Consider the following 57,671-nt stretch of genomic DNA (forward strand, 5'->3'; position numbering starts at 1 on the left):
CGTCGTCGTTGACATCGATGCCGATGTCGGTCGGCTTGGCCGAGTCGTACACGAACGGCACGGATCCGGCCTGGGCGAAGAGCGCCTGGTTGAACGCGCGTCCGTTGGTCGGGAAGTTGACCAGAACGCCGTCCGAGCCGGCATCCTTCAGCTGCTGGGCGGCGGCCGCGAACTCGTCCCAGGTGGTCGGAGTGGCGATGCCGTACTTGTCGAAGATGTCCTTGCGGTAGAGCATGCCCATCGGGCCGCTGTCGACCGGGATGGCGTAGACGGCGTCACCGCTCGTCACATCGCTCCAGGCGCCGTCGGTGTAATCGTCCTTGACGTCTGCCGCACCGAACTCAGCGAGGTCGACGAGTGCGTCGCGGATGCTGAAGCTGGAGAGCACCTCCGACTCGAGCATGATCACATCGGGGGCACCGGAACCGGCCTCGATGGCCGTCGAGAACTTGGTGTACTCGTCGTTGCCCTGGCCCGCGTTCGTCCAGCAGATCTGGACATCATCGTGGGTGGTGTTGAAGAGGTCGACGACCTCCTCGAACGCCGGGTACCAGGCCCACACGCTCACCTGGGTTGCCTCGGTGTTGACGATCTTGTTGGTGCAGGAAGCGCCGGCGCTTGAGCCGCTGTCGGCGGTCGGCGAGCAGCCGGTCAGCGCGGCCGCGGCCACGGCGACGACGCCGGCCGTGGCAAGAATCTTGAACTTCATGTGGGGCTTTTCCTCTCGCGGTGATGGGACACCGTTGTCTGATTGCGATTGCGGACGGGACCCGTTCAGCGACGAATGGCTGTCGGGAGCGTGCAGCGAGGGAGCACCGGGGAAACGCAGGATGTGGGCGATTGAGCCGTCATCGTGAATCCTCCTCGATCCATGTTCGCCCGGTGGCCGTGAGGCGCTCCGGTTGTTACAACGTTGTAAAGTAAACGTTGTAAAGAACATGATGCAGACTCATCGCGCACATGTCAAGCCGCCGTCGCGATGATCGCGCGCTGAGGATTCGGCGCTCAGGAAATGGCTGTGGACTCTCGCTCGACGATCGAGAAATCCGCCAGGTACTCAACCGGGGCGGCATCCGGCTGCGCGCCCTGGATGCGGTCGAGCAGCACCCGCACGGCCGTCTCGGCGATCTCGGTGCGCCCTGGGTCGACCGTCGTGAGCGTGGGCAGCGAGTAGCGCGCCTCGTCGAGATCGTCGAAACCGATCACGGCGACGTCGTGTGGAACGCGCAGGCCGGCCTCCTGCAGCACGCGCATCGCGCCGAGCGCGAGCGTGTCGTTCAGCCCGAACACGGCATCGAAGCACACCCCGGTGGCGAGGAGCTCCCGCATGGCCGTCGCCCCATTGGATCGATGCCAGAGCGTGGTGTTCGCGATGATGGCCGGGTCGAACGGGATGCCGGCGGCCGCCAGGGCCTCCCGGTATCCGCGCAGGCGGAGCCCGGCCGATCCGATGATCTCACCCTCGTGCGCGCCGATGACGGCGATGCGTCGCCGCCCCGTCGCGATGAGGTGCTCCGTCGCTGCGCGGGCGGCCTCGACGTTGCGCATCGTCACGTGATCGACGGGCCCGCCGAAGATGCGCTCGCCGAGCAACACCAAGGGGTATGGCACGGTGAGCGCGTCGGCGTCGTCGTTGCTCATCCCGAGGGGGCTGAACAACACCCCGTCGGAGAACTGGATGCGCGGGCTGCTGAGCACCTCGAGCTCCCGCGCCCTGTCGCCGTTCGTCTGCTCGATCTGCACAACCTGACCGTGGCGCTCAGCCGCCTTGATCACGGCATCGGCGAGTTCGGCAAAGTAGCTGAGGCTGAACTCGGGCACGACGAGGCCGATCACGCCGGAACGGCCGGATCGCAGACTCCTGGCCGAGAGATTGGGTCGATAGCCGAGCTCGTCGATCGCGAGCTGCACCTTCTGCCGTGTTGCCGGTCGGATGTGCTCGAAGTTGTTGATGACGTTGGAGACGGTCTTGATCGACACGCCGGCGGCGCGCGCAACGTCGTGCAACGTCACAGCCATGATCACTCCCGTTCTGCCGCGGCCCACCGGGTGCGGTGCAGCATGAGTGGCGCCGCCGAGTCCGGTGCGCCATCGAGTGAACACTACAACGTTGTAAGCGGGGCGTCAGAACGCGCGATCCCCCCGTTCAGGCCGCAACGCCCCTGCGCGCCTCCCGCGCTCGCGCCGCGCCCAGGCGTTCCGCCTCGAGCCAGTGCGCGCTGAACGCCCAGAGCACCAGCACGACACCGGCGCCGATGAGCGCCCCGCCGACGGTGTCGCTCAGCCAGTGCGCGCCGAGAAGGGTGCGACTCCATGCCATCAGCACCACATAGGCGCTGCCGGCGACCCACACCCACACCCGGGGAATGAGCACGCCGAAGGTGACGGCGATGGCCGCCGCGTTCGCGGTATGCCCCGATGGGAAGGAGCCGAAGTCGGAGTGCACGAGCATCTCCTCAGGACGCGCCCGGCCGAAGAGGTGCTTGAGCAGCTGCACCCCGAGCGTGGCGGCGAGCGCGGCCGCGATCGAGAACAGCGCAGCCCATGGCCGGCGCAGCAGCAGGAACAACCCGGCGATCGCCAGCGGCACCACGAGGATGCCGACCCTGCCGCCGCCGATGAAGTTCAGGAACAGTGCGAGACCCTCGGTGAACGGGGTGCGGGTATCGAGCATCAGCTGGAGCCAGGCGGCATCCACCGCCAACGGCTCGCCCGCGTTCAGGATCGTGATCCAGGCGCCGATGAAGGCCGCGAGGCCGATCGCCGCGAGGCCCCCGATCAACGCTCCCCACTGAACCGTGCGGTGGCGGATGGCGCTCTCAGCTGTCATGCGACAACGCTATCGTGCACGGCATCGGCCACCGCTTGACGTCAGGCGGCGAGCTCCGGAACCCTGCTCGGCCGCACGACGAACCAGAGCGCGACGATCGAGACAAGGGCCGTGATGCTCATCACGGCGCCCATCGGCGCCGCGGTCGAGACACCGAGCATGCCGACGACGGGCGAGATGACCCCGGCCAGGCCGAAGTTCACCGCACCGAGCAACGACGCAGCCGTCCCGGCTTCCTGCCCGTGACCGTTCAGTGCGATGACCTGCACGCAAGGGAAGCTGAAGCCGCACATGGTGATGAAGAACCAGAGCGGGATGACGGTGCCCCAGAGGCCGGCTCCGGTCAGATCGAGCACCATGATCGAGACGCCCAGGATGAGCATCATGCCGGTGGTGATGGTGAGGATCCACTGGGGCCCGAGCACGGTGCGCATCAGGTAGGAGCTCGTCTGCACACCGATGATGACGCCGATGGAGTTGGCGGCGAAGAGCAGACCGTACTGCTGCGCGGTGAAGCCGTACGTTCCCTGGAACAGGAACGTCGAGGAGGAGAGGTAGGAGAACAGGCCGGTGAATGTCATGCCGCCGACGATCGCGATGCCGACGAAGGTGCGGTCGGAGAGCACCGTCCTGAACCGCTGCAGCACCGTCTTCTCACCCGATGCCAGGCGCGCGCTCTTCGGCCGGGTCTCGACGATCCACAGCGACACAGCCACGATGACGACGGCGCCGTAGGCGGCGAGCACCCAGAAGATGCCGCGCCAGTCCATCACGAGCAACAGCTGCGAGCCGATCACCGGCGCGAGCACGGGCGCGAGGCCGTTGACCAGGGCGAGGCGGGAGAGCATCTTGACCAGCGGCTTGCCACCGAAGAGGTCACGCACCATTGCCATCGCCACCACGCCGCCGGCTGCTGCACCGAAGCCCTGCAGCAGGCGGAAGCCGCCGAGAACGAAGATGTCGGAGGCCATCGCGGCCCCGACGCAGGCCAGCACGTGCACGAGCGTCGCCAGGATGAGCGGCATCCGGCGCCCGACCTTGTCGCTCCACGGGCCGACGATGAGCTGGCCGAGACCGAAGCCGATCATCGTTCCGGTGAGCGTCAGCTGCACGGCTGCCGGCGAGACGCCGAGCTCGCTCTCCAGCACCGGGAAGGCCGGCAGGTAGAGGTCGATCGTGAAGGGGCCGAGCGCCGTGAGCGCTCCGAGGATCAGCACGTAGACGAGCCGCTGGCGCGAGGAGAGCGCATCGCCCGGGTGCGCGTGCTGGACGGTGCGGATGGATGCGGTGTCGTCGGGGCGGATGACGGGGATGCCTGCGGTGCTGGTCACGGAAGTCCTTGAAGCTGAACGGTGGGCGTGGCAGAGCGCCCCGAAACTGCCTCCGGTCGGCGGCAGCGAAACTCTGTTCCAGCGCAATCGAATCGATTCGATGCTGGCAACCTCGCAATGCTACCGGATGCCGCGAGCCGGCACGAAGGCTCCCCGGCCCGGACCTAATATGTTGCGCTTGACTGCATATCCGTTCCGACGTATATTCAACAGGTCCAGATTTCTTTCGACGCAGTTGTCGAAACTTTCGAAAGGTTCAATGATGAACAGACGCAGCACACGGCTCGTCGCGCTGGCGACAGCGGCAGGTCTCGCGGTGGCCGCGCTCAGCGGCTGCAGCACCGGCGGCGACACCGCCGCCGCCGGCGACGACGTGACACTCACGTGGTGGCACAACGGAACCGGCGAGCCCCTCAATGGTTTCTGGCAGGACGTCGCGACGGAGTTCGAGGAGGCACACCCGAACGTCACCATCGAGGTCACCGCTGTCCAGAACGAGGAGCTGAAGACCAAGGTCGCCGTTGCACTGCAGTCGAACAACCCGCCGGACCTGTTCCAGCAGTGGGGCGGCGGGCAGATGAACGACCAGGTCGCGGCGGGCAAGCTGCTCGACGTGAGCGATGACGTGGCCGAGGAGCTCGAGCTCATCGGTGGATCCGCCGCCGGTTGGCAGGTCGACGGCAAGACGTACGGCCTTCCCTTCTCCATGGGCATCTCCGGTGTCTGGTACAACACGGCTCTGTTCGAGCAGGCCGGCATCTCGGAGGCTCCGAGCACCGTCGACGAGCTCAACGACGCGGTCGACAAGCTCAAGGCCGCCGGCATCACCCCCATCGTCGTCGGTGCCAAAGACAAGTGGCCGGCCGCGCACTACTGGTACTGGCTCGCGCTGCGCAGCTGTGGGCAGGATGTACTGCAGGATGCCGCCAAGGACCTCGTCTTCGACGACGAGTGCTTCACCGAAGCCGGCGAGGAGCTGCAGTCCTTCATCGACACCGAGCCCTTCCAGGACGGATTCCTCGGAACCTCCGCTCAGCAGGGCGCAACGAGCTCTGCCGGGCTGCTCGCCAACGGCAACGCCGCGATGGAGCTCATGGGGCACTGGCAGCCCGGCGTCATGGGTGGGCTGACCGAAGACGGCGAAGGACTCGGCGACGACCTCGGTTGGTTCCCGTTCCCCGCGGTCGCGGGGGCAGACGGCGCGGCCGACGCCATGCTCGGCGGCGGTGACGGCTACTCCTGCTCGGCATCCGCTCCGCCCGAGTGCGTCGAACTGCTCAAGTACATCTCGAGCGTCGACGTGCAGACCCGCTTCGCGGAGACCGGTGCCGGCCTCCCGGTGACCGCTGGCTCAGAGAGCGGCGTCACCGATCCGAACATGGTCGCGCTGCTGGAGGCGCGCAACGACGCCAGCTACGTGCAGCTCTGGCTCGACATCGCCTACGGAAACAATGTCGGTGGGGCGCTCAACGACGCCGTCGCCAACATGTTCGCCGGCCAGGGAAGCGCCGAGGACATCGTCACCGCGATGAACGACGCCGCCGCGCAGCAGTAGGGATCCTCTCGTGAGCTCGAACCAGTTCGTCCGTCACACGGACAACGATCAGAGCGGCCTGCCCGCCGGTCGCGCTTCGGCGCGGCCGGCGCCCGGTCGCGCCGAAGTCCAGCACGATGCCCCGATCAACCGGGGCGCAGAGGGGGCAGCGCACAAGCGCCGCAACAGGCGGCGCGGCCGGGTGGAGATCGCCCTCTTCGCCGGCCCAGCGCTCGTCGTCTACCTCTTGTTCGTCATGGTGCCTGTCGGCCTGGCCGGGTACTACGGCTTCTTCAAGTGGAACGGCATCGGCCCGCTCACCGACTTCGTCGGCCTGGACAACTATGTTCGAGCTCTCAGCGACCCGGTGTTCATCGGCGCGATCGGGCACAACTTCTTCTTCGTCATCGCGTCGCTCCTCGTTCAGGGTCCGATCGCGATCGGAATCGCCCTGCTGTTGAACCGCCCCATGCGGGGTCGCTCGTTCTTCCGGGTGCTCGTGTTCGTGCCCTACGTGCTCTCCGAGGTCATCGCCGGAGTCGCCTGGCTGCTGCTCCTGCAGCCGAGCGGCCCCTTTGACGCGCTGCTGACGAGTGTCGGGCTCGGCGATGCCGTGCAGCTCTGGCTCGGTGACCCGACGATCGTGCTGTGGACGATGCTCGCCGTCATCAGCTGGAAGTACGTCGGCTTCGCGATCATCCTGTTCCTCGCCGGCCTCCAGGGCGTTCCGGAAGAGCTCGCGGAGGCCGCGCAGATCGACGGCGCATCCTGGTGGCAGATCCAGCGGTACATCACAATCCCGCTGCTGGGCCCGACCATCCGCATCTGGGCGTTCCTGTCGATCATCGGCTCGCTGCAGCTCTTCGACCTGGTGTGGATCATGACGGGCGGCGGCCCGGCGAACGCGACATCCACCATGGCGACGTACATGATCAACTTCGGCTTCACCCGCTCGCAGTACGGCTACGGAAGCGCGGTCGCCGTCATCCTCTTCATCATCTCCTTCGCCATCGCCATCGTGTATCAGCGCTTCGTGCTCCGCCGCGACACCGAGGGCGCCCTCACGAGAAGGGTTGGCTGACATGGCCACCATCACCCTGCCATCCCTGCCTGCTCCACGGCGCGCGCCCGCCGGGCGCCGCTTCGACTGGGGACAGCCGTTCGTCTATCTCGTCGCGCTCGTCTGCATCGGCATCACCGTCGTTCCGATCGCCTACGTGATCCTCGGCGGATTCCGCACCACCGGTCAGCTCGCCGCACGGCCGAACGGACTTCCGGACCCCTGGGTCCTCGACAATTACGCCGCCGTGCTGACCTCGCCGTCGTTCTGGACCCAGGTCGGCAACAGCACCCTGGCGGCGCTGGTGACGACGATCGGCGTCGTGCTCCTCGGTGTCATGGCGGCCTTCGTCATCGCCAGGTACGAGTTCCGAGGCCGGGGAACGATCTACACGCTGTTCACCGCCGGGCTGCTCTTCCCGCTCTCCGTCGCGATCCTGCCGCTCTACCTGTTGCTGCAGAACCTCGGGCTTCTCGGCTCCATCATCGGCGTCATCATTCCGCAGATCGCTTTCGCCCTCCCGACGACCATCGTGATCCTGGTGCCGTTCCTTCGCGCCATCCCGGAGGAGCTTGAGGACGCGGCATCCATCGACGGAACCAGCCGTGTCGGCTTCTTCTGGCGCATCCTGCTGCCCCTCTCCAGCCCCGGCCTCGTGACGGTCGGGGTGCTCGCCTTCGTCGGCAGCTGGAACGGCTACCTCCTCCCCCTGCTCGTTTTGAACGACCCGGCCGCGTACACGTTGCCGCTCGGCGTGCAGGCCTTCTCGACCCAGTACTCGCAGAACACCGCCCTCGTTCTCGCCTTCACCTCGCTGGCCATGTTGCCCGCACTCATTTTCTTCACCCTCGCAGAACGCCGCATCGTCGGCGGACTCAGCGGCGCAGTCAAAGGATGACCATGAACTCGATCCCCGCAACGCAGACGACGATCACCGACACGCGCACCGACGCGTGGCACGACATCTCACTGCCCGCCACAGAGCGCGTCGAGGCGCTCATCGATGCCATGACGCTCGACGAGAAGCTCGCCCAGCTCTACGGCGTCTGGGTCGGTGCGTCTGACGAGGGCGGAGACGTCGCCCCGCACCAACACGATCTGAACGACACCGTCGACCTGGACGAACTGCTTCCGCTCGGTCTCGGCCAGCTGACCCGCCCGTTCGGCTCCGCGCCGGTGGATGCCGCCGTCGGGGCCCTCTCGCTGATGCGCACACAGGAGCGCATCGTGGCCGCGAGCCGTTTCGGCATCCCGGCCGTCGCCCACGAGGAGTGTCTCGCCGGCTTCGCGGCCTGGGGCGCAACCGCCTATCCCGTTCCGCTGTCCTGGGGCGCATCCTTCGACCCCGATCTCGTCGAGCGCATGGCGCGGCGGATCGGCGATGACCTGCGCCGCGTCGGCGTGCACCAGGGTCTGGCCCCCGTGCTCGATGTCGTGCGCGATGCCCGGTGGGGGCGCGTCGAGGAGACGATCGGCGAGGACCCTCAGCTCGTCGCCACGATCGCGACGGCCTACGTCAAGGGCCTCGAGTCCTCCGGGGTTGTCGCGACCCTGAAACACTTCGTCGGCTACTCGGCGTCGCGGGCCGGCCGCAACCTCGCCCCGGTCTCGATCGGGCGCCGCGAGCTGGCCGATGTGCTGCTGCCGCCGTTCGAGATGGCCGTGCGCGACGGCGGCGTCCGCAGCGTCATGAATGCATACACCGACATCGACGGCGTGCCGTCGGCGGCAGACCGCGAGCTCCTCACCGGTCTGCTGCGCGACACCTGGGGCTTCACCGGCACGGTCGTCGCCGACTACTTCGCCGTCGCCTTCCTCAAGCTGCTCCACGGCACGGCCGGCACATGGGCCGAGGCCGCCGGTGCAGCCCTCGAGGCGGGCATCGATGTCGAGCTTCCGACGGTGAAGGCATTCGGGGCGCCTCTGCGCGCCGCGGTCGCCGATGGCGTCGTCGCCGAGTCGCTCGTGGACACGGCGCTGCGGCGCGTGCTGCTGCAGAAGGCGGAGCTGGGTCTGCTCGACCCGGACTGGTCTGCCGTTCCGCCCGCACTCGCCGGCGCCGACCTCAGCTCGACGGATGCGCTGCGGGGCAGCGTCGACCTCGACTCGGCCGGCAACCGCGAGCTCGCGCGCGAGCTGGCAGAGCGGGCCGTCGTGCTGCTCAAGAACAGCGGTGTGCTCCCGCTCCAGTCCCCCGCATCAATCGCGGTGATCGGGCCGAACGCCGACGATCCCTATGCGATGCTCGGCTGCTACTCCTTCCCATCCCACGTCGTCGTGCAGCACCCGGGTGTTGCCATCGGCATCGAGATCCCCACGCTGCTCGATGCGCTGCGGATCGAGTTCCCGGACAGCGAGATCCGGCATGCACTGGGCACCAGCGTCGACGGCGGTGAGACCGATGGCATTGCGGATGCCGTGGCCATCGCGGCATCCGCCGACATCGTCGTGCTCGCACTCGGCGACCGCGCCGGACTGTTCGGGCGCGGCACCAGCGGAGAGGGCTGCGACGTGGAGTCACTCGAGCTCCCCGGTGCGCAGCAACGGCTCGTCGATGCGGTGCTGGCCACCGGCACGCCGAGCGTCACGACGCTGCTCACCGGTCGTCCGTACGCGATCGGCTCCGCGGCCACGGAGTCCGCGGCCATCGTGCAGGCATTCTTCGTGGGCGAAGAGGGCGCATCGGCGATCGCCGGCGTGATCAGCGGGCGCGTCAACCCGAGCGGGCGCCTGCCCGTGAGCGTCCCGGCGACTCCCGGCGCGCAACCGACCAGCTACCTCGCCCCGGCTCTCGCCCGCGCCACCGACGTGTCGAGCATCGATCCGAGCCCCGCGTTCGCCTTTGGGCACGGCCTCGGTTACGGGCAGTTCGAGTGGAGCTCCTTCGCGGGCGATGAGACCGAGATCGCCATCGACGGCGAGGCCTCCCTGCGCCTGCGGGTGCGCAACTCCGGTTCTCGGGCCGGAACCGACGTCGTTCAGCTCTACCTGCACGACCCGGTGGCCTCCGTCGTGCGCCCGGTGCAACGCCTCGTCGGATACCTGCGCGTCGCACTGGAGCCCGGCGAGCAGACCGAGGTGCGTTTCGTGGTTCCTGCCGACCTCGCCTCGTTCACCGGACGCGACGGCGAGCGGATCGTGGAGCCGGGTGCGATCGTGCTGAGCGTCGGGCGCTCAAGCGCCGATCTGACGTTCTCGCACACGGTGCAGCTGCAGGGATCAACCCGTCGGGTCGACCACACGCGGCGTCTGCGCTCCGAGGCCTGGCAGCGTGCCGTCGACGCCGAGCGCTGATGGGTCGCTACCGCAACCCGGTTCTGCCCGGATGTCATCCAGACCCCAGTGTGTGCAGCGTCGGAGACGAGTACTTCCTCGTCACCTCGACGTTCGAGTATTTCCCCGGGCTGCCGATCCACCGCTCGTCGAACCTCGTCGATTGGGAACTGATCGGGCACGCTGTTCATCGCGACGAGCAGGTCGATCTGAGCGGCGTCCCGGCATCCGGAGGTCTCTTCGCACCGACGATCCGGTACCACAACGGACTGTTCCACGTCGTCTGCACGCTCGTGCACGGCACGGGCAGACAGGGCCACTTCCTCGTGACGGCGCGCGATGCGGCCGGCCCGTGGTCGCAGCCGCTGTGGCTCGACGATGTCGGCGGCATCGACCCCTCGCTCACCTTCGACGGGGATCGCGTGTGGCTCTGCGGCACCCGGCTCGCCGTGGAGGGCGAGTGGGCGGAACAGACGGAGGTGTGGCTCTCGGAGCGCGACCCGGTCAGCTTTCAGGCGATCGGCCAGACCCACGTGCTCTGGCGCGGCGCCCTCGCGGGAGCCCGCTGGGCAGAGGGGCCCCACCTGTTCCGCCACGACGGCCGCTGGCTGCTGCTCGCGGCGGAGGGCGGAACGGAGCGCGATCACGCCGTGACGGTGGCCTTCGCCGACGAGATCACGGGGCCGTACACGGGTGATCCCGGCAATCCCCGGCTCACGCATCGCGATCTGGGGGCGCGTGCGCCGATCATCAACGTCGGCCATGCCGATCTGGTGGATGCCGTCGACAGCGCCGGCGGCGCAGCGGCGGACACCGGCTGGGCGACGCTCTTGGCCACCCACACCGTCGATGGCGTCGCCAGCCTGCTCGGCAGGCAGACGCATCTCGTTCCGGTCGGCTGGGAGTCCGAGCGGCTGCTCTTCGCTCCGGGAGTCGCCCGGGTGCTGCAGAGCATCGATGCGCCCGGCGTGCCCGATCAGGCGCAACGACCGACACGCTTCCTCGACCATTTCGACGCACCGACACTGGAGCTGGGTTGGAACACGCTGCGCTCCTCAGGGGCCGAGCGGATGTCGCTCACGGCACGCCCCGGCCATCTGCGGCTCCTGGCCGGCACGGGGAGCGCAACGGAGACGGGCCCGCTGGCGTTCCTCGGTCGACGCCTGCCGTCGATGCACGTCACCGTGGCGACGCGGCTCGAGCTCAGTGTCAATACGGCCACTCCGGCATCCCGCACTCAGGCCGGGCTGCTGTTGCGCCTCTCGGAGAGTGACCACCTGAGCTTCGTCATGCATGCCGACGCCACTGGTCACGCAACCGCAGAGGTGCGCCTCGTGGTCGCGGGCACGGTGTCAACCCTGGGCGCGGTATCGCTCCCCCACCGGTTCCCGCCGGCCGCCGAGCTCGTTCTCACGCTCGACGGCTTCGGCGCCGAGCTGTCCGTGCGGGCCGACGGGGAGCCGGTGCTCGTCGCCACGGCCGATCTGACGCCGCTCTCACCGGATTTCGCCGGCGGTTTCGTCGGGGCTTGGATCGGGATGTTCGCGGTGGGCGACGGAACCGGGCACGTCGATGTCGACAGCTTCGAGCTGTCGGTCAACGACTAGGCGTTCAGGCCGCCGGTGGCGCTGTGCTGTCGCGCACGACCAGGCTCGTGGCGAGATCCATGCGCGGGGTCGACTCCACCGTCTCCTCGCTCAGTCTGATCACCAACCGCGCAGCCTCTTCGCCCATGCGCCTGAGCGGTTGGTGCACCGTCGTCAACGGCGGGGTCACCCAGCGGGCGAGCGGGATGTCGTCGTAGCCGACGATGGAGAGGTCCTCCGGCACGCGCAGCCCGCTGGCGCGCGCCGCGTCGAGCACCCCGAGTGCCTGCAGATCGCTCCCCGCAAAGATCGCCGTCGGCCGCTCGGGACCGGCGAGGATCGTGTTCGCGCGGTCGCGGCCGCCCGCCGCATGAAAGTCGCCGAACTGAATCCACTCCGGAACGATGCGCAGCCCGGCCGAGTTCATCGCCGAGCGGAAGCCGTCGAGCCGCGCCAGGGAGCACATCATGTCTTCCGGGCCGGTGATCGCGGCGATGCGGGTGTGCCCGAGCTCGATGAGGTGGCGGGTGGCGATGAGCCCACCCGACCAGTTCGCCGAGCCGACGGACGGGGCATCCGGAGAAGGGTCCCCGGCCGGATCGACGATGACGAACGGGATGGCGCGGGCGCGCAGGCGTTCCCGGTACTCGGGGGCGAGGTCGGAGAAGACGAGGACGACCCCGACGGGACGCCGGCGCATGACGCCCTCGATCCAGTCAGGATCCGGAGAATGGCGGCTGCCGCTCACGGTGAGCACGACGCTCAGTCCGTGCTCCTTCGCGACCGCTTCGACCCCGTTGATGAGTTCCATCGACCAGATGCTGTCGAGCTCGTGGAAGACGAGTTCGATCAACTCGGCTTTGGGCTGCGCCCGGCCACCGCGGCGCATGTATCCGCGCTCCCGCAGAAGCTCTTCGACGCGCTCGCGGGTTGCCACGGCGACATCCGTACGCCCGTTCAACACCTTCGAGATCGTGGAGAGGGAGACACCGGCCTCCTCCGCGAGGTCAGCGAGCGTCACGCGTTCGCTGCTGTCTTCGGCGACATTGATCTGCATCTTTCGATCTTAGTTCCGAGACTTGCGAACGCGGCTCGGGGCGCGCGAAGCCGAGATCGCGACCCTGCGCTCAGCGCCCCGGCTGAATCGGCCAGCTGAAGCCGGCGGGGTCGCTGAGGAGCGGGGCGAAGGCCAGTTCCGCCGCCCCGACCATCAGGAGGTTCGGCCCGAGTTCGGCACGAACGACGGTCACGTCTTCACGGGGCGCGGCGAGGGCCGAACGGGAGAGCGCCGCATCGAGCGCCGCCGGGTCGGCGGCAAGGAGCGATGCGAGAAAACCACCGAGCACGACGAGTTCCGGGTTGAGCACGTTGACCGCAGCCCCGAGCGCCGTGCCCAGATGGCCGAGTTGGCGGGCGACCTCCGCACGTGCGGCGTCGCCCGTGGCGCCATCGGCGGCGAGCGCCTCCGCCAGTGCGCCATCCAGCTCTTCTGCGCGCTCCGCACCGAGCCCCAGTACCGAGAGCAGGGCGCTCAGGCGCACCTCGGATTCCAGAGTGCCGGCGATGCCCGCAGAGTCGAGGTGCGCGCCGGCGACGTCCACCGCGCTCACTCGAATGTGGCCGAACTCCCCGGCGAATCCGCCGACACCGCCGAATGGAGCGCCGGCGGCGATGATGCCACCGCCGATACCGCTCGCGCCACCATTCAGATACACGAGATCCCGGCGTCCGCGCCCCGCTCCGAAGTGCCACTCGGCGATCGCTCCGAGGCCCGCATCGTTCGCCGCGAATGCCGGGTATCCGCTCGCCGCCGAGAGCAGACTTGCGATCGGCGCATCGACCCAGTCGAGATGGGGGGCCAGGCGCACCGTGCCGTCGCTGGAGCGAACCTGGCCGGGGACGGCGAGACCGATGCCGGCGACACGGAATCCGGTATCGAGTTCTCCACGCAATGCCGCGATCACCGACTCGGCGATGGCCACGGCCTCGGTGACGCTCGGTGATCGCTCGGTGGCATGACGGATGCGACGGTGCACACGACCGCCGAGGCCGACGACGGCAATGGTCACGGCGTCGATCTCGGGGTTCACGGCCAACGCGACAACGCGGGGATCGACAGCGACGACCGGACTCGGACGTCCGACCTGCTTGGTGGGGTCTGGCTCTCGCTCGATGGCCAGGCCCAGCTCGACGAGTTCGGCGACCAGTGCGGCGACCGTCGAACGGTTCAGGCCGGTCATGCGGGTGAGCTGCGAGCGCGCGGTCGCGCCGTTGCGGTGCACCAGGCTGAGAACGGTCGAGAGGTTGTGCCGTCTCACATCGTCGTTGTTGTTACCGTGCACGGCCATCCCCTTCGTCACGGTCAAGGTTAGTGGCGCGCATCTGGGCTCGGTGCGCATCTGACCCCGCTGACCCGCTCTTCAGTCATTCGCTGGTGGAAGCACTCCGTTCGCAATGAGTTCCGCGTACCATTTGGCGCTGTCCTTCGGGGTGCGAGCAAGAGAGTCATAGTCGACGTGCACGATGCCGAACCGCTTCGAGTAGCCGTAGCCCCACTCGAAGTTGTCCATCAGGGACCACACCTGGTAGCCACGGAGGTCGACACCACGGGCCATCGCCCTGTGCGCAGCGGTGAAGTGCCTGCGCAGGTAATCGGTGCGCTCCTCATCGTGCACCGCAGGGCCATCAAGCCCCTGAACGAGCTCATCGACGAATGCCGCGCCGTTCTCAGTGATCATCAAGGGTTGATTCGGATAACTCTCGTGCAGACTGACCAGGAGCTCTTCCAGGCCGGCCGGCTCGATGTTCCAGCCCATCTCCGTGTACGGACCGGGCTGCTGCATGAACTCGATTCGGTCGGCTCCCGGCCACGGCGAGCCGCCGACATCCTTGTGCCCGTCAGAATTCTGACGTTCCGAGACGCCATCCCAGACTCGCACGAGGGTGGTCGAGTAGTAGTTGACGCCAAGCACGTCGAGTGGCTGGTGGATGATCTCGGTGTCACCGGGAAGAATGAACGCCCAGTCGGTGACTCCACGGGTGTCGTTGAAGACATCCGCCGGGTACGCGCCATCGAGCAGTGGCCCGAGGAACACCCGGTTCGCGAGTGCATCGATCTGGCGCACCGCCTCTGGGCCAGACTCCCCCTCTCCGCGCAGCACGTGCAGATTGAGGGTGATCGAGAAGTCGGGGTCGTTGCTCACCACTTCCCTCAACGCGGTGACCGCGAGGCCGTGCGCGAGGTTGAGGTGGTGTACGGCGGCGAGCGCCGCTGCGCCGTCTGTGCGCCCTGGCGCGTGTGCTCCGGAGCCGTAGCCGAGGTAGGCGGAGCACCACGGCTCGTTGAGGGTCGTCCACGTGTCAACGCGATCGCCGAGCGCCTCACCCATGATGCGCGCATAGTCCGCGAAGGCGTAGGCCGTGTCGCGGTTTGCCCAGCCGCCCTCGTCTTCCAGCGCCTGAGGCAGATCCCAGTGGTAGAGCGTTGCAATCGGGCGGATGCCGCGGGCCAGCAGCCCGTCGACGAGCCGCTCATAGAACGCGACCCCCGCCGGATTGGCGGGTCCCCGCCCGTTCGCCTGGATGCGGGGCCACGCGATGGAGAAGCGATAGGAGTGCAGCCCGAGCGACTTCATGAGGTCGAGGTCCTCGTCCAGGCGGTGGTAGTGGTCGGCCGCAATGTCGCCCGTGTCGCCGTTCCAGACCTTGCCGGGTGTATGGCTGAAGGTGTCCCAGATGGACGGCCCGCGGCCGTCTTCCTGTGCCGCTCCCTCCACCTGGTACGACGCGGTCGCCGAGCCGAAGATGAAGCCATCGGGGAAGACGAGGCCGGAGTCGCGGTAGTCGGCATTGCCCTGCGTGCCCATTAGAGTGTGACCTTTCCGTCGATCGAGGTGATGATCTTGCCACCGGCACGGCGTGCGCCGAATGCGTGCGCGGCCTCGCTCGTGATGCTGATGCCGTCGTCGTCGCCGCTGACGGTGAACAGGGCGGCGGTACCGTCGAGCGGGTTCGCGACCTCGACGGTGCGCGTGCCGTTGAATCCGGGGTAGACGGTCAGAAGTGCGCCATCGGTGTAGTCGTAGTCCGGGCGGTCGTGGCGAGCGCCGGTGACGAGGACGGCCCCCTCCCTCACCCACAGCGGGATGCTGTCAAAGGCGTGCGTCTCGCGGCGCCAGGTGGGGCCGGTGACCCGCTCCCCGGTGAGATAGTTGGTCCACGTGCCTGCCGGCAGGTAGTACTGCACGTCGCCGGCGGCGCTGAACACCGGGGCGACAAGTAGCTCCCCCCCGAGCAGGTACTGCCGATCGAGGTAATCGGTCGCCGGATCGTCGCCGAACTCGAGCTGCATCGGGCGCATGAACGGGATGCCGCGGCGGTGCGCCTCGAGCCCGACCTGGTAGAGGTACGGCATCAACTCGAGCTTCAGGGTCGTGAAACGGCGCGTGACCTCGACCGCACTCTGCCCAGCCGGTTCACTGCCGTCGTCGAACAGCCACGGCACACGGTAGCTCGTCGAGCCGTGCAGGCGGGAGTGGCTGGAGAGCAGGCCGAATGCCAGCCAGCGCTTGAACACGGCGGAATCCGGCATCCCCTCGAATCCGCCGATGTCGTGGCTCCAATAGCCGAAACCGCTGAACGCCAGCGAGAGTCCGCCGCGCAGTGTCTCGGCCATCGACTCGAAGCTCGACGAGTTGTCTCCGCCCCAGTGCACCGGCTGCATCTGCCCGCCGACGGTGGCAGAGCGCGCGAAGAGCACGGCATCGCCCTCGCCCCGGTGCTCCTGGAGCACTTCGAACACGGCCTTGTTGTAGAGCTGAGAGTAGAGGTTGTGCATCACGAGCGGTGATGAACCGTCATGCCAGACGACATCGGTGGGAATGCGCTCGCCGAAGTCGGTCTTGATGGCGTCGACGCCCTGGTTGAACAGGTGGCGGAGCTTGTCTTGGAACCAGCTGACGGCATCCGGGTTCGTGAAGTCGACGAGGCCCATACCCGCCTGCCAGAAGTCCCACTGCCAAACATCGCCGTTGGGCTTGGTGACGAGGTAGCCTGCCTGCTTCGCCTCCTCGAAAATGGGCGCGCGCTGGGCGATGTAGGGATTGATCCATGCGCTGACGTGCAGCTTCTTCTCGTGCAGTCTGTCGAGCATGCCCTCGGGGTCCGGAAAGACCCGCGGGTCCCACTCGAAGTCGGTCCAGTTGAACTCCCGCATCCAGAAGCAGTCGAAGTGGAAGACGCTGAGCGGCAGCTCGCGCTCGGCCATGCCGTCGATGAAGCTCGTGACGGTCGCCTCGTCGTATTGCGTCGTGAAGGACGTCGAGAGCCACAAACCATACGACCAGGCCGGCACGCGGGCCGGCCGACCGGTGAGCCGGGTGTACCGCTCGAGGATCTCCTTCTGGCTGGGGCCATAGATCACCAGATATTCGAGGGTCTCCCCCGCCACCGAGAATTGCACCTCCTCGACCGATTCCGTTCCGACCTCGAATGAAACGTGCTCAGGGTGGTTGACGAGTACGCCGTAGCCGCGGTTCGTCAGATAAAAGGGAATGTTCTTGTACGACTGTTCACTTGAGGTGCCACCATCGGCGTTCCAAATGTCGATTGTCTGTCCGTTTTTCACGAGAGGTCCGAAGCGTTCACCGAGTCCGTAGACGAGCTCGCCGACTCCGAGCGAGAGTCGCCCGTGCACATAGCGGGATGCCGGGGCCAGACCGGTCGTCGTCACGCCGGACACACCGGCGGGCTCGGCGGCGATCGGCGCGCCCGCGTCCAAGCTGAGATAGCCGATGGACTTGTGACCGCTGCTGGTCAGGGTCTGCCCGTTGGCCTCGAAACTCAAATTCCATGGAGCTCCCTGGGCAATGCGCGCCGTGAGGGGGCCAGCGCTCACCGTGCCGCCAGCCTCGCCAACAGCGACTATGCCGTGGCCCGGCTCCGCTCCCACGAGCTCGAAGCCCTGGCTCGAGAGGCCCCCGAGTTTCTTCTCGACTCGCACACGGATGACGCCATCCAACGGAGAGGACAGGCTGACCGTCAACAGTGGGCGGTTCAGAACGTCGCCACGACGCTCGATGACCTTGGTCGGTGCCGAGATGCGCAACACATCCGTGCCGCTCGCGTCATTGTGCGCTTCGATGTCATACGCCTCTTGCGCGTAGAGGGCATCGACGCCGGGCCGCACTTGCCAGAAGCCATCGGTGAATTTCATGCGGTGTCGCTTTCGTCGAAATCGGTACTGCTGAGTCGGATGCCGCTGGTATCGATGAGGCGGTGCGTTGTGCGGCCGGCATAGCGGATGCGCGCCTGAACGGGTGCGCCGCGCGCGCGCAGCGTTGCCGAACGCAAAGCGCCGTCGGCCCACTCGATGTCAACGAGCACCCCCGGCCTCGCCACGAAGCCGGTCACACTGCCAGATCGCAGTTCGGTCGGAAGAGCGGGCAAGAGGCTGATTGTGCCGTCATGGCTCTGCAACAACGCCTCGGCGAGCACGGCGGTGAAGCCGAGGTTGCCATCAATCTGGAACGGTGGATGAGCCGCGAAGAGGTTCGGGTAGAGCCCGCCCGCGAACGGTCCTGCGCCCGTCTCGGCCGGGCGGAACACGAGGCGGAGCAAATCCGAGACCTTGTCGGCCCGGCCGAGGCGAGCCCACAGTGCCAACTTCCAGCACAGCGACCAGCCCGTCGAGTCATCGCCTCGATCGACGAGGCTTTGTTCTGCCGCCAGGCGGACGGCCGCATCAGCGACGACGCCTCCCGGGAACAGGGAATAGAGGTGGCTGAGGTGGCGATGGTGTGGATCAGCTGCGGGCGCGTCGTCTGCCCACTCGCTGATTCCCCGCTTCGATCCGAGCGCAGGTGCGTCCGGCATCGCGTCGAGTCGCTCGCCGACCTCACGCACGAACGCCAGGTCTTCGATTCGATCCGCGGCGCTCCGCTCGGCCGCGGTGCTGAGCACTGTCTGGAACAACTCTCTGAGCAGAGAGATGTCCATCGTGGTCGAGGTGCTGAGCGATGCGGTGCGCCCATCGGGGCACAGGTAGCGGTTCTCGGGAGAGGTCGATGGCGAGGTGGCCCAGCCGCCGTCTGGCAGCCGCACCATCCAGTCCAGCGCGAATTCGGCCGCCCCACGGAGCACCGGCCAGAAACGCGTGGCGAGGAGCGGCCCGCCGCCGAAGGCCTCCCGCTCGCGCAAGTGGCGGATCAGCCACGGCCCACCCATCGGCCAGAACGCCCATGCCGGATCGCCCGTGCCACCGCCTGCGGGAGCGGTGAAGCCCCAGGCGTCGGAGTTGTGATGCACGACCCAGCCCCTGGCCCCGTAGAGCCGGCGCGCCGTGTCGCGTCCGCGCTCGGCGAGCGCCTCGATGAAGTCGAACAGCGGCTCGGCCGTCTCGGGCAGATTGGCGACATCCGCGCCCCAGTAGTTCATCTGCAGATTGATGTTCGTGGTGTAGTTCGAGCTCCACGGGGGTTGCATCTGCTCATTCCAGATTCCCTGCAGAGTGGCCGGAAGGCCGCCAGCGCGTGAGCTGGCGATCAGCAGATATCGACCGTAGTCAAAGAGAAGTGCGGCGAGCGCCGGGTCTGCGACGAGGCTGCCGCCCTCGTGGCCGGCGGCCACGGCGACTCTGGCGTCGCTGCTGGCGTTCGGGGCGCCGGACGGCTCGCCGAGCGAGATCGAGACACGGTCGAAGAGGGCACGGTGGTCGGCAATGTGCTCGGCGAGAACGATCGCCGACCCGGCCGCGATGGCCGCGTCGATCCGCAGCTCAGCCGCCATCTCGGCGTCACGGGCGGTGCCGACGGTCGTTTGGCCGATGCCGGCGTAACTCGTTCCGGTAGCGATGAAGAGCACGACACGGTTCCCGGTGGATCCCGTGGCAGGGCCCGCCGATTCGGTGACGACGCGCGTGACGATGGCGGCCTCAAGGCTTGCGCCCGGTTCATCGGACCAGCTCGCCGCCGGAAAGCGCGTCTCATGTCCGGGTGCGACATCGGATGGGAGACGGAGCCAGAGCGCTCCGTCTCGTCGCCCGAGTTCACGCAGCTGGCTGTGAATCTCGACGGCGGGAACGATGCCATCCGGCAAGCCGTCGATCACATGCATGAGCACCCCGTGGGGTTTGGAGACGAGGGTCGTCTGAACGAGCGCATCGCTCGTATCGGCGTTCGTGCTGACGGTGTGCACCGCAGAGCCGAGGTCAAGGGTTCGGCGGTATCCCGTCGTGGAGCTGGCCGGCAGGCGGAGCGTCACCCGTCCGAGCGGAAGATACGCCTGGCTGTAGTCCGACTGCATCGCTTGTACAGCGCGCTCGGCGTCGATCGGCCGGCCGGCGCCAATCAGGGTGCGGGCCTCTTCGAGCAGTCGCGCGGCGTCTTCCGGCCCGACCCCGCCTTGGCGACTTTCGCTGGCGGGGCTGCCGGACCATGCCGTCTCGTCGTTCAGATCAAAGCGCACAACGTCCGCGCCACCCCAGCACATAGCGCCGAGCGTGCCGTTGCCAAGCGGTAGCGCCTCAAGCCAGAGCGCCGCTGGGGAGTCATAGCTGAGTGCGCTCACCGGCTAACCACGGATCCCGCCCGCGGTCAGGCCGGTCTTCCAGAACCGCTGCAGGGCCACGAAGACGATGGCAATGGGGATCACCGAAACCAGAGAGCCGACGACGGTGAGGATCTGCAGCCCGGGGATCGTGATGGAGGATTGGCTCCAGCCGGTGAGCCCGACGGTGAGCGGCATGAGCTGGGAGTCCGTCAGAACGAGCAGCGGCAGGAGGTAGCTGTTCCAACTGCCCAAGAAGGCGAACAGCAGAACAGTGACCAGGCTCGATGACATCAGGCGGAGCCCAACAGAGACGAAGATGCGGAACTCATTCGCACCGTCGAGACGCGCGGCTTCAACCAATTCGATGGGCACCGTCGACTGGGCGAAGATGTAGCAGAGCAGAACGCCGAATGGATAGACGAGTGCGGGGAGCAGGATCCCCCAGTAGCTGTTGTTCAGCCCGAGGTTCACCAGCAGCACGTACGTCGGCTGCGCGAGGACGGTTCCCGGGATCAACAGGCTTCCCAGGATTATGCCGACGAGCGTGCCATGGCCGCGGAAGCTGTAGATCGCGAGGGCGTAGCCGGTTGCCGCGCAGACCAACGTCGTGAGCGCCGAACCGATCACCGAGTAGATGATCGAGTTGAGACCCCACCGCCAGAAGATGCCGTTCTCGTAGCTGCTGAGAGCCGCCAGATTGTTGAAGAGATTGAAATCGGCGAAGACAAATCCCGGGGTGGAGAACAGGTCACCTGTCGACTTGGTCGAGGCGATCACGAGCCAGAGAATCGGGATGAGGAAGTAGGCCGCGGCGATGAGCATGACCACGGTGACCAGGATCTTCCACGGTCGACTCACATGCTCGGCAGCATTGACAACGTTCTTCTGCGGCAGAGGCGTCCGCAGCGGGGGCAACGGCTTCGACTGCGTCACGGGCAGCACGCTATTAACCATCGGTGGCCTTCTTCTGTGAGGAGCGGTTGGTCGCCTTCAGCACGATCAGGGAAATGATCAGGGTCGCGAGACCGAGCAGGATGGCCATCGCCGACGAGAGGTGGGAATCCTTGCCCAGCGTCGAGGCCGCGTAGATGGCCATATTGGGGGTGTAATCGCTCGAGATGTTCGCCGTGATGCTCTTCAGCACCTGTGGCTCGTTGAACAACTGCAGCGTCCCGATGATCGACGACACGGTCGTGAGCAGAAGCGCAGGCGCGATCATCGGGAGTTTGATGCCGAGGGCGATCCGAATCTGACCGGCGCCATCAAGCTTCGCCGCTTCGTACAGTTCTCGGGGCAACGCCTGCAACGCCGAGAAGAGGATGATCATGTTGATGCCGACAGTCGACCATGTGGCGACGTTGGCGATGGACCAGAGCACGGTTCCCGGCGCCAGAAGGTTGACGTCGATGCCGATCGAGGCGAGTCCCTGAATGATCGGGCTCACCGATGGTTGGTAGAGGAAACCCCAGAGCAGTGCGGCGATGACGCCGGGGACGGCGTAGGGCAGGAAGACCGTGAGCTGGAAGAAACGCGAGCCTGCAACGAGTCCGGAGTCGAAGAGCAACGCCAGCACCACGGAGATGGCGAGCATGATCGGCACCTGCACGACGCCGAATAGCACGACTCGACCGAAGCTCGTGACGAAGTCGGAGTCAGCGAGTGCGCGTGCGAAATTGTCAAGACCGACGAAGAGAACTTCGGAACCGCCGAAGCCGAGCCCGGACGATTGTTCGGAGAAGAGGCTGTTGACGATCGCGATGAGGATGGGACCGACAAGGAACACCGCGAACAGGACGACGAACGGGGCGATGAACACATATGGTGTCCACCACCTCCCGGCGCCGGACCACTGGCGCCGGGAGGCTGTGACAAGTGCTGGTGCGCTCATGTTGTGCGCCTAGTTGACGTTCAGGCCACGCGACTCGAGGTCGGCGATCGTCGCCGCCTGAGCGTTGTCCAGCGCCTGCAGGAAGGTCTGCTGACCGTTGATGACCTTGGCGAACTCGTCGGTGATGGCGGTCTGCGCCGTGCCGTAGTTCGGGCCGTCCACCCACGTGGCCGGCGTGTTCTCTGCGGCCTCGATGAACACCTCGTTGATGACCTGATCGCCGTAGAACGGCTGCGGGGTCAGCAGTGCATCGGAGGCAAGACCGGTCAGGGTCGACGGGAACAGTCCCCCGACGGTGATCAGAGCATCCTGCACCTCGTCGGCGCCGTTCAACCAGGCAGCGACGTCGGCCGCGGCCTCGGGGTTGTCTGCTCCCTTGAGCACGACGACCGCCGCTCCGCCCGAGTCACCTGCGTTGGTGGAGCCCGCATTCACGGGCATGGGGGCAACCGCCCATTTGCCGGCGGTGTCCGCTGCGTTCTCGGCGAGCAGGCTCGGGAACCAGGCCGCATAGCTAACGGTGGCGACCTTGCCGGCGTTCACGAGTGCCCAGTACTCAGGGGTCCACACCTGCTCCGTCGTGACGAGACCTTCGTCGAGCAGTGTTTGCCAGCGCTTGGCGACGAGCTGGCTGCCCGCGTCGTTCACACCGACCGACCAGGAGTCACCATCGATTCCATACCAGCTGCTCTCGGCCTGCTGGATCTCCTGCGCCCACTGACCGATCTCGCTCGGCGACATGTTGGCGATGTAGACGTCGGGGTTGGCACTGTGCAGCGCGCGGGCAGCGTCGACGTACTCGTCCCAGGTGGTGGGAACTGCGATGCCGTACTGCTCGAGGATGTCGGTGCGGTACATCGTTGCCGCGGGTCCGATGCCCTGCGGAATGCCGTACACCTTGCCATCGAGGGTCACAGAGGCCCACGAGGCCGGCGTGTACTTCGCCTCCTCCTCGCCGACATATGCCGTGATGTCCTGCACACGGCCGGAGATGACGTAATCGGGCAGATTGTGAGTGCTGAGCTGAACCAGATCGGGACCGGCGCCCGCGTCAACGGCCGCCTCCACCTTCTGACCGTCGTCGCCCGTCATGCGGTGGAAAGTGACCTGGATGTCGTCGTGCGAGTCGTTGTACTGGGCAACCAGATCTTCGAGGCCGGGAACCCAGCCCCAGAAATCGACCGTGGTCACGCTCTCGGTGGCTTCCTCTGGCGCCCCTCCAGATGCACAACCGGCGAGCAGTGCCACGGAGGCGATGCCGGCGACGGCGAGTGTCGCAGCCCTCTGCACTCGGGAGAAGCGGTGGTTCGTTGCCTTCATCATGGATCCTTTCAAGACTTCTTTGTCGGAGAGAGACCCGCTGCAGCGGACGCTCGGTGCTTCTCGAGTATTTTGTAGCATCATGCAACAAAATGTCAAGACGGGTGATACAACAGTCGCATGGCAAACACCGACTTCTCTCTCGACGTCCTCCGTGCGTACACGCCGGAAGTGCGGCAACCATCCGACTTCGACAGCTTCTGGTCTACAACCATCGATGACGCCCGGCAGGCCGACTCAGGATTCACGCTGACGCCAGCTGCAACCCCGATAACAGGCATCCGAATCGATGACCTGACCTTCTCGGGCTTCGGCGGGGAGCCGATCAAGGCGTGGATCATGCGCCCAGCGAACGTCAGCGGTCCGCTGCCGACAATCGTCGAGTTCCAGGGCTACAACGGCGGGCGTGGCCTGCCGGGAGAGAAGCTGCACTGGGCGGCCAGCGGCTACGTCCATGTGTTCATGGACACCAGGGGCCAGGGAAGCGGCTGGGGAAGCGGTGGGGACACACCGGATCCACACGGTTCCGGGCCGGCAACGGCCGGGTTCATGACGCGCGGCATCCACGATCCCGCCGAGTACTACTACCGGCGGCTCTTCACCGACGCGGTGCGACTGGTCGATCTGGTCAAGACCCTCGACTTCGTCGATCCTCGGCGCATTGCCCTGAGCGGCGCGAGCCAGGGCGGCGGTATCGCCATCGCGGCCACCGCGCTCTCGGACGGTGTTCGCGCCGTGATGCCAGACGTCCCGTTCCTCAGCCACTTCCGTCGCGCCGTCGAAGCCACACCGGAGGAGCCGTTCACCGAGATCACGCGATACCTTGCCGTGCATAGGGAGCGCGTTGAGGCCACTTTCGACACACTCAGCTACTTCGACGGCGTGAACTTCGCATCCAGGATCGAGGCGCCAGCCTATTTCTCCGTCGCCCTCATGGACGGCATCGTGCTGCCGTCCACCGTGTTCGCGGCCTACAACAACTTGGCGAGCATCGACAAGGACATCGCGGTCTACGCGTATAACGGCCATGAGGGCGGCCAGTTCCTGCAGTGGACGCGACAGGCGGCCTGGCTACCGGAGCGCCTCGCCTGAACGGCGTGACTCACGCAGCACGCGCACGGCCCCGGCCGCAATCGTGACGCTATGCGGGTGCTCCTCGCCACCCAGCAGATCGAAACCGCCGAGCTCCACCGTGATGGACGCGGCTGAATGATTGAGCAGGAACAGGTACGAGTGCGTGTCTGCGACGCGCCTCACGGCCTCGAGTCCCGGCGCGACGGGAACGCTCGCGTGTACGCCCGCGGCGTTGAGCAGCCGGCCGACGAGCTCGTCGATTCCGTCCTGGTCGAGGCGGGTGGAGACGTACCAGGCCTGGCCGTCACCGACCTCGCGGCGGGTGATTGCGCTCGAGCCGGCCAGTTGGCCGGTCTCGTACCACGCAACGGTCTCGCTCTCGTCGGCGTGCACTTTCTCTGACCATGTGTTGGCCCGCCAGCTGATGCCCTCCCCGTCGCCGCGCAGCGTGACCGTCTCGCCGTCCTGCACGGTGAAGAACTCCTCACCGAAGACACCGAGCATGTCTCTGAACGCGCCGGGGTAGCCCCCGGCACGCACCCGGTTCGTCTCGTCAACGATGCCGGAGAGGTAGGTGACCAGCACAACCGCGCCACGTGCGGCGGCTGCGGCTACCGATCTGGCATCCGCGTCGCTCACAAGGAAGAGCGCCGGAACGATCACGATGTCATAACGCGAGAGATCGGTCCATGGTGGAACGACATCGCTGAGGATGCCGCGGTTGAATAACGCTCGGTGATATTCGCGCGCCGCGTGCGACGGCGGAAGATCATGGTGGGGCTTCTCTCCCGAGCGCCAAGCCCAACCGGCCTCATCGTCGACGAGGATGGCCACGCGCGCGGCCTCGACGAGACTGCCGGCAACCTCACCGATGGCAGCCAAGATGCCACCGAGCTCGCATACCTCCCGGAATACCTTGCTTCGCTCACCGGCATGGGGCACCATCGCGGAGTGAAACTGCTCGGCCCCCGCCGTCGACGCGCGCCATTGGAAGAACATGACGCTGTCAGAACCTCGGGCGACATGGGCGAGGCTGTTGCGCACGAGCTCGCCCGGATCCTTGGAACGATTGACACTCTGCCAGTTGACCGCGCTCGTGGAGTGCTCCATCAGCATCCACGGCCTCCCGGTGTCAAGTCCGCGCATCCGGTCGGCGCTGAAGGCGAGCTCCTGTTCACGCTGCGGGTCGGCCGCGAGAGAGTAATGGTCATTCGCGAGAACGTCCATGTGAGGAGCCCAGCGGGCGTAGTCCACCACGTCCGGCCCTTGGGCGACCATGAAGTTCGTTGTGATCATGTGCTCAGGCGAGTGCAGTCGGATCAGATCGCGCTCGGCGAGAAAGTGCTCGAGCAGCGCGTCAGAGGAAAAACGGTCGAAGTCCAGCACGAGTGCCGGATTGGGTGCCGACTCGCTGTCACGCGGGGGAAGAATCTCGGCGAAGCTGCCGTAGCGATGCCCCCAGAACGCCGTGCCCCACGCCTGGTTCAACCGGTCGATCGTGCCGTGGCGCTCGGTGAGCCAGCGCCGGAAGTGCGCGGCAGAGGCATCGCAATAGCAATGCCGATTACCGCCACCGAGCTCGTTGCTGACGTGCCACATGCGCACGGCCGGGTGCTGCGCGTAGCGCTCGGCGATGACGTCGACGATGCGCATGGCGTACTCCCGCCAGACCGGCGAGCTTGGGCACCACCCGAGCCGACCGCCCTGGGAGTAATGCACCCCCTCCCGCGAGGTGGGCACGATTTCCGGGTGCTTCTGCTGCAGCCAAATCGGGGGGCTTGCCGTTGGCGTCGCGAGATCGATGGCTATGCCGGCCTCATACAGCAGCCCGACGACCTCGTCGAGGGCGCTGAAGTCATAGCTCCCATCGGCCGTTTCGATGCTCCCCCACGAGAAGACACCGAGGGTGATCATGGTCACGCCCGCCTCGCGCATAAGCCGAATGTCGTCACGCCACACCTCTGGCGCCCATTGCTCCGGGTTGTAATCCCCGCCATAGGCCAGACCGCGAATCGGCCAAACGAAGGGTCGTCTCGTGGGCACGGCGGGAATCGACATGGTGTGGTGTCCTCTCGGTCGATCTTGATCAAGCCGAGTGTATGGCACCTTTCACACGACCTCAGATCACGTGACGGATGGCCCCGATGGCCGCGGCCCAGGCGTAATCGGCGAAGTCAAAGTCGACGAGCTCCACCTGCACTGCCTCCGCAGCGGGGTCCAAGCGCTCGCGGATCGAGGCCTCCATCTCTGCGCTGGAGTACCGCGCCACGGCGAGCGCCTCACCCGTGATGATCACCTTCTGTGGATCAATCAGGTCGGCCAGAGTGGCGACGACCGTGCCAAGCGCCCGACCGGCGTCGCGCAGCGCCCGATCGCTGGCTTCGTCACCGGCAGCGGCCGCGCGGATCGTCTGCTCGAGCTCGGAATTCCCCGAATTCTGCAGGATCGCGGGAATCGTGACGAACGCCGAGACGCAGCCGGTGTGACCCCGGTCGCACTGCGGCCCATGCTCGGTGACCAGCAGGTGTCCGACCTTGCCCGGGTGCCCCCGCGAGCCTCGCACGATGTGATCGTTCACCACGAAACCGCTACCGATTCCCGCACCGACCGCGATCAGTGCCATGTTCGTACAGCCGACGCCGGCACCGAACCAGTGGTGTGCGACGGTCAGCGCCTGCACATCGTTGGAGACCGAGGCGGCGAGCCCGGTCGCCCGCTCCACCAGGGCCGCAAGCGCAACGGTCCCCCAGCCGAGGAAGGGTGATTCGAGCACAAGCGGCTGGTCCCCCTCGTATGTGACGTCACCGGCCAGGCACACGCCAACGGCGGTGAGAGCGAACTGCCCACGGAAGCCATCAACCACTTCGGCGACCAGCCGAACGACGTCCTCTACGGCCCGGGATTCGAGCACGCGTTCGTCGGAGGCCAGCACCTTCGCGTGCAGGTCGGTGACGACGGCGTAGAGCGCATCACCGGTGAGCTTGATACCGACGAAATAGGCCGCCTCTGGCCGCAAATGCAGCACCTCGGACGGCCTCCCCCGACCCGTCGGCGCGAGCGTCTCGCCCTCCGTCACGAGGCCGAGCTCGACCAACCCGCGGGTGAGTCGCATGAGTGTGGCCCTGGACAGATTCGTGCGCCGGGCGAGATCCGCCCTGGAACGCGATCCGTGGATCAGTACCTCGAGCAGCACCGCCCGCTGGGCCTCGTGGAGCTCTGGCCACGTCGCCTCGTGGAGTGCGCTCCGTTTGCTCATCTTGCCAGCATAGCCACGGGCCCGTTGCCGCAGGTGCCCCCGCCTGCTCGACGTGGAATCGGCCGCATCCGGCATTGACAACGTCGGAATCGTTGAATAAGTTGTAGTCGTAAACATTTACACCTCACCGTATGTAAGGACGCGTACTCATGGCTGCATTGCCCACCCCCGCCGACAAATTCTCCTTCGGCCTGTGGACCGTCGGCTACAACGGAACCGACCCGTTCGGTGGCCCGACCCGCCCCGACCTCGACGTCGTTGAGGCGGTCACCCGTCTGGCCGAGCTCGGCGCATACGGACTCACCTTCCACGACGACGACCTGTTCGCCTTCGGCTCGACGCCTGAAGCCCGCCAGAAGCAGATCGACCGCCTCAAGCAGGCCATGGCCGACACCGGCATCATCGTGCCGATGGTCACGACCAACCTGTTCAGCGCTCCCGTCTTCAAGGACGGCGGCTTCACCTCGAACGATCGCGCCGTGCGCCGCTTCGCGCTGCGCAAGGTGCTGCGCAACATCGACCTCGCCGCCGAACTCGGCGCGAAGACCTTCGTGATGTGGGGTGGCCGCGAGGGCGCGGAGTACGACGCCGCCAAGGACATCCGTTCCGCCCTCGGCCGCTACCGTGAGGCCGTGAACCTGCTCGGCGACTACGTCACAGACAAGGGCTACGACATCCGCTTCGCCATCGAGCCCAAGCCGAACGAACCGCGCGGCGACATCCTGCTGCCGACCCTCGGCCACGCCATCGCGTTCATCAACACGCTGGAGCGCCCTGAGCTCGTCGGAGTGAACCCCGAGGTCGGCCACGAGCAGATGGCGGGGCTCAACTTCACCGCCGGAATCGCACAGGCCTTGGACGCCGGCAAGCTCTTCCACATCGACCTCAACGGGCAGCGCGGCATCAAGTACGACCAGGACCTGGTCTTCGGCCACGGTGACCTGCAGAACGCCTTCTCGCTCGTCGACCTGCTCGAAAACGGTGGACCGGACGGCGGCCCGGCCTATGACGGCCCGCGCCACTTCGACTACAAGCCCTCCCGCACCGAGGACATCACGGGCGTCTGGACCTCGGCCGCGGCGAACATGCGCACCTACCTGTTGCTCAAGGAGCGCGCGGCCGCGTTCCGCGCCGACCCTGAGGTGCAGGAGGCCCTCGCGGCCTCGCGCGTGCCGGAGCTGGCCGTGCCGACGCTGGCCGACGGCGAGAGCTATGACGATCTGATCGCCGACCGCAGCGCCTTCGAGGACTTCGATGCCGCGGAATACCTCGGCGGCAAGGGCTTCGGCTTCGTGCACCTGCAGCAGCTGGCCCTGGAGCACCTCCTGGGCGCGCGCGGATAAAGGGCGCTGCGCGCCCGTTATCCGCGCGCGAAAGGCGGCAGCCCACACCAAGGAATCCCCGAGAACGCAACGCGACTCCGCAACCGCCTCGGGCACTCCCCCACCCGCAGGTCGAGTAGGCCGCCTGCGGCCGTATCGAGACCCTCGTCACCAGATCTCGATACGGCCCTGGCGGGCCTACTCGATCAACGAAAACGCCTCAATAGAAGGATCACCATGACGCTCGTCGCGGGAATCGACTCATCCACCCAGAGCTGCAAAGTCGTGATCAGGGACGCCGCCAGCGGAGCGCTCGTGCGCTCCGGCCGCGCCTCCCACCCGGACGGCACAGAGGTCGATCCCGAGGCGTGGTGGCTGGCGCTCGGCGAGGCGATCGCGGATGCCGGCGGCCTCGCCGACGTGAGCGCGCTGAGCGTGGCTGGGCAGCAGCACGGCATGGTGGCCCTCGATGCGGCCGGTCGCGTCATCCGCCCCGCCCTGCTCTGGAATGACACGCGCTCGGCCGCGGCGGCCGCCGATCTCGTCGCCGAGGTGGGCGCGGAGGAGTATGCGCGGCGCAGCGGCGTCGTTCCGGTCGCCTCCTTCACGGCGAGCAAGCTGCGCTGGTTGCGCGATGCCGAACCCGCGAATGCGGCCGCGGTCGCCGCGGTCGCGCTCCCCCACGATTGGCTCGTCTGGCGATTGCGCGGCTGCGGCCCCGCCGAGTCCTCACCGCTCGGCCCGGAACTCGAGCTGCTGAGCACCGACCGCTCCGATGCCAGCGGAACGGCCTACTGGTCGCCGGCCACGGGCGAGTACGACCGCGAGCTGCTCCGGCTGGCACTTGGGCACGACGCGGTGCTGCCGCGCGTGCTCGGCCCGGCCGAACGCTCCGGCACCGTGCACCCGACCATCGCAGAGCGCCTCGGCGCCACGACCGGTCGGCCCGACATCGTGCTCGGCGCCGGCGCAGGCGACAACGCCGGAGCGGCGCTCGGTCTGGACGCGATGGCCGGCGACGTCGTCGTGTCGATCGGCACGAGCGGCACCGTCTTCGCCGTCACGGATGCCGCGGCCTCCGACCCCAGCGGCACCGTCGCCGGATTCGCCGACGCCAGCGGGCGCTTCCTCCCCCTCATCGCCACGCTGAACGCCGCGCGCGTGCTCGACGCGGTCGCGGGCCTGCTCGGCGTCGACCACGCGGAGCTCGGCGAGCTCGCCCTCCAGGCGGAACCCGGTTCCGGCGGCGCCGTGCTCGTGCCCTGGTTCGAGGGTGAACGCACGCCCAATCTGCCCCAGGCCACCGCCGGCTTCGATGGACTCACTCTCGCCAACAGCAGCAGAGCGAATCTGGCGCGCGCGGCCATCGAGGGAATGCTGTGCGGCCTCGCCGACGGCCTCGATGCCGTGCGTCTGCAGGGAGTCACCGCGGAGCGCGTGCTCCTCATCGGCGGAGCGGCACAGAATCCGGCCGTGCAGGCGGTCGCGGCCGAACTCTTCGGACTCCCCGTCGTTGTACCGTCACCGGGCGAATACGTCGCGGACGGCGCGGCACGTCAGGCGCTCTGGGCCCTCAGCGGCGAGCGTCCGAACTGGCCGGTCACCGTTGCCGCACAGCCGACGCCGGCCCATCGCCCCGTGATCCGCGAGCAATACGCCGCAGCACGCACGGCCCGCGCCGCCCGATTCGCCTAGCGGTCGAGGCGGAAAGAGCGAGGGCCCGGGACAATTCCCGGGCCCTGCATTTGTTGCGACCGTTACGGAATTGCAACCTGAGAATATGTCGAATGCCTGTTGGCGGGCGCATATTCGGAGAAATATGTCCAGTTGCCACCGTTCGACGTGGAAGGTGACCCCGCGAGGGAATCGACACAACACCACACAGAAGGGCAGAGTGATGAAGCATTCTTCATTGATCTCACTAGCCGCGATCGCGGGCGTCTCCGCTTTGATGCTCGCCGGATGTTCCAGCTCCGGAGGTGGTGGTGACGGCGAGACCGGAGAACCCGCCGCCGATCGCGCATGCGTGATCCTTCCGGATGCGGCATCCTCACCCCGGTGGGAGAACCTCGACCGGCCGGCCCTCGACACGGCACTGACCGACGCCGGCTTCGAGGCAGACATCCAGAACGCGCAGGGTGACACCAGCCAGTACGCGACGATCGCCGACCAGCAGCTGAGCAAGGGATGCGGCGTCATGCTGCTCGTCGACCTGGAGGGCGCGGCCGGCGCCGTCACCGAGAAGGCACAAGCCGAGGGCATCCCCGTCATCGCGTACGACCGCCCGATCGAGGGCGCCGACTTCTACGTGTCGTTCGACAACTTCAAGGTCGGCGAGCTGCAGGGGCAGTCGATCGTTGACGGTCTCACGGCCGCAGGCAAGGACCCGGCGACGGCGACCGTCGTCTACATGGGCGGCGACGCCACCGACGGCAACGCGGCCATGTTCCACGACGGCGCAGACTCGGTGATGGCAGCAGCAGGCATCGTTCCGGCGGCGGAACCCCCGGGAATCTGGGACGGCGACAAGTCGGCGACCAACTTCGAGCAGGCCCTCACCGCCCTCGGCGGCAAGGTCGACGCAGTCTGGGCGGCCAACGACACGAACGCCGCTGGCGTCATCACGATCCTCGACAAGAACGGCCTGACCGTTCCCGTCTCTGGTCAGGATGCCAGCACCGCCGGCCTGCAGAACGTGCTGCTCGGCAAGCAGATCGCCACGGTCTACAAGGAGGTCGCCCTCGAGGCAGATGCGGCGACGGAGCTCGCCATCCAGCTGCTGAAGGGCGAGACGCCAGAGGTCGAGAAGACTCTCGAGGATGGCACGCCGTACATCGCCGTGACCCCGGTGCTCGTCGGCCCCGCCGATGTGCAGACGGTCATCGACAACGGCGAAGCGAGCGCTGACGAGATCTGCACCGGAGAGGTGCTGGCCGCCTGCGAAGCGAACGGCATCGAGTAAGCGACACATCTGGACGGGAGGCGGCGCGCTCGTCGCGCCGCCTCACCGTTCTCGCAGCGGGCGAAGGGATGCAGCATGGACGTGCCACTCATCGAACTGACTGGGATCGTCAAGAGCTTCGGGCCGGTCAGCGTGCTCAAGGGGGTCAACCTCACCGCCTACGCGGGCAAGGTCACCGCCCTCGTAGGCGACAACGGCGCGGGCAAGTCCACCCTCATCAAGGGGCTCGCCGGCGTGCAACCCTACGACGAGGGCGAGGTGCGATTCGCGGGTGACATCGTTCATCTGCACAGCCCCCGCGACGCCGCCCACCTCGGCATCGAGGTCGTGTACCAGGACCTCGCTCTCTGCGACAACCTCGACATCGTGCAGAACATGTTCCTCGGCCGCGAGAAGACAGAGGCCGGCACCTTCGACGAAGCACACATGGAGCGCGAGGCGGCCGAGACCCTGCGCCAGTTGTCGGTGCGCACGGTCAGATCGGTGCGGCAGAAGGTCTCATCACTCTCCGGCGGGCAGCGACAGACGGTCGCGATCGCGCGTTCGGTGCTGAAGAAGGCGAAGCTCGTCATCCTCGACGAGCCGACTGCCGCCCTCGGCGTCGCCCAGACCGAGCAGGTTCTGAACCTGGTGGAACGGCTCGCCGAACAGGGCGTCGGCGTCATCATCATCAGCCACAACCTCGCCGATGTCTTCGCCGTCGCCGATTACATCAGCGTGCTCTACCTCGGCCAGATGGTGGCGTCGGTCAAGACCGCGGACACCAACCGCGACGATGTCGTCGGCTACATCACCGGCAGCAAGACCTACGCAGGAGCCCCAGAATGAGCCGGACATCTCCAGACACGACGCCCACCTCGGCGCTGGCCGCGCAGAGCACAGCAGAGCTGATCGGCAGCGGCCAGGAAGGCACGTTGGTCGATCAGGCCAAGGCCTGGGTGCAGCGCCTGCGCAGCGGCGACATGGGCGCACTGCCCGCCATCGGCGGGTTCATCGTGCTGAGCATTCTCTTCTCGTTCCTCAGCCCGTTCTTCTTCACCGAGCGCAACTTCGCCAACCTCATGACCCAGGCGGCGACGCTCGTCATGCTCGGGATGGCGCTCGTGTTCGTCATCCTGCTCGGCGAGATCGACCTCTCCGCCGGCGTCACAGCCGGCCTCTCCATGTGCGTCTGGATCACACTCGTGAATGTCGCCGGACTCAACTGGATCCTGGCCTTGGCGATCGCATTCATCATCGGGTTGACTGTCGGCGCCTTGATCGGCTTCTTCGTCGCAAGGGTCGGCATCCCGTCATTCGTCGTGACGCTGGGCCTCTTCCTCGGCATCCAGGGTCTCAACCTCATCATCATCGGCAGCGGCGGGCTCTACCGGGTGCAGGTGCCAGAGGTGCTCGCGATCATGAACAGCAACATGCCCGTCTGGGCGGGCTGGGTCATGCTCGCCATCATGTTGGCCGTGTCGTTCGGGATGTCGATGTGGGATCGCTCGCGGCGCACGCGCGTCGACCTGCCGAACCGCACGATCACGCTGCTCTGGATCAAGCTCGCCGCGATCGCCCTGATCGGCGGGGCCGCCGTGTGGGTGCTGAGCCAGAACCGCGGAACCGGGTTCAGGGCGGTCGAGGGCGTACCCATCGTCGTGCCGATCACGCTCGTCATCCTGTGGATCGGCACCTTCGTGCTCGACCGCACGAAGTACGGCCGCTACATCTACGCGGTTGGCGGCAATGCCGAGGCCGCCCGCCGCGCGGGCATCAAGGTCGTGATGATCCGGTGGACCGCGTTCATCGTCTGCTCCGGCCTCGCGGTCGTCTCCGGCCTGTTCAGCATCAGCAAGGTCGGATCCGTGGATGCCGCATCCGGCAGAGACATCGTGCTGAGCGGTGTCGCCGCAGCCGTCGTCGGCGGCGTGAGCCTCTTCGGTGGGCGCGGCCGGCTGATGCATGCGGCGATCGGTGCGCTCGTCATCGCCGTGATCACGAACGGCCTCGGCCTGCTCAACCTGCCGGCGGGTGCCAACCTCGTGATCACCGGCGGCGTGCTGATCCTCGCGGCGACCGTCGATGCCCTCTCCCGGCTTCGCGCGGGCGGTTCGCTCGTTCGCAGTTGATTCCCTCCGGCACTCGAGCCGTCACTCGCTGTCACTCTGCATGAACGCGAGCACGGCGGCCACCCGCCGGTGCACGCCGGACTCCGGCAGGCGCAGCTTCGTGAAGATCGCGTTGACGTGCTTCTCGACGGTCGACGACGAGAGGAAGAGTGCCTGCTCGATGCCGGCATTGGTCTTGCCCTCCGCCATCGCGCGCAGCACATCGAGCTCGCGCGGCGTCAGCGCCGCGAGCGGACTCGCGGCGCCGGCCCGACTGCGCCGGCGCACGAGCGTGTCGACGATCTGCGGATCGATCACCGAGCCGCCTGCACTCACCTCGCGGAGCGCTCGCACCAGGTCCTCCAGGTCGCCGATGCGGTCCTTCAGCAGGTAGCCGAGGCCGGCGGCTCCCTCGGCGAAGAGGGCCAGCGCGTAGCTCTCGTCCGCGTGCTGGGAGAGCACGACGACACCGATGTCCGGGTGCGCGGCACGGATGGCGCGGGCAGCCTCGATCCCCTCCATCTGGTGGCTCGGCGGCATCCGGATGTCGGTGAGCACCGCATCCGGGGCGAACCTTTTCACCGCGTCGAGCAGCTCATCCGCGTTGCCGGTCGATGCGACGACGTCGATCTCGCCGGAATCCTCGAGCAGGCGCCGTAGCCCCTCCCGCACGAGGTAGTTGTCCTCGGCGATCACAACGCGCACAACGGTCGGCTCATCCACCACGGCCACCGCCCAGACCGGGGTCCGGCGCCGGGTGGGCCACCGGCAGCTCGGCGAGCACGGTCGTGCCCGTCGGCAGGGCCGTCGTCACCCGCACGGTGCCGCGCAGTGCCGCCACCCTGTCGCGGATGTTCGCGAGACCGCCGCTCGTCGCCGCGGCCGGCCTGATCGCGCCAAGGCCCCGACCGTCGTCGGTGATCGCGATCCGCAGCTGTCCGTTGCTCCGTTCCAGCCTCACCGTTGCCCGCGTCGCCTGGGCGTGCTTGGCCGTGTTCGCGAGTGCCTCCCGCACCACGTAGTACGCCGTCGTCTCGACGTCCTCCGGGTAGCGTTCCGAGCGCACCGCGGCGTCGGCCTCGACGATGAGCGCGATGGGGAACCGCGCCATCCCCGACTCAACCGCCGCCACGAGTCCGTTGTCGCTCAGCACGGATGGGTGGATGCCGCGGGTGATCTCCCGCAGCTCGGTGAGTGTCTCGCGCGCCTGATCTTGAAGTTCAATGAGTTCCGCCGCGGCGAGTTCGCCACGCTGCAGGCGGTTACGGGCCAGGCGCAGCCCCGCGATCTGCGCCACCAGGTTCTGTTGAATGCCATCGTGCAGATCACGTTCGAGCCGGCGCCGCTCGTCATCCTGCACCGCGACGAGCCGCTCGCGGGAGGCGCGCAGCTCCTCGAGCTGCTCGGCGAGCTGTGCGCTCAGGCGCACGTTCGCGACGGCCGCCGCTGCCTGGCCGGCGACGGTGCGCAGGAGCGTGCGCTCGGCAGAGCTGTAGTCGCCGCGGCGCCGCCTGCCGACCTCGATGCGGCCGAGAACGTCTTCTCCGTGCACGAGTTCGCTCGACTCGACGGAATCTCCAACGATCTCGCCTGCGACGCCGATGGGCGTGGCGGATGTCGCGCCATCCGTTGGTTCCAACCGGATCTGCACCCACGAGGCATCGAGCCCGTCACGGACCGCCTCGGCGAGCCGCGTGAGCAACTCGCGGCGATCGCCGGCCTGTTCGAATTGGGCACCGAGTGTGCTCAGCATCGCGAACTGCCGCTCGCGGTCACCGAACAAGGCCCGATGGAGCCGCCGCTGCATCCACCCGCGCACGGGCAGCAGCACGACCGCGAGGAGGGTGGTGAGCAGGATCGCCGGCACCGGCCTGAGTGGGGGCGTGAGCAGCAGGCCCGGAGTCGCGACGCCGGCCGCGTAGACGACCGTGATGAGCAGACTCGACGCGCGTTCGACACGCGCTCCGCGGTCGCCGGGCCCGATGTCGAATGCGCCGTAGCGGAGGATGCCGTGGATCGCCGCCAACGGGATCGCGATCATCGACGCGTAGACCAGGAATTCGACGCCCCAGAGCCCTGGAACGAAGGTCCAGAGCAGGAACGCCACCATCGCCGAGCCGACCGCGAGGCCCATGACGCGGGTGCGTGCGCGCACCTCAGGCTCTCCGAAGAGTGCGCGGGACGCGAGCACCACGACTCCGAGCACGACGGCCGCCCAGGACTGGACGACGAGGTAGTGCACGGCGGGGGCCGCCCACTCGAGCCACGGCACGACGTAGGGGTTGGGAATCGACTCGCCGCTGATGCCGATGAACTGCGACATCACGACGTGCGGGGTGGTGAGCAGGGTGAGCGGGCCGACCAGCACAGGAGTCCAGAGGAAGATGATCGCGATCCGCTGCCAGCGGCGCTCCGGAACGCCGTCGGGGAAGGTCGCGAACACGACCAACAGCGTCGACGTCGCCACCGCGTCGGCGGTGAGGTGGAGCACGTTGACGAGCGGGAACCACGGCTCCCCAATGATCTCGAGGTTGAGGTGCACGAAGGTCTCATACGCCGAGCCGAAGAGCATCGCGGTCGACCCGAGCCCGATCAACAGGGCGATCCGCGATGCGGAGACCGTGAGCAGCCACATGCCGAACACGAACAGCGGCAGCGCGCCGAGCAGCGGCCAGGCCAGGCCATGATCCGAGTTGACGTCTGGATCGACGAAGCCGCGCATGGCGACGACGTAGAGCAGTGACGCGACCCCGATGGGGCCGAGCGTCGCAAGGCACAACCACCTGCGGTCCACGTTCCCATCGTCCTCCTCCTCTGCCCGCTGCGGGAGGGGGTCTACCCCGTGCCGTTCTGGCGGCTGTCCGCCAGGAGCGCTGCGACGATCCGCACCGCACGATGCGGTTTGCCGCGATCCGGCGGGCGCCGCCGCCGCGCGAGAGTGGGCGAAGCGGATGCCGCACCGCGCAGCCGCACGAACAGGGAGGTTCATCATGCACAGGGCCTATGGCGTCATCGCCTGGATCATCGCCGGCGGGGTCGCCGTTCAGGCGGCCGCGATCGCGTTCGGAGTCGGCGGGATGGTGCACTTCGTGCAGGACGGCGGGGTCGTCGACAAGGCGCTGATCGAGAGCGGCCAGGTCACGTACCTCGGAGAAATCGGGTTCTGGATCCACGCCATCGGCGGCGCGGTGGTCATCCCGCTCGCCGCCGTCATCCTGCTCCTGCTCTCATTCGGCGTGCGTGTGCGCGGCGCCCGGATGCTGGCCGCGATCGTGCTCGGGCTGGTCGCGCTCCAGGTGATGGCGGGCTTCGGGCTTCGCGATCTGCCCTACCTCGGCCTGCTTCACGGGGTGAACGCGCTCGCCGTGCTGCTCGCCTCGGTTTACGCCGCGCTGCGGGTCAGCCGCTCCTCGCGGAAGACAATCGAGAAGGCGACATCCGATGCCGTCCCGGCGTGAGGTCGTTCGCCGCGTGCTCCTCGGTGCCGCGGTCACGACCGCGATGCTGGCCGTATTCGTTGCCTGGCAGGGAACCCTGTTGGGTGAGTATTCGGTCATGGAGATGGGCGGGCCCACTGGCGAAACCGGCCACGCGGGCCACGCCGACCACGCCGCGCCGGCCGGACTCCCCGGTGTCGGCGCCGTGCCGGTCAGCGTGAGCACGCTCACCGCTGATCCAGACCGCCCAGCCGATGTGCGGGTTGAGCTCGTCGCCAGGCAGGAGCGGTTTGAGGTGCCGGGTGGCCGCCCGGTCGACGGGTACACCGTGAACGGCCAGTCCCCCGGCCCCGCCATCCGTGCCAGGCAGGGTGAACTCGTCGAGGTCGTACTCATCAACGAGTCGGTGGCGGCCGGCGCGACGCTGCACTGGCACGGCATCGACGTGCCGAATGCAGCCGACGGTGTCGCCGGCATCACGCAGGACGCGGTTCCCATCGGGGGTCGGCACGTCTACCGCTTCGTTGCCGCCGATGCCGGCAGCTACTGGTACCACTCGCATCAGCTTTCCCACGAGCAGGTGCAACGCGGGCTGCTCGGCGCGATCGTGATCGAGCCGACGGACTCCCCCGCTCCGGACGCCGGGCCCGAGCTCATCGCCCTCCTGCACCTCTACGGCAGCGAGCACACGCTGAACGGCCGGGTGGCAGACGAACGGGTGCCAGCGGCTCCCGGCCAGGCGGCGCGGGTGCGCGTGATCAACACCGATCAGGGCACCGCTGCCGTGTGGTCGGCCACCCCGTTCCGCGTGGTCGCGGTCGACGGCCACGAGGTGAACGAACCGGGCGAGGTCAGCGATCGCACGCTCCTCATCCCGGCCGGCGGACGCGCCGACGTCTCGATCCGGGCGCCGTCGCAGGGTGCGGCGCAGCTCCGGGTGGGTGGCGCCCGCAGCGTGCTGATCGGGGAGGTGACGGATGGCGCCGTGCTGCCCGATCCGGTGCGCCAACCCGCCGATCGCGTCGACCTGCTCAGCTACGGCGCACCGATCGATCCCGGCATCGACCGGTCACACCCCGACCGCGAGTACGAGTACGTGATCGCCCGCCGCTACGGCATCATCGACGGCCGACCGGGCAACTTCTGGACTGTCAACGGCCGCATGTTCCCCGACGTGCCCATGTTCGCGGTGAGCGAGGGCGATGTCGTCGTGATGCGGATCCGCAACGACTCCGGCGACGTGCATCCGATGCACCTGCACGGCCATCACGCCCTGGTGCTCTCCCGCGACGGGGTCGCGGCGTCCGGCAGCCCCTGGTGGGTGGACACGCTCGATGTTCGGCCGCACGAGTCATACGAGATCGCCTTCGTCGCCGACAACCCCGGCATCTGGAGCGACCACTGCCACACACTTCAGCACGCGGTCGACGGACTGATCACCCACCTCATGTACGACGGGGTGACGACGCCGTTCACGATCAATGGTGACGCGGGCAATCACCCGGAGTGAGCGAGCATACATCGAAGAAAAGCTCGATGAAACTCTGAGATTTCATCGATTTCATCGCATCTTTTTGCTAGACTGAGTGCATCAGAAATCGCTCGTGCCCCGAACGATATGTCTGGAGAACCGGATGCACCCGTCATCCCCGCCCGAAGCACGTCCCACCACTGATTCACCCGATTTAGCGCTGCTCTTCGACCGCATCGAGCAGGCCGTCGACGCTCACACGGCAGGCAACCGAGCACAGGCTCGCCTCTGGGCAGCACTGGCCGAGCTGATCCGACTCGCCAGAGCGAACCCGCAGATCTATCTGCGCCCGGTCGGTCTCGCCCAATCAGATGCACCTGAGCTCGCCGCGGATGCCGCCGCCTTCGACGCCGGCCTTCGGCTACAGCTCTCCTCAGCCCAGGTGCGCACGATTGCCTTCCGGGCACAGACCCTCGAAGACCGGATGCCGCGACTCCACGCCGCGTTCCAGCTCGGCGCCACCAGCGCAGCACACGTCGGCGCGGCACTCGAACTCATCACGGGGTGGTCAGAAGACGGCGCGGTGCGTGCGTTCGACGAACAGCTGGCCGAGCCAGCCGGAAGCCTCACGCTGCCGGCGTTCCGCACCAGGGCACGCCGGCTGAAGGAACGGCTCTCGGCTGAGCCGCCCGAGCTCCGCCACGCGCGCTCCTTCGCCGAGCGCCGTGTCTGGATCGAGCCCGACGAAGACGGCATGGCGTGGATCCACGCCTTCGTCGCCGCGCCCGATGCCGTGCGGATCGTGTCCCGGCTGAACGCGACCGCCCGTGCCGAGCAGAAGAAGGTCGCGATAGGGCAACCGGGATGGCGCTCCCGCGACCAGATCCGGGCCGACCTGGCCGTGGCCTGGCTCGCCGGCGACGGAACGTCGACGGCCGCCAGGGTCCGGCCGATTCTGCTGGTACCCCTGCTCTCACTCATCGCCGACGGCGACGAGCCCATCGAGCTGCGCGGCTATGGCACCGTCGACAAGGCCACGGCGGCGCGGCTCATCGCCGGGGCCCCGTCGTTCCGCCGCGTGGCCACCGACCCGTTCACGGGCGAGCGACTCCGCTACGACCGCACCCGATACCGCCCGAGCACAGCGCAACGCGACTGGATCGCATTCCGCTACGAGAGCTGCATCGACCCGACCTGCTCCCGACCCGTCGACGACACCGACATCGACCATCTGCGTTGATCAGGACCGCGGAATGGGTGCGCGATCGCGGTCGCACCAACGACGACAATCTCCTCCCGCTCTGTGAGCAGGCAAACCGCCGTAAGAACCTCAGCCGCATCGAGTACAGCCGGTTGCCCAACGGCCACGTCACCATCACCACACCCACCGGGCACAGCGTGGACACCGAACCGGCGCCCTTCTGATCGGACGTCGTTCCGGTATTCGCGTTTCGGCATCCGCGACTCGGCATCTGGCATTCCGCCGCCGGGGCTGGACAGCGCGCATTCGGCGCGCGAAGAATGAACCTCGTTGGCCGTGGCCCTCGCCACGGCGGAAGGAGGGATCCGACCATGGGAACCATCACCGCAAGCCTGTTCATCTCACTCGACGGCGTCTACCAGGCGCCGGGTGGGCGCGACGAAGACCGCGAGAACGACTTCGAGTACGGCGGATGGCAGGCGCCACTCTTCGACGAGGAATCCGGCGAGGCGATCGGCGCCGACCTCGAGAACCTCGATGCACTCCTGCTCGGGCGGAAGACCTACGACATCTTCGCGGCCTACTGGCCGAATGCCGGCGACGGCCCGATCGCCACGAAGTTCAACGCGGTACCGAAGTTCGTCGTCTCCCGCACCCTGCGCGATCCTATCTGGGCTGGAACGACCGTGCTGCCGGATGCCGCATCCGCCGCGCGCCTGCGCGAGGAGTTCAATCAGGTGCAGGTCATCGGCAGCGGCGCGCTCGTACGGTCGCTGCTCGCGGAGGACGTGCTCGACCGGCTGCAGCTCTGGCTCTATCCGGTGACATTCGGTCAGGGCAAACGGCTGTTCGACACCGGCACGATTCCCGCCTCATTCCGGCTGGTTCAGCCGGCCCGCAGCTTCGAGAAGGGGGCGGTGTCGCTCGTGTACGAGCGCGCCGGAGAGGTCGAGACCATGGACATGCCGGATGAAGATGTGCCCATCGAACCGCGGACCTGACCGCCGCCGCTCTCAGGCGGCGGCCCCGTCGAGCGCGATGATTCGGCGCACCACGCGACCCTCCTCCAGGGCGTCCAGTGCCTCGTTGACCTCATCGAGCGTCACGGTGTCGCTGTGCAACAGTTCCATCGGAAGCAGGCCGGCCCGCCACAGCTCGATGTAGGCGGGGATGTCACGAGCGGGTACGGCGTCGCCCATGTAGGAGCCGAGCAACCGCTTGCCCATTCCGGCGAACTGCAACGCCTGAACGTCGAGCTGCTGTTCCGGATGCGGCAGGCCCACGGACACGAGGGCCCCGCCGCGCGTGACGAGCGCGAGCGCGGCCTCCATCACTCGAGCACTGCCGACGGCCTCCACTGCGAGGTCAACGCCGTCACCGGCGTGCTCGGCGACGAGGGCCGCAGCCTGCTCTGGCGTTCCGACCGCGCTCGCGCCGACGGCGAGGGCCAGTGCGTGCTTGTCGGTGTTGGGGTCGATCGCGATCACCCGCGTGCCATCGATCTGCGCCGCGGCCATGATGGCGGTGAGGCCGACGGCGCCGAGTCCGAACACGATGAGGGACTGACCCGGCGTCATCCGGCCGGTGTTGAGCACCGCCCCCATACCGGTCAGGGCGGCGCACCCGAACATGGCCGCGATGTCAAACGGCACGTCCTTGTCGATCACGACGAGGGACTCGGCGGCGACGACGGCGTAGTCGGCGAAGCCGGAGACGCCGAGGTGGTGGTTCACACGGCTGTTGGCGCCATCGCGCAGCACGGCGTCGCCGTGCAGCAGGCCGCCGGAGGCATTGGCCTCGGCGGCACGGTAGCAGAGCGCGGGTCTGCCGGCCGAGCAGGCCCGGCAGTCGCCACAACTGGGCACGAACACGAGGACGACGTGGTCACCGGGACTGACGCCCTCGACACCGTCTCCGACGACGTCGACAATTCCGGCCGCCTCGTGGCCGATCGCCATGGGGAGCGGGCGCGGGCGCGATCCGTTGACGACGGACAGGTCGGAGTGGCAGAGGCTGGCTCGAACGATGCGCACTCCGACCTCACCAGCGCGCGGCGCCGGAGCGCTGAGTTCTTCGATGCTGAGTGGGCGCGAGTCGGCATAGGGGCGCGGCAAACCCGCCGCACGCAGCACGGCACTACGCATCCGGGCTTGCCTTCATCTTCACGACGACACGGTTCTCGAGCAGCGGGATGATCGTTCCGAGGCCGATGGTCTCGAAGTGCTCGGAGCTGCGGTGGGCATCGAATCCCGCCGCATCCGTGTAGCTCTCGACGATGACGATCTCGTCGGGGTTCTCGACCCCGCGATAGAACTCGTAGCTGAGGTTGGCAGGCTCGGTACGGCTGGCGACCGCGAGCTCGGCGAGGTGCCCGAGAACCGTCTCGGTCTGGCCTTCCTGCGGGTAGTAGCGGGCGATGACCTGATAGAAATCGGCAGACACAGGAGTTCTCCTAAAAAAATGGGGTGGCGGATGCCGCGGCCTAGCGCCGCGTGGTGTTCCAGAGGGCGACGTCGCTCGTCGAGACGGCTTTCGCGCCGCCCTTGATCGCCGCGACGACGTCCTCGGTGCTCGTCACGAAGCCGGCGGCCACATAGGGCGACAGCCTGGCGAGCTCGGTCGCGGAGATCGAGGAGATCACCGGCCACGGCATGAGCTGCATCAGGTGCGGCTTGCTCTGCTGCACGGCGTTGATGCTGCGCGGCAGCGTGGATCGGTCGGTCACGAACACCTTCTGCATCGTCACCATGCCGAGTGCGTTGGCGCGCTGGATCAGCGCGGTGCGGGTGGTGATGAGACCCGGCGTGCCGATCTTGCGGAGGTATTCGACGCCGCCGCGGTCCTGGGCGAGGCCGTCGCAGTTGTCGATGTTGACGAAGACGAACTTGCCTGCGGCCGCAGTGCGGGTGACGACATTCTCCATGTCTGGCAGCGCGACGTTCGCGACGATTCCGACCGGGCACGGCCCAGAGAGGAATTCGGCGAGCGCGTCGGTGCCGTAGAGCGACGCCATCACGGGATGACGGTAGAGCTTCTCGTCGAGGGAACGTGGGAGCTCTGGCATGGATGCATCACCTTTGCTTGCGACCGCAGGCATACTCACTGCGACTAGGCCTCGAGGCCCAGTTTACCGGGGTTGAGCAGGTTCTTCGGGTCGAGCGCGGCCTTCACCGCACGCAGCACGGCGAAGCCTGCGCCGAGGGACTCCTCCATGTACGGCGCGCGCAGCAGCCCGACGCCGTGGTGGTGGCTGAGCGTTGCGTTGTGCTTCAGGATGACGGCGTTGGCGGCATCCCAGGCGGCGCGATACCACGCAGCGCGCTCGTCGACCGCGACGTCGCCGCGCAGCGAGAAGTAGAGGCAGGCGCCGTCGACGTACGCGTGTGACTGGTGCGCGGAACCAGCGAGCGTGCCCGGCACCGCGTTGATGGCGGCCACGACCTCGTCATAGATGGCGGGGAGGTCGCGCCAGCGCCCCGTCATCTCCAGGGTGTCCGCCACGAAGCCGGGGCTGCGCTTGAATCCCTCCGCGCTCTTGCCGGTGAGGTAGCGGGTGTCGAGCCAGCGCTCGAAGATCACGGCGTCGTCGAGCTTGGCGCCCGTCTCGGCACAGACTCGCTCGCTGATCGCGAGCACGGCGTCCACGATCTCCTGCGCACCCTCGTCCGCGATGAGCAGCACGTTCTGATCGGCGAGGTCGAACTGGAGCCCGCTCTCGAGGTTGTCGTAGAGACGCAGCGCTGCGGGGTTCGCCCCCTGCTGCATGATCTGGCGGCAGGCCTCCAGGCCGTCGGCGAAGCTCGCGAAGCCGTAGGCGATCGCGCGGCCGTAGTCCGGCAGTCGGTGCAGCTTCAGACGCACGGTGGTGATCACACCGAGCGTGCCCTCCGAACCGATGATGAGCTGAAGCAGATCGGGGCCGACGGCAGCCGCCGAGGTCTCCCCGACCGTGATCAGTGAGCCGTCGGCCAGCACGACATCCATGCCGTAGACCATGTCCTCGATCTTGCCGTAGCGAGTCGAGAGCTGGCCGGCACCGCGGCAGGCGACCCAGCCGCCCACCGTGCTGATGGCGTATGAGGACGGCCAGTGGCCCATCGTCATCCCGAAGTCCTTCTGCACCATCTCCTCGAAGATGTCGCCGAACATTCCGGCCTCGACCTCGACGATCTGGCTGGCCTCATCGAAGCTCACGAACTTGTTCATCTCGCAGACGTCAAGCACGATGCCGCCGCGCACGGGGAGTGCTGAGCCCGTCACGTTGCTGCGTCCGGCAGAGACGGTCACCGGCACGTTGGCGGCATCCGCGATGCGCATCACGGCCTGCACCTGCTCCGTCGTCGACACCTTGGCGATCACGGCCGTCGGGGTGGCCGGCGTGCCCGCGGTCTCACCGATCATGCTTCCGGCCCACCAGTCGCGGGTGCCGGCGATGACGTCAGCGGTCTCGGTCACGAGCTCGTCGACGGCAGCGGCCAGCTGGGCCAGCACATCGGCCGAGACGACGACGGCGTCCTTCTGGAAGTACGCCTCACCACCGACCTTCTCGATGCCCGCGGCGTAGCCGGGCTGCGTCGGCGCTCCGACAACGTAGTTGCCGCGGTTGTATCCGCGCTTGACGGCTTCCTTGCTGATCATTGTGATTCTCCCATCAGGATTGCGCGTTCATGCGCTGTTGCGGTTGTGTATGCCGACACCTGGGCGTCGACCTCGGCGTCGCTGAGTCCCAGCTCGGCCTGAAGCAGTTGCCCGACCCGGCCGGCTGCGGCAGCCGATGCGTCGCGCGCCATGAGTCTGGCCCTGGTGCGGCGCGACAGGATGTCGTCGACGCTGCGTGCCATCTCGTGTCTGGCCGAGTACACGACCTCCGCCTCGAGGTATGGCAGGCCGTCGACGATCGGTGCCGCGAGCTCCGGGTTGTTGCCGAGGATGTCGGTGACGAACTGTGCCTCGTTTCCGTACCGCTCGCCGAGGTGGGCGGCGAGTCCACCGGATGCCACGACGGCTTCTCCGTCGTATCCGGCGGCCCCGAGCAGGTACGCGTTCTTGGTCATGCAGCGACGACGTTGGCCGATGACCCGCTGTGCCGCGTCGATCGTCTGCTCGGCCATGTGACGTGACGTGGTGAGCTTGCCGCCGACCACCGTGACGAGTCCGTCGTGGTCCACGCGGATCTCGTGCTTCCGCTTGACGTCGATGGTCTTGCCGCCGGGCGGTGCGACGAGCGGGCGGCACCCGCCGATGCTGCCGACGACGTCATCCGCGGAGAGATCGGTCTTCAGCGCGGAGTGCGCCCCCTCGATCAGGAAGTCCATCTCCTCGCGGGTGCAGTTCACATCGTCGAGGTCGCCCTGGTAATCCTCGTCGGTCGTGCCGAGGTAGGCGGTGTCGCCCCAGCGCGTGATGGTCGCACGGCGGTTGCGGCCGGGAACGGGGATGGTCACGGTGCAGTCGTTGCGGATCTTCATCCACGGCACGGCGATGTGCACGCCCTTGGCCGGGCGGATGTTCGGAGCGTCCGCGTCCTTGCCCGCACCGTTCCAGTCGCGCAGCCAGGCGCCTGTCGCGATCACGACCACGCGGGCGGATGCCGCCACCTCACGTCCGTCGATTTCCGCGATGATTCCGCTGACCTTGCCGCCGGAGCGGGTCACCTCGGTCACCTTGGCGCCGTTCAGCACGACGGCGCCGTGGTGGGCGGCCGTGCGTGCCAGCGCGAGGGTGAGCCGCGCGTCATCGGCGCGGGCGTCGTAGTACATGTAGCCGCCGTCGAGGTTCTCGCCCTTGAAGGTGGAGCAGTGGGAGAGCACCTCCTCCTTGGAGAGTTTCTGGTGCAGAACGCCCTCGCGCCAGCCGCCGGCGATGTCGTAGGTCCAGAGCAGACTCTCGAAGCCGGCTGCGAGGCGGCGGTCGAAGACGCCATCGTGCGCGAGCACCGGGAAGAGGAACGGCAACCGCTGCACCAGGTGTTTGGCGTTCTTGCGCAGACGCTGGCGTTCCAACAGCGAATGCCGAACCAACGGCAGGTTGCCCTGCTCGATGTAGCGCAGTCCGCCGTGGATCATCTTGGATGACTTCGAGGAGGTTCCTGAGGCGAAGTCGTCCTTCTCGAGCAGGGCGACGCTGTATCCGCGAAGCGCGGCGTCCATGGCCGCATACGCCCCGGTGACGCCTCCGCCGACAATGATCATGTCGAAGCGGGCGCCGTCGATGCGCGCGACGTTGTCTCGGCGACTCAGCGGGAGCGCGTCGACCCTGGTCATCAGCGCGCGGGCTGTATCGGTCTTGCGGGCGGGCAATCCAACCATTGTGTGGTTCTCTCCTACTTACTGTGTGCTGAGCTCGGAATGAGCGAAAGGTCTGCCGCGATGCGCGCGTTCCAGGCGCTGCGCCGCTCGAGGCGCTCGTCGGCGCTGATGCGTGGCTCGAAGATGTCGCCGCTGCCCATCGACGCGGCGGCCTCCTCGAGCGAGTTCCAGAGCAGCCCGTCGCTGCCGGCCAGGAAGGCTGCGCCGCGGAGGCTCGCCCCCTCGGATGCCGGCAGCCGGCGCATCGGGACACCGACGAGGTCGGCCTGCATCTGAATGAGTGGGTCACTGGCCGACATGCCGCCACCGACGACGATCTCGGTGATCGCGGTGCCGGCGACCTGCTCGTCCGCCTCCGCGCTGGAGGCGACCGAGTGGGCGATGCCCTCCAGAACGGCGTACGCGATCTCCGGCAAGGTCGTCGACATCGAGAAGCCGCTCAGCGAGGCCTTGGCTTTGGGCTCCATGACCGGCATCCGAAGCCCAGTGAGGGCCGGAACGAACATGACCCCGTTGGCGTTGGCGACCGTCGCCGCGAGCTCGCTGATCTTCTTGGACGACTCGAACCAGCCCAGCGTGCCGCAGACCCAGTCCAGTGCGGAGCCGGTGGTCGCCGTGAAGGTCTCGATGGTGAAGACGGAGCGGTTGTGGCGGCGCCAGCCGACGAGGGTGAGTGCACCGTCGTAGAGGCCGGGGTTGGCCGGGGCATCCGGGCCGATCACGAGATCCACGAAGCTTCCCGTGCCGTGCACGCACATGGCCTGGCCCTTGCGCAGGCAGCCCAGACCGATCGTCCCGGCGTGCTGATCGCCGGCCGCGGCGAGGATCGGGATCTCGATGCCGAGCAGCTCGGCGTTCGTCACCCCGAAGTCGTCGGCGTCCTGACGCAGCTCCGGCAGCAGCTCAGCGGGGAAGCCGAGGGCGCTGATCCAGTCGTACTCATAGTCGTGCGCGGCAAGATTGTACGCGCCGGCCGATGTCGCATTGGTCGAGGTGGCCGCGTAGATGTGATCGCGCGACAGGCTCCACAGCAGCCAGGTCTCGATCGTGCCGAAGCCGAGGCGTCCCGCGCGGTGGGCCTCTGCCACCTCGGGAGTCTCCCGCAGATGGTGGGCGGCCCACAGATAGGGGGATCGCACGCCGGTTGGGCGGCCGACCGTGGTGACCAGATGCTCGCTCCACTCGGCGCTCAGGGCCGCGAGTTCATCGGAGTATCTGCTGTCCTGCCACACCATGGCCGGCACAATGGCGCGCCCGGTCACGGTGTCCCACAGCACCGTCGTCGCCCGTTGCGTGGCGATGGCGAGGCCGACGAGCGTGACCCCGTTGCCTGCCGCGCGGGCGATGACCGCGCGGCAGGCGTCGAGTGTCTTCTCGAGAATCGCGTTGGCATCCTGTTCGACGACACCGGCGACGGGTGTCTGTACCCGGAGCGGGCGGTACTCGAGAGCGTGGACCAGGCCGTCGGCCGTGACCCACGCGGCACGAGTGCCTGTCGTTCCTTCATCAATGCTGAGAATCGCGGGGATTGTCATGTCGGATGCCTCTGCGCTTGTCGTTACTTGCTGCTGATCAGTTCGGCGGCCTTGGCCTCTGCCGCCCTGGCTGCAACGGCCTGCGCCGCGGCGTCGCTCTTGAACTGCGGGGCGTCGGTCTCCTCATCCGGGCTGACCGCTGCACGGGTCGGGTCCCACTTGATGATCGAGCAGATGATGAACGCGATCAGCGGCACGACCGAGAGGATGAGGAACGTCGGGCCGAGGCCGATCCCCTCCTTGAGCAGCGGGAACACCAGCAGTCCGAGGGCGGCTCCCATGCTGCCGATGGCACCGATGATTCCGTTGGCTCCCGCCCGCAGCTCGCTGCGGAAGGAGAGCGTGGAGAGGCTCTTGCCGTTCGCGCCCGGACCGGCCGAGTGGAACAGGATGAACAGCGACGGCACGACGAAGGCCAGCCAGATCGGCATGCTCTCGTAGAAGAAGCCCAGCACGACCAGCATGAGGAACACGGCGCCGAAGCCGAAAGCGGATGCCCGGCGCAGACCGAACTTCTTGCCGATGACGGGCGACATGAAGCCGCCGAGGATTCCGAAGAGGTTGAACACGAGCGCGCCGAGTGTGGCGACGACGAAGTCGGCACCGAACAAGGTGAGGCTGATGATCGGCAGGTACCAGCCGACCGCGAAGTACTGGATCGACTGCGCCATCTGCACAGTGGCGGCCAGGACGGTGCGCTGACGGTAGGTGCCACGGAAGATCAGCGCGATGTTCGCGAAGCCCTTCGTTGCCTGGTTGAGAACGGGGACGCGCTGGTCGACCGGTGCCGCGACGAAGGTCTCGCCGTAGATCTTGGTCATCGCCGTTGCGGCGCGTTCCACCTTCTCCTTGCGGGCGAGCCAGGTGGGGCTCTCCACCATGAAGCTTGCCTGCAGGATCATGAGCACAAGGGCGACGATGCCCGCCGTGCCGACGGCGTAGCGCCAGATCGCGTCGCCGACGTTCAGGTTGTAGAACATGATCGCCAGCACGAGGTTCGAGCAGACGGCCACGTACCAGATGCCCTGCCAGGTGTTCAGGCGTGCCTTGAATCGTGCGGGCGTGAACTCGGCGAGCAGCGCCATCGCGATCGCGAAGTCGATTCCGTATGCAGCACCGACGAAGAAGCGGCCGGCGAGCACCATCTCGAAGCTCGGCGCGAATGCGGCGAGAGCCGCTCCGACGAGTGCAAGGAACTTCGCGAAGATGAGCGGGGGAATGCGACCCCAGCGATCGGCCATCCAGCCACCGATCGGGTTGAACACGATGGCGACCCACGATGCGAGGGAGGTGAGGATCGCGACCTGCGTCGCGCTCAGCTCCATGTCGCGTGTCATCGGCCCGAGGCCCGCGCTCAGCGCTGAGTTCGAGAATGCGTCGAGGAACAACCCGCTGAGTGCGAGCCACCAGATGACTGCTGCGCGCCCACTGATGCGGGGGCGAGCGTCGATGAATGAGACGACGTCACTGACGCCTCGGATGACAATTGTTGGCACTGTCCGACCTCTCTGTCGGGAAACCCTGTCAGAGAACGCGCCAAACAAAAAAGAGGGCAAGACGAAGACTCCAACAGGAAGTCTCCAATTCTTAACCCTATTGAGCGAAAGAGTAGCCCGGGCCTCAGCCGAAGTCAATTGCGCCGGCATCCACCCGTTGCTCGCACCGCAGAAACAGAAACAGCGCCAGTGTGCACTGGCGCTGTTTCTGGTGAGACGGTTTCTGGTGAGACGGCTAGATGCCCTGAGCCAGGCGGTAGTACGCCTGGTTCCAGCGCACCTCGCGTCCGAACTCGCGCAGTTCGGTGTTCTCATCGATGACGAGCAGCTCGGTGCGGGCGATCTCGGCGAAGTCCTGGAACACCTCGATGCCGACCGCCGTCGACATCACGGTGTGGTGGGCGGCTCCGGCGGTGAGCCAGGCTGCAGCACTCGTGGCGAAGTCCGGCGCGGGCTTCCAGACGGCGCGACCGACGGGGAGCTTCGGCAGCGGAGCCGTCGGCTGCACGACCTCGACGACGTTCGCCACGAGGCGGAAACGGTCGCGCATGTCGCTGAGGGCGACGACGACGGCGGGGCCGGAATCGGCGGTGAAGACCAGGCGCACCGGGTCTTCCTTGCCGCCGATGCCGAGCGGGTGCACCTCGAGCGTCGGCTTGCTCGTGGTGAGCGATGGCGACACCTCGAGCATGTGGGCGCCGAGGATCAGCTCATTGCCCGGCGTCATGTCGTAGGTGTAGTCCTCCATCAGGGAGGCTCCGCCGGGCAGGCCGGCACCCATCACGTTGGCGACGCGCACCAGGATGGCCGTTTTCCAGTCGCCCTCGGCACCGAAGCCGTAGCCGTCGGCCATCAGGCGCTGCACCGCGAGACCGGGCAGCTGGCGCAGCGCGCCGAGGTCTTCGAAGCTCGTCGTGAACGCGCCGAAACCGCCCTCCTCGAGGAAGGAGCGCAGGCCGATCTCGATGGCGGCGCCGTAGCGCAGCGACTCGTGACGCTCTCCCCCGCGGCGGAGCTCCGGCGCGACCGCGTAGAGCTCCTCGTACTCGGCGACGAGCGCGTCAATGTCGGCGTCGGATGCCGCGTGCACGGCGTCCGCGAGCTCGTTCACGCCCCAGGTGTTCACCTGCACGCCGAAGCGCAGCTCGGCCTCGGTCTTGTCGCCCTCGGTCACGGCGACGTAGCGCATATTGTCACCGAAGCGGGCCAGCTTGAGCGTGCGGGACGCGGCCCAGCCGGCCGCAGCCCGCTGCCACGTGCCGACCTCGCCGGCGACGCGCGGGTCGGTGACGTGACCGACGACGGTCTTGCGCACGACGCCGAGGCGGGTCTGGATGTAGCCGAACTCCCGGTCGCCGTGGGCGGCCTGGTTGAGGTTCATGAAGTCGAAGTCGATCTCGCCCCATGGCAGTTCGACGTTGGCCTGCGTGTGCAGATGCAGCAGCGGCTTCTGCAGCGCGTCCAGGCCGTGGATCCACATCTTGGCCGGCGAGAAGGTGTGCATCCAGGCGATGACGCCGATCACGTTGTCTGCGGCGTTCACCTCGAGGGCGAGGCGGCGGATCGAGTCGGAGTCCTTGAGCACGGGCTTCCAGACCACTTTCACGGGCACGGTGCCCGCGGCATCCAGGGTGCGCGCAATCGTCTGCGACTGCTCGGCAACCTGGCGCAGGGTCTCCTCGCCGTAGAGGTTCTGGCTCCCGGTGAGGAACCAGACTTCGTAGTGGTCGAGGGTCGTGGTGAGTTTCGGCATTGCTAGATCTCTCCCTGAGGTGCTTGTCCGTAGACATTCTGATAACGATTGAAAAGTGAGTCGATGGCGGCCTGCGGGATCGGGATCAGCTCGCCGCCCTGGCTGGCGATGTGCACGGTGCGCGCCACGTCCTCGACCATCACGGCCGCCTTGACGGCGTCCCGCGCGTCCTTGCCGATCGTGAACGGACCGTGGTTCTGCATCAGCACGGCCCGCGAGCGGTGACCGCTGAGCGTCTGCACGATCCCGCGGCCGATCGAGTCGTCGCCGATGATCGCGAACGGGCCGATCGGGATCGGGCCGCCGAACTCGTCGGCCATGGCTGTGATCACGCAGGGGATCTCCTGCCCGCGCGCGGCCCAGGCCGTGGCGTAGTCGGAGTGGGTGTGCACGACGCCGCCGACCTCCGGCATGTTGCGGTAGACGTAGGCGTGTGCGGCGGTGTCGCTGGAGGGCGAGCGCTCGCTGCCGGCCGAGCCGGGCACGACGGCGCCGTCGAGGTCGCAGAGGATCATGTTCTCCGGCGCCAGATCGTCATAGGAGACGCCCGACGGCTTGATCACGAAGAGCTCGGCGCCCTGCACCCGGCCGGAGACGTTGCCGCCGGTCCAGACCACGAGGCCGTAGCGCACGAGCTCGCCGTGCAGGGCGGCGACCTCCGCCCGCGCCTCCTCGATCGCTCGCTCGACCTCTGGCGAGAACGGGGTGTATGCGGTCATGCTCACGCCTCCGCAACCTGTGCGGATACCGCGGCAAGCGCGTCGCGCTTCTGCGCCCGCAGCCGGTGCATCACCTCGTTGGCTCCGCGCCCGAAGTAGTCGTGCAGCAGCGTGTATTCCGCGAACAGCACGTCATAGGCATCGGCAGATGCCTCATTCGGCATATAGACGTTCTTGTTGAGTTTGCCCATAGCCTGGCCGGCCGCGCGCACGTCCGGGTAGGCCCCGGCGGCGACCGCGGCGTGGATGGCGGAGCCGAGCGCTGGCCCCTGCTCGCTGGCGATCGTGGAGATCGGCATGCGCAGCACATCGCTGTAGGTCTGCATGAGGTGCGGGTTCTTCAACAGGCCGCCGGCCACGATGAACTCGGTCACGGGAACGCCGCTGGCGTTGAAGGTCTCGACGATGGTGCGCGTCCCGAAGGCCGTCGCCTCCAGCAGCGCGCGGTAGACCTCTTCCGTGCGGGTCGTCAGGGTGGTGCCGAGCACGACGCCGGAGAGCTCGTGGTCAACGAGCACCGAGCGGTTGCCGCTCTGCCAGTCGAGGGCGACCAGGCCGTGGGCACCGACGGGCTCGCGGTAGGCGAGGTCGGTGAGGTACTGGTGGATGCTGCTGCCTGCGGCGTCCGCAGCCTCGAAGTAGCGGGCGGGCACCTGGTTCTTGACGTACCAGGCGAAGATGTCGCCGACACCCGACTGCCCCGCCTCGTAACCGTAGAGTCCGGAGACGATGCCGCCGTCGACGACGCCGCACATGCCCGGCACCTCTGCGAGCGTGTCGGAATTCATGACGTGGCAGGTGCTGGTTCCCATGATGGCGACCATCTGGCCGGGCAGAACGGCCTGCGCGGCCGGCGCGGTGACGTGGGCGTCGACGTTGCCAACGGCCACGGCGATGCCCTCCGGCAGTCCGGTCCAGGCGGCGGCCTCTGCGCTGAGCGTGCCTGCCGCATCGCCGAGCTGGCCGATGCGGTGCTCGAGCTTGTCGCTGACGAATCCGGAGAATGCGGGGTTGAGCGCCGCGAGGAAGTCGCTCGACGGGTAGTCGCCGTCCTGCCAGATGCCCTTGTAGCCGGCGGTGCAGGCATTGCGCACGTACTCGCCGGTGAGCTGCCAGACGATCCAGTCCGCGGCCTCGACCCAGTGCTCCATCTCGGCGTAGAGCGCCGGAGCCTCTTCGAGCAGCTGTAGGCCCTTGGCGAACTCCCACTCGCTCGAGATGAGTCCGCCGTAGCGGGGCAGCCAGGCCTCGCCGCGCTCGGCGGCGAGCGCGTTGATGCGGTCGGCGTGTGGCTGGGCCGCGTGGTGCTTCCAGAGCTTCACATAGGCGTGCGGGGTGTCGGCGTGCTCGCTCAACTCGTTCAGCGGGGTGCCGTCGGAGAGCGTCGGCACCATCGTGCACGCGGTGAAGTCGGTGGCGATGCCGATCACCTGGGCCGGGTCGATGCCGGCATCCGCGACGGCTGCCGGAACTGCGCTCTTCAGCACGGCGACGTAGTCGGCCGGAACCTGGAGCGCCCAGTCCGGGGCGAGGGCGACGGGTGTGCCTGCTGTCGCGGCGGGGCCTGCGGTGAGCACGGTGTCCATCACGGCGTGCGGGTAGTCGAGTGTGGCGCTGCCGAGCTCCGCCCCGTCGGAGACGCGCACGACGACGGCGCGGCCGGAGAGGGTGCCGTAGTCGACGCCGATCACGAACTGCTCGGTCTGGGCTGGGGTGGTGCTGGGCGCCACTGGTGGACTCCTTCGTCTGGTTTCTACAACGTTGTAGAAGAATAACATTCCCCGCCCCGTCCGTCTACGCCGGGCCTGATAGCTTGGGATACCGCGCCGGACCGGCGCCCGATCAGGAAGGGGACAGAATGGCCGCAACGCTCTCCGACGTCGCCGCCATTGCCGGTGTCTCCATCAAGACCGTCTCCAATGTGATCCACGACTACCCGCACATCCGCCCCGCCACGAAACAGCGCGTGCTCGACGCCATCGAGGCCACCGGATACCGCCCGAATCTCACCGCGCGCAATCTGCGCACGGGGCGCACCGGCGTCATCAGCCTCGTCGTTCCGACCCTGCGCAACCCCTACTTCGCCGAACTCGCCGAGGCCGTGATGGACGCGGCCGATCGCGAGGGGCTCTCCGTGCTGATCGAGCAATCGCGGGGGGCGGATGCCGGGGCCGCCAGGGCCAGCAAGGCGCAGCTCGTCGACGGCATGCTGTTCAGCACGCTCGGCCGCGAGCAGGAAGACACCGGCCTCTACGCGCAACTCGCCCCGAGCCTCGAGAACGGCACGGCCGAGCCGGCAGTGGACCACGTGACCATGCGCAACACCGAGGCGATCCGCGCCGCGACGGAGCACCTCATCGGGCTCGGCCGCACCCGCATCGTGGCCATCGGCGCCCGAAGCGGCGACGTGTCGGGGGCAGCCGGCCTGCGGCTGCTCGGCTACCGGCAGGCGCTCGACGCCGCCGGCATCGCCGAGAGCGCGGAACTCGTGCGCCCCGTCGCCAGCTGGACCCGCTTCGACGGCGCCGTCGAGACGGATCGGCTGCTCGAGGAGGGCGTCGACTTCGACGGCGTCGTCGCGTTCAACGATGCGCTGGCGCTCGGCGCGCTGCGCACACTCGGGCAGCGCGGCATCCGCGTGCCAGAACAGGTCTCGGTGATCGGATTCGATGACCTCGACGAGTCCCGCTACTCGCTCCCGGCGCTCAGCACGATCAGCCCGGGCCGTGAGCAGATCGCCGCGCTGGCCGTGCAGATGCTCGCAGAGCGGATCGCCGCCCGCGACGAGTCGCTTCCTGCGCGCGACATCACCGTGCCGTTCACGCTCGTCGAGCGCGAGTCGACCGCGCGGGCGTGACAAGCTGGACAGATGAACAAGACTGACGACGACGTCGACGAGTTCCTGGCGGCCATCGACGGCGATGCCGGGGAATCGATGCGCGTCGTCGATGCCCGGATCCGCGCCGCGCTGCCCGGGCTCTCCCGCGTGCTCTGGCGCGGGGTGTTCTGGGGTGGAACCGAGCAGGCCATCATCGGCTACGGCGAGCTGCTCCAAGGAAGGCCCACGGGCGCTGCCGTCGAGTGGTTTCTGATCGGACTCGCGCAGCAGGCGAAGCACATCAGCCTCTACGTCAACGCGGGCGACTCCGGCGGCTACCTGGGCAAGCAGTTCGCCGCCGAACTCGGCACCGTGAAGATCGGTTCAGCCAGCATCGGCTTCCGCTCGGCTGACGACCTCGACCTCGACGCCCTGGAGCGCATGGTGCTGCGGGCTCGGGAGCTGTCCGGCCTCTGAACGCGGCTGCGGAGCTACCGGCGCAGATACCGCCAAGGCAGTTCGCGCATGTCGAGTCGGTGCAGCGGCCCCTCCGCCTCGAGGAGTGCGGGGTCGACCGCGCCGTCATCGCCGCCGTACGCGACATCCGCCTGCCACAGCGCCATGGACCTGCCGGGGGCGAGCCGCGTCGAGTACTCGACAAGGGGTTGCCTCCGCGCTTGCTTCAGCACATCCGCGCTGGATGCGGCCTCGATCAGTCCGAAGAGGTTCACCCAGGTCGGCGGGAGTAACGTGAGCTGGCCGGCGGCGTGCATGGCGAGTGCGCCCTCCGGCGCGACCCAGCGGTGCGCAACGGCCTCATGCGGTTCGAGCGTGACGGGGCCGTCCGGGGCCGCGGCCAGGTAGAACCAGGTCCGCAGGGGCTTCGGCGATTCCCGGGGCGGGTGCCAGCGCGACACCGGAACGAGCGCGGATTCGTCCAGCGGCAGCCCGGTCTCCTCCCTCGTCTCCCGCGCGGCCGCGCGGCGGGTCGCCGCCGCCTCGACGCGTAGCGACAGCTCGAGCAGCCCGTCGGCGGTCACCGCCCCGCGCGACGGTCCGGCCCCGGCCACGACGAGGTCTGCCGGGTCGACGGCGCCGCCGGGGAACACCCAGGCGCCGGCGAAACTCCCCCTGTCGTGTGGCCGTTCCAGAAGCAGAACCTCGACGCCGGAGTCACCGGCATCGCGCAGCAGCACGACCGTCGCGGCCAGCCCGATCGCATTGCCGCGCGCGGTCTGAGCATTCACATCCATGGGCGCCCCTCTCGCAGCCAGAATACGCCCGCGGTGGACGGCGGGCGCGGGTAGGCTGCCGTCATGAGCGCAGCGATCGAGCCCACGAGCCGGCTCTCCCGGCGCCTGCTCGCGCCGAATCCGGGGCCGATGACCCTCGACGGAACGAACTCCTATCTGCTGGGCACACCGGGCTCTGCGGCATCCGTCGTCGTCGATCCGGGCCCGCTCGATGAGGCACACCTCCACGCCCTGGCGGCCGCGCCCGTCGAGCTGATCCTCGTCACGCACCATCACTCCGACCACACGGCGGGATCCGCTCGGCTCGCGGCGCTCACCGGCGCCCCGGTGCGCGCGCTCGATCCGGCGCACTGCATCGGCGGCGAGCCGCTGCGAGACGGCGAGCAGCTCGCGGCGGCCGGGGTCGACATCCGCGTCGTCGCCACGCCCGGCCACACGGCAGACTCCGTGTGCTTCCTGCTCCCCGACGACGCCGCAATGGGTGCGGCGGCCGCCGGGGTGGGCTCCGTGCTGACGGGTGACACGATCCTCGGGCGCGGCAGCACCGTCATCGCGCATCCAGACAGCACGCTGGCCGACTACCTGGCCTCGCTTGACAGCCTCGCGGCCTTCGGCCCCGCGCTGGTTCTGCCCGGGCACGGCCCGGTGCTGCCGAGCCTCAGCGATATCTGCGCGCGGTACCGAGCGCACCGGATGCAGCGGCTCGACGAGGTGCGCGCGGCACTCGCCGTGCTCGAGGGAGAGCTGGGCGGGGCGCCGGCATTGCACGAACCGTTCGTCGCGCGCGTCACCGCCATCGTCTACCCGGATGTCGACCCGCACATCCTGCCGGCGGCCGAGGCCTCCGTGCGCGCTCAGCTCGTGTACCTGCTCGATTAGCCCGCCCCGCCCTGCCGCGTGAAACTACTTGGTGAGGGCGAAGCCGGCGGCCCAGCCCACCTTCTCCTGCACGGCGAGGGTCAGCTGCAGGAAGCCGATCGCCTCGAGTTCGCGGGCGCGAGCCATCGAACCGGCGTCCACGGCGTCGACGCCTGCGGCGCCGAGCACGGAGGCGAGCAGCGCCTTGGCGTCGCCGTCGTCTCCGGCGATCAGCACGGTCGTCGGCGCGGCGCCGCCGACGCTCTTGCTCGCGAGCGTCGCGGCGAAGTTGGTGTTGAAGGCCTTGAGCACGTGGGAATCCGGCAGCTGAGCGGCGATGACCGAGGCGGCAGAGCCGTCGGCCGGCACCACGAGTGAGTCGAAGGTCTCGAAGTTGAGCGGGTTGGTGATGTCGACGACGACCTTGCCGGCCAACTTCTCGCCGTGTGCGGCGATGATGTCGGCGACGGCGGGGTAACCGACGGCGAGAACGACGATGTCACCGGTGATGGCGGCATCCGCGTCACGGCCGATGAACTCGACGGTGTTTCCGCCTGCAGCGACGATGTCGCCGATCGCGGTGCCCATGTTGCCGTTTCCGATGATGCTGACCGTTGTCATGTGAGAGTCCTTCAATCTGCGCCGCGGCGCTTTAGTTGTTCCAACAAGTAAAACCATAACCCGCTTTACTTGTTGCGTCAACTATTGCCGCGACAACGGCTAGACTGTTCACATGAGCGAGAACGGTG

The 57,671-nt window shown here is 67.6% G+C and carries 48 protein-coding genes (2 of these 48 running past the window's edge); 20 read left to right on the top strand and 28 right to left on the bottom strand.

Going from position 1 to position 57,671, the window contains the following annotated elements:
- The 4 genes from ASC66_RS08460 to ASC66_RS08475 form a co-directional block, all read right to left on the bottom strand.
- Window positions 1-709, bottom strand: the 5' portion of a protein-coding gene (locus tag ASC66_RS08460; protein ID WP_055837594.1) for an ABC transporter substrate-binding protein. Its footprint begins 635 nt before the window's first position; only the first 709 of its 1,344 coding nucleotides appear in the window; it begins with the start codon at window positions 707-709; its stop codon lies off the left edge, out of view.
- A 296-nt stretch (window positions 710-1,005) separates the two neighbouring features.
- Window positions 1,006-2,019, bottom strand: a complete 1,014-nt coding sequence (locus ASC66_RS08465) for a LacI family DNA-binding transcriptional regulator (RefSeq protein WP_055838449.1) — start codon at window positions 2,017-2,019, stop codon at window positions 1,006-1,008.
- A 127-nt stretch (window positions 2,020-2,146) separates the two neighbouring features.
- Window positions 2,147-2,830 (bottom strand): phosphatase PAP2 family protein, encoded by a 684-nt coding sequence (locus tag ASC66_RS08470; protein WP_055837598.1) that lies wholly within the window; start codon window positions 2,828-2,830, stop codon window positions 2,147-2,149.
- A gap of 41 nt (window positions 2,831-2,871) precedes the next feature.
- Window positions 2,872-4,110 carry a multidrug effflux MFS transporter gene (locus ASC66_RS08475; protein ID WP_055838452.1) on the bottom strand — a complete coding sequence of 413 codons (1,239 nt, stop codon included), beginning with the start codon at window positions 4,108-4,110 and terminating at the stop codon, window positions 2,872-2,874.
- A 313-nt stretch (window positions 4,111-4,423) separates the two neighbouring features.
- Between ASC66_RS08475 and ASC66_RS08480 the strand changes: the two genes are divergently transcribed.
- From ASC66_RS08480 to ASC66_RS08500, 5 genes are read left to right on the top strand one after another with little or no spacing between them, the layout of a single operon-like run.
- Window positions 4,424-5,716: an ABC transporter substrate-binding protein gene (locus ASC66_RS08480; protein ID WP_082492226.1), complete on the top strand. Its 1,293-nt coding sequence runs from the start codon at window positions 4,424-4,426 to the stop codon at window positions 5,714-5,716.
- 10 nt (window positions 5,717-5,726) lie between these two features.
- A complete protein-coding gene (locus tag ASC66_RS08485) occupies window positions 5,727-6,776 on the top strand; it encodes a carbohydrate ABC transporter permease (protein ID WP_502691587.1) in 1,050 nt (349 codons plus the stop codon).
- A 1-nt stretch (window position 6,777) separates the two neighbouring features.
- On the top strand, window positions 6,778-7,653 hold the full coding sequence (locus ASC66_RS08490) for a carbohydrate ABC transporter permease (RefSeq protein ID WP_055837602.1): 876 nt from the start codon (window positions 6,778-6,780) through the stop codon (window positions 7,651-7,653).
- Between the two features lie 2 nt (window positions 7,654-7,655).
- Window positions 7,656-10,049, top strand: a complete 2,394-nt coding sequence (locus ASC66_RS08495) for a beta-xylosidase/alpha-l-arabinosidase (RefSeq protein WP_055837604.1) — start codon at window positions 7,656-7,658, stop codon at window positions 10,047-10,049.
- The gene (locus tag ASC66_RS08500) at window positions 10,049-11,635 is read left to right on the top strand and encodes a glycoside hydrolase family 43 protein (protein WP_082492166.1); all 1,587 of its coding nucleotides are present in this window, start codon (window positions 10,049-10,051) and stop codon (window positions 11,633-11,635) included. The genes ASC66_RS08495 and ASC66_RS08500 overlap by 1 nt, the downstream gene beginning before the upstream one ends.
- Window positions 11,636-11,639: 4 nt before the next feature.
- On the opposite strand, the gene ASC66_RS08505 is transcribed toward ASC66_RS08500, so the two are convergent.
- The 8 genes from ASC66_RS08505 to ASC66_RS08540 form a co-directional block, all read right to left on the bottom strand.
- On the bottom strand, window positions 11,640-12,671 hold the full coding sequence (locus ASC66_RS08505) for a LacI family DNA-binding transcriptional regulator (protein WP_055837608.1): 1,032 nt from the start codon (window positions 12,669-12,671) through the stop codon (window positions 11,640-11,642).
- A 70-nt stretch (window positions 12,672-12,741) separates the two neighbouring features.
- A complete protein-coding gene (locus tag ASC66_RS08510; RefSeq protein WP_082492167.1) occupies window positions 12,742-13,962 on the bottom strand; it encodes an ROK family transcriptional regulator in 1,221 nt (406 codons plus the stop codon).
- Between the two features lie 72 nt (window positions 13,963-14,034).
- A complete protein-coding gene (locus ASC66_RS08515) occupies window positions 14,035-15,480 on the bottom strand; it encodes a GH1 family beta-glucosidase (protein WP_055837613.1) in 1,446 nt (481 codons plus the stop codon).
- Entirely contained in the window at window positions 15,480-17,828 is a 2,349-nt protein-coding gene (gene yicI, locus ASC66_RS08520) for an alpha-xylosidase (protein WP_055837616.1), read from the bottom strand. Before yicI ends, ASC66_RS08515 begins: the two co-directional genes overlap by 1 nt.
- On the bottom strand, window positions 17,825-20,179 hold the full coding sequence (locus ASC66_RS08525) for a glycosyl hydrolase family 95 catalytic domain-containing protein (protein WP_082492168.1): 2,355 nt from the start codon (window positions 20,177-20,179) through the stop codon (window positions 17,825-17,827). Before ASC66_RS08525 ends, yicI begins: the two co-directional genes overlap by 4 nt.
- Before the next feature lie 3 nt (window positions 20,180-20,182).
- Window positions 20,183-21,115: a carbohydrate ABC transporter permease gene (locus ASC66_RS08530; protein WP_082492169.1), complete on the bottom strand. Its 933-nt coding sequence runs from the start codon at window positions 21,113-21,115 to the stop codon at window positions 20,183-20,185.
- Window positions 21,108-22,049: a carbohydrate ABC transporter permease gene (locus ASC66_RS08535; protein ID WP_082492170.1), complete on the bottom strand. Its 942-nt coding sequence runs from the start codon at window positions 22,047-22,049 to the stop codon at window positions 21,108-21,110. Before ASC66_RS08535 ends, ASC66_RS08530 begins: the two co-directional genes overlap by 8 nt.
- Before the next feature lie 9 nt (window positions 22,050-22,058).
- A complete protein-coding gene (locus ASC66_RS08540; RefSeq protein ID WP_162243492.1) occupies window positions 22,059-23,369 on the bottom strand; it encodes an ABC transporter substrate-binding protein in 1,311 nt (436 codons plus the stop codon).
- Between the two features lie 120 nt (window positions 23,370-23,489).
- On the opposite strand from ASC66_RS08540, the gene ASC66_RS08545 reads away from it, so the two are divergent.
- Window positions 23,490-24,461 (top strand): acetylxylan esterase, encoded by a 972-nt coding sequence (locus ASC66_RS08545; RefSeq protein WP_055837628.1) that lies wholly within the window; start codon window positions 23,490-23,492, stop codon window positions 24,459-24,461.
- Here the strand turns inward: ASC66_RS08545 and ASC66_RS08550 are convergent.
- On the bottom strand, window positions 24,441-26,501 hold the full coding sequence (locus ASC66_RS08550; protein ID WP_055837631.1) for a beta-galactosidase: 2,061 nt from the start codon (window positions 26,499-26,501) through the stop codon (window positions 24,441-24,443). The two genes, ASC66_RS08545 and ASC66_RS08550, sit on opposite strands and share 21 nt — an antisense overlap.
- A 61-nt stretch (window positions 26,502-26,562) precedes the next feature.
- A complete protein-coding gene (locus ASC66_RS08555) occupies window positions 26,563-27,699 on the bottom strand; it encodes an ROK family transcriptional regulator (protein ID WP_162243493.1) in 1,137 nt (378 codons plus the stop codon).
- Between the two features lie 149 nt (window positions 27,700-27,848).
- On the opposite strand from ASC66_RS08555, the gene xylA reads away from it, so the two are divergent.
- From xylA to ASC66_RS08580, 5 genes are all read left to right on the top strand, one after another.
- The gene (xylA, locus tag ASC66_RS08560; RefSeq protein ID WP_055837634.1) at window positions 27,849-29,042 is read left to right on the top strand and encodes a xylose isomerase; all 1,194 of its coding nucleotides are present in this window, start codon (window positions 27,849-27,851) and stop codon (window positions 29,040-29,042) included.
- A gap of 216 nt (window positions 29,043-29,258) precedes the next feature.
- On the top strand, window positions 29,259-30,716 hold the full coding sequence (gene xylB, locus ASC66_RS08565; protein WP_055837637.1) for a xylulokinase: 1,458 nt from the start codon (window positions 29,259-29,261) through the stop codon (window positions 30,714-30,716).
- A 217-nt stretch (window positions 30,717-30,933) separates the two neighbouring features.
- The gene (locus ASC66_RS08570) at window positions 30,934-31,983 is read left to right on the top strand and encodes a sugar ABC transporter substrate-binding protein (RefSeq protein ID WP_235496797.1); all 1,050 of its coding nucleotides are present in this window, start codon (window positions 30,934-30,936) and stop codon (window positions 31,981-31,983) included.
- A 75-nt stretch (window positions 31,984-32,058) separates the two neighbouring features.
- Entirely contained in the window at window positions 32,059-32,811 is a 753-nt protein-coding gene (locus tag ASC66_RS08575) for an ATP-binding cassette domain-containing protein (protein ID WP_055837643.1), read from the top strand.
- Complete coding sequence (locus tag ASC66_RS08580; protein ID WP_055837646.1) at window positions 32,808-34,094, top strand: sugar ABC transporter permease; 1,287 nt, start codon at window positions 32,808-32,810, stop codon at window positions 34,092-34,094. The genes ASC66_RS08575 and ASC66_RS08580 overlap by 4 nt, the downstream gene beginning before the upstream one ends.
- Before the next feature lie 21 nt (window positions 34,095-34,115).
- Here ASC66_RS08580 and ASC66_RS08585 read toward each other — a convergent pair whose 3' ends face one another.
- Together ASC66_RS08585 and ASC66_RS08590 are read right to left on the bottom strand one after the other, a co-directional pair.
- Complete coding sequence (locus tag ASC66_RS08585; protein WP_235496799.1) at window positions 34,116-34,799, bottom strand: response regulator transcription factor; 684 nt, start codon at window positions 34,797-34,799, stop codon at window positions 34,116-34,118.
- Complete coding sequence (locus tag ASC66_RS08590) at window positions 34,789-36,867, bottom strand: sensor histidine kinase (RefSeq protein WP_157509711.1); 2,079 nt, start codon at window positions 36,865-36,867, stop codon at window positions 34,789-34,791. Before ASC66_RS08590 ends, ASC66_RS08585 begins: the two co-directional genes overlap by 11 nt.
- Window positions 36,868-37,063: 196 nt before the next feature.
- On the opposite strand from ASC66_RS08590, the gene ASC66_RS08595 reads away from it, so the two are divergent.
- The 5 genes from ASC66_RS08595 to ASC66_RS08610 all read left to right on the top strand — a co-directional run bounded on the left by ASC66_RS08595 (window position 37,064) and on the right by ASC66_RS08610 (window position 41,183).
- Window positions 37,064-37,531, top strand: a complete 468-nt coding sequence (locus ASC66_RS08595; protein WP_055837653.1) for a COX15/CtaA family protein — start codon at window positions 37,064-37,066, stop codon at window positions 37,529-37,531.
- Window positions 37,515-39,020 carry a multicopper oxidase family protein gene (locus tag ASC66_RS08600; protein WP_055837657.1) on the top strand — a complete coding sequence of 502 codons (1,506 nt, stop codon included), beginning with the start codon at window positions 37,515-37,517 and terminating at the stop codon, window positions 39,018-39,020. The genes ASC66_RS08595 and ASC66_RS08600 overlap by 17 nt, the downstream gene beginning before the upstream one ends.
- A 94-nt stretch (window positions 39,021-39,114) precedes the next feature.
- Window positions 39,115-40,221 carry a DUF222 domain-containing protein gene (locus ASC66_RS08605; RefSeq protein ID WP_235496800.1) on the top strand — a complete coding sequence of 369 codons (1,107 nt, stop codon included), beginning with the start codon at window positions 39,115-39,117 and terminating at the stop codon, window positions 40,219-40,221.
- A complete protein-coding gene (locus tag ASC66_RS18100; RefSeq protein WP_157509712.1) occupies window positions 40,218-40,406 on the top strand; it encodes a hypothetical protein in 189 nt (62 codons plus the stop codon). Before ASC66_RS08605 ends, ASC66_RS18100 begins: the two co-directional genes overlap by 4 nt.
- Before the next feature lie 147 nt (window positions 40,407-40,553).
- The gene (locus tag ASC66_RS08610; RefSeq protein WP_055837663.1) at window positions 40,554-41,183 is read left to right on the top strand and encodes a dihydrofolate reductase family protein; all 630 of its coding nucleotides are present in this window, start codon (window positions 40,554-40,556) and stop codon (window positions 41,181-41,183) included.
- A 12-nt stretch (window positions 41,184-41,195) separates the two neighbouring features.
- Here ASC66_RS08610 and ASC66_RS08615 read toward each other — a convergent pair whose 3' ends face one another.
- The 10 genes from ASC66_RS08615 to araB all read right to left on the bottom strand — a co-directional run bounded on the left by ASC66_RS08615 (window position 41,196) and on the right by araB (window position 53,771).
- Window positions 41,196-42,326: an alcohol dehydrogenase catalytic domain-containing protein gene (locus ASC66_RS08615; protein ID WP_055837666.1), complete on the bottom strand. Its 1,131-nt coding sequence runs from the start codon at window positions 42,324-42,326 to the stop codon at window positions 41,196-41,198.
- The gene (locus ASC66_RS08620) at window positions 42,319-42,624 is read right to left on the bottom strand and encodes a putative quinol monooxygenase (RefSeq protein ID WP_055837670.1); all 306 of its coding nucleotides are present in this window, start codon (window positions 42,622-42,624) and stop codon (window positions 42,319-42,321) included. The genes ASC66_RS08615 and ASC66_RS08620 overlap by 8 nt, the downstream gene beginning before the upstream one ends.
- A gap of 40 nt (window positions 42,625-42,664) precedes the next feature.
- Window positions 42,665-43,246, bottom strand: a complete 582-nt coding sequence (locus tag ASC66_RS08625) for a glycerol-3-phosphate responsive antiterminator (protein WP_055837673.1) — start codon at window positions 43,244-43,246, stop codon at window positions 42,665-42,667.
- A 44-nt stretch (window positions 43,247-43,290) separates the two neighbouring features.
- Window positions 43,291-44,820 carry an FAD-binding oxidoreductase gene (locus ASC66_RS08630; RefSeq protein WP_055837676.1) on the bottom strand — a complete coding sequence of 510 codons (1,530 nt, stop codon included), beginning with the start codon at window positions 44,818-44,820 and terminating at the stop codon, window positions 43,291-43,293.
- Window positions 44,817-46,490, bottom strand: coding sequence for a glycerol-3-phosphate dehydrogenase/oxidase (locus ASC66_RS08635; protein WP_055837680.1), 1,674 nt, complete (start codon window positions 46,488-46,490; stop codon window positions 44,817-44,819). The genes ASC66_RS08630 and ASC66_RS08635 overlap by 4 nt, the downstream gene beginning before the upstream one ends.
- A 14-nt stretch (window positions 46,491-46,504) precedes the next feature.
- On the bottom strand, window positions 46,505-48,025 hold the full coding sequence (locus ASC66_RS08640) for an FGGY family carbohydrate kinase (protein WP_055837683.1): 1,521 nt from the start codon (window positions 48,023-48,025) through the stop codon (window positions 46,505-46,507).
- 23 nt (window positions 48,026-48,048) lie between these two features.
- Entirely contained in the window at window positions 48,049-49,521 is a 1,473-nt protein-coding gene (locus ASC66_RS08645) for an MFS transporter (protein ID WP_055837687.1), read from the bottom strand.
- Between the two features lie 235 nt (window positions 49,522-49,756).
- A complete protein-coding gene (araA, locus tag ASC66_RS08650; RefSeq protein ID WP_055837690.1) occupies window positions 49,757-51,274 on the bottom strand; it encodes an L-arabinose isomerase in 1,518 nt (505 codons plus the stop codon).
- A gap of 2 nt (window positions 51,275-51,276) precedes the next feature.
- Window positions 51,277-51,993, bottom strand: coding sequence for an L-ribulose-5-phosphate 4-epimerase (locus ASC66_RS08655; protein WP_055837694.1), 717 nt, complete (start codon window positions 51,991-51,993; stop codon window positions 51,277-51,279).
- Between the two features lie 2 nt (window positions 51,994-51,995).
- On the bottom strand, window positions 51,996-53,771 hold the full coding sequence (gene araB / locus ASC66_RS08660; protein WP_055837696.1) for a ribulokinase: 1,776 nt from the start codon (window positions 53,769-53,771) through the stop codon (window positions 51,996-51,998).
- Between the two features lie 80 nt (window positions 53,772-53,851).
- Here araB and ASC66_RS08665 point away from each other — a divergent pair, with 80 nt between their 5' ends.
- Window positions 53,852-54,850 (top strand): LacI family DNA-binding transcriptional regulator, encoded by a 999-nt coding sequence (locus ASC66_RS08665; RefSeq protein WP_055837699.1) that lies wholly within the window; start codon window positions 53,852-53,854, stop codon window positions 54,848-54,850.
- Between the two features lie 12 nt (window positions 54,851-54,862).
- Window positions 54,863-55,288, top strand: coding sequence for a DUF1801 domain-containing protein (locus ASC66_RS08670; protein WP_055837702.1), 426 nt, complete (start codon window positions 54,863-54,865; stop codon window positions 55,286-55,288).
- 14 nt (window positions 55,289-55,302) lie between these two features.
- Here ASC66_RS08670 and ASC66_RS08675 read toward each other — a convergent pair whose 3' ends face one another.
- The gene (locus ASC66_RS08675; RefSeq protein WP_055837706.1) at window positions 55,303-56,064 is read right to left on the bottom strand and encodes an NUDIX domain-containing protein; all 762 of its coding nucleotides are present in this window, start codon (window positions 56,062-56,064) and stop codon (window positions 55,303-55,305) included.
- 63 nt (window positions 56,065-56,127) lie between these two features.
- On the opposite strand from ASC66_RS08675, the gene ASC66_RS08680 reads away from it, so the two are divergent.
- The gene (locus ASC66_RS08680) at window positions 56,128-56,943 is read left to right on the top strand and encodes an MBL fold metallo-hydrolase (protein WP_055837710.1); all 816 of its coding nucleotides are present in this window, start codon (window positions 56,128-56,130) and stop codon (window positions 56,941-56,943) included.
- 24 nt (window positions 56,944-56,967) lie between these two features.
- On the opposite strand, the gene ASC66_RS08685 is transcribed toward ASC66_RS08680, so the two are convergent.
- Window positions 56,968-57,543 (bottom strand): NADPH-dependent F420 reductase, encoded by a 576-nt coding sequence (locus tag ASC66_RS08685; protein WP_055837712.1) that lies wholly within the window; start codon window positions 57,541-57,543, stop codon window positions 56,968-56,970.
- A 112-nt stretch (window positions 57,544-57,655) separates the two neighbouring features.
- Here ASC66_RS08685 and ASC66_RS08690 point away from each other — a divergent pair, with 112 nt between their 5' ends.
- On the top strand, window positions 57,656-57,671 hold the start of the coding sequence (locus ASC66_RS08690; RefSeq protein WP_235496805.1) for a MarR family winged helix-turn-helix transcriptional regulator. Its footprint extends 518 nt past the window's final position; 16 of the gene's 534 nt are visible here — the first part of the coding sequence; its start codon is at window positions 57,656-57,658; its stop codon lies beyond the right edge, outside the window.

The organism is Leifsonia sp. Root4 (assembly GCF_001425085.1).
Lineage (GTDB): Bacteria > Actinomycetota > Actinomycetes > Actinomycetales > Microbacteriaceae > Microterricola.

Coding starts and splice junctions, on each gene's coding strand:
- ASC66_RS08580 (WP_055837646.1), top strand. CDS start 32,808: ATGAGCCGGACATCTCCAGACACGACGCCCACCTCGGCGCTGGCCGCG.
- araA (WP_055837690.1), bottom strand. CDS start 51,274: ATGCCGAAACTCACCACGACCCTCGACCACTACGAAGTCTGGTTCCTC.
- ASC66_RS08490 (WP_055837602.1), top strand. CDS start 6,778: ATGGCCACCATCACCCTGCCATCCCTGCCTGCTCCACGGCGCGCGCCC.
- ASC66_RS08465 (WP_055838449.1), bottom strand. CDS start 2,019: ATGGCTGTGACGTTGCACGACGTTGCGCGCGCCGCCGGCGTGTCGATC.
- ASC66_RS08680 (WP_055837710.1), top strand. CDS start 56,128: ATGAGCGCAGCGATCGAGCCCACGAGCCGGCTCTCCCGGCGCCTGCTC.
- ASC66_RS08505 (WP_055837608.1), bottom strand. CDS start 12,671: ATGCAGATCAATGTCGCCGAAGACAGCAGCGAACGCGTGACGCTCGCT.
- ASC66_RS08510 (WP_082492167.1), bottom strand. CDS start 13,962: ATGGCCGTGCACGGTAACAACAACGACGATGTGAGACGGCACAACCTC.
- ASC66_RS08550 (WP_055837631.1), bottom strand. CDS start 26,501: ATGTCGATTCCCGCCGTGCCCACGAGACGACCCTTCGTTTGGCCGATT.
- ASC66_RS08540 (WP_162243492.1), bottom strand. CDS start 23,369: ATGAAGGCAACGAACCACCGCTTCTCCCGAGTGCAGAGGGCTGCGACA.
- ASC66_RS08575 (WP_055837643.1), top strand. CDS start 32,059: ATGGACGTGCCACTCATCGAACTGACTGGGATCGTCAAGAGCTTCGGG.
- ASC66_RS08665 (WP_055837699.1), top strand. CDS start 53,852: ATGGCCGCAACGCTCTCCGACGTCGCCGCCATTGCCGGTGTCTCCATC.
- ASC66_RS08515 (WP_055837613.1), bottom strand. CDS start 15,480: ATGGGCACGCAGGGCAATGCCGACTACCGCGACTCCGGCCTCGTCTTC.
- ASC66_RS08655 (WP_055837694.1), bottom strand. CDS start 51,993: ATGACCGCATACACCCCGTTCTCGCCAGAGGTCGAGCGAGCGATCGAG.
- ASC66_RS08500 (WP_082492166.1), top strand. CDS start 10,049: ATGGGTCGCTACCGCAACCCGGTTCTGCCCGGATGTCATCCAGACCCC.
- ASC66_RS08675 (WP_055837706.1), bottom strand. CDS start 56,064: ATGGATGTGAATGCTCAGACCGCGCGCGGCAATGCGATCGGGCTGGCC.
- ASC66_RS08615 (WP_055837666.1), bottom strand. CDS start 42,326: ATGCGTAGTGCCGTGCTGCGTGCGGCGGGTTTGCCGCGCCCCTATGCC.
- ASC66_RS08555 (WP_162243493.1), bottom strand. CDS start 27,699: ATGAGCAAACGGAGCGCACTCCACGAGGCGACGTGGCCAGAGCTCCAC.
- ASC66_RS08470 (WP_055837598.1), bottom strand. CDS start 2,830: ATGACAGCTGAGAGCGCCATCCGCCACCGCACGGTTCAGTGGGGAGCG.
- ASC66_RS08545 (WP_055837628.1), top strand. CDS start 23,490: ATGGCAAACACCGACTTCTCTCTCGACGTCCTCCGTGCGTACACGCCG.
- ASC66_RS08685 (WP_055837712.1), bottom strand. CDS start 57,543: ATGACAACGGTCAGCATCATCGGAAACGGCAACATGGGCACCGCGATC.
- ASC66_RS08640 (WP_055837683.1), bottom strand. CDS start 48,025: ATGACAATCCCCGCGATTCTCAGCATTGATGAAGGAACGACAGGCACT.
- xylB (WP_055837637.1), top strand. CDS start 29,259: ATGACGCTCGTCGCGGGAATCGACTCATCCACCCAGAGCTGCAAAGTC.
- yicI (WP_055837616.1), bottom strand. CDS start 17,828: ATGAAATTCACCGATGGCTTCTGGCAAGTGCGGCCCGGCGTCGATGCC.
- araB (WP_055837696.1), bottom strand. CDS start 53,771: ATGTTATTCTTCTACAACGTTGTAGAAACCAGACGAAGGAGTCCACCA.
- ASC66_RS08495 (WP_055837604.1), top strand. CDS start 7,656: ATGAACTCGATCCCCGCAACGCAGACGACGATCACCGACACGCGCACC.
- ASC66_RS08600 (WP_055837657.1), top strand. CDS start 37,515: ATGCCGTCCCGGCGTGAGGTCGTTCGCCGCGTGCTCCTCGGTGCCGCG.
- ASC66_RS08635 (WP_055837680.1), bottom strand. CDS start 46,490: ATGGTTGGATTGCCCGCCCGCAAGACCGATACAGCCCGCGCGCTGATG.
- ASC66_RS08535 (WP_082492170.1), bottom strand. CDS start 22,049: ATGAGCGCACCAGCACTTGTCACAGCCTCCCGGCGCCAGTGGTCCGGC.
- ASC66_RS08670 (WP_055837702.1), top strand. CDS start 54,863: ATGAACAAGACTGACGACGACGTCGACGAGTTCCTGGCGGCCATCGAC.
- xylA (WP_055837634.1), top strand. CDS start 27,849: ATGGCTGCATTGCCCACCCCCGCCGACAAATTCTCCTTCGGCCTGTGG.
- ASC66_RS08630 (WP_055837676.1), bottom strand. CDS start 44,820: ATGATCAGCAAGGAAGCCGTCAAGCGCGGATACAACCGCGGCAACTAC.
- ASC66_RS08625 (WP_055837673.1), bottom strand. CDS start 43,246: ATGCCAGAGCTCCCACGTTCCCTCGACGAGAAGCTCTACCGTCATCCC.
- ASC66_RS08480 (WP_082492226.1), top strand. CDS start 4,424: ATGAACAGACGCAGCACACGGCTCGTCGCGCTGGCGACAGCGGCAGGT.
- ASC66_RS08610 (WP_055837663.1), top strand. CDS start 40,554: ATGGGAACCATCACCGCAAGCCTGTTCATCTCACTCGACGGCGTCTAC.
- ASC66_RS08530 (WP_082492169.1), bottom strand. CDS start 21,115: ATGGTTAATAGCGTGCTGCCCGTGACGCAGTCGAAGCCGTTGCCCCCG.
- ASC66_RS08595 (WP_055837653.1), top strand. CDS start 37,064: ATGCACAGGGCCTATGGCGTCATCGCCTGGATCATCGCCGGCGGGGTC.